The 57,123-nt window shown below is 58.9% G+C and carries 52 protein-coding genes and 1 pseudogene (1 of these 53 only partly in view); 23 read left to right on the top strand and 30 right to left on the bottom strand.

Annotation, left to right across the window (positions count from 1 at the left end; genetic code table 11):
• The 3 genes from ABD819_RS16675 to recG all read left to right on the top strand — a co-directional run.
• Positions 1-399, top strand: the 3' portion of a protein-coding gene (locus ABD819_RS16675; protein ID WP_345126092.1) for a single-stranded DNA-binding protein. Its footprint begins 36 nt before the window's first position; the window shows 399 of its 435 coding nt (coding positions 37-435); the start codon falls outside the window, past its left edge; it ends in the stop codon at positions 397-399.
• A 154-nt stretch (positions 400-553) separates the two neighbouring features.
• Positions 554-1,132 carry a gliding motility lipoprotein GldD gene (gene gldD / locus ABD819_RS16670; protein ID WP_486326956.1) on the top strand — a complete coding sequence of 193 codons (579 nt, stop codon included), beginning with the start codon at positions 554-556 and terminating at the stop codon, positions 1,130-1,132.
• 107 nt (positions 1,133-1,239) lie between these two features.
• Positions 1,240-3,339: an ATP-dependent DNA helicase RecG gene (gene recG, locus ABD819_RS16665; protein ID WP_345126089.1), complete on the top strand. Its 2,100-nt coding sequence runs from the start codon at positions 1,240-1,242 to the stop codon at positions 3,337-3,339.
• Between the two features lie 57 nt (positions 3,340-3,396).
• Here recG and ABD819_RS16660 read toward each other — a convergent pair whose 3' ends face one another.
• Positions 3,397-3,627: a hypothetical protein gene (locus ABD819_RS16660; RefSeq protein ID WP_345126087.1), complete on the bottom strand. Its 231-nt coding sequence runs from the start codon at positions 3,625-3,627 to the stop codon at positions 3,397-3,399.
• A 360-nt stretch (positions 3,628-3,987) separates the two neighbouring features.
• On the opposite strand from ABD819_RS16660, the gene ABD819_RS16655 reads away from it, so the two are divergent.
• Entirely contained in the window at positions 3,988-5,442 is a 1,455-nt protein-coding gene (locus ABD819_RS16655) for a hypothetical protein (RefSeq protein ID WP_345126086.1), read from the top strand.
• Between the two features lie 212 nt (positions 5,443-5,654).
• On the opposite strand, the gene ABD819_RS16650 is transcribed toward ABD819_RS16655, so the two are convergent.
• From ABD819_RS16650 to ABD819_RS16630, 5 genes are all read right to left on the bottom strand, one after another.
• Positions 5,655-7,445, bottom strand: coding sequence for an acyl-CoA dehydrogenase family protein (locus ABD819_RS16650; RefSeq protein ID WP_345126084.1), 1,791 nt, complete (start codon positions 7,443-7,445; stop codon positions 5,655-5,657).
• 281 nt (positions 7,446-7,726) lie between these two features.
• Complete coding sequence (locus tag ABD819_RS16645) at positions 7,727-8,911, bottom strand: acetyl-CoA C-acyltransferase (RefSeq protein WP_345126082.1); 1,185 nt, start codon at positions 8,909-8,911, stop codon at positions 7,727-7,729.
• Positions 8,912-9,032: 121 nt separating this feature from the next.
• Complete coding sequence (locus ABD819_RS16640) at positions 9,033-11,441, bottom strand: 3-hydroxyacyl-CoA dehydrogenase/enoyl-CoA hydratase family protein (RefSeq protein WP_345126081.1); 2,409 nt, start codon at positions 11,439-11,441, stop codon at positions 9,033-9,035.
• 150 nt (positions 11,442-11,591) lie between these two features.
• Positions 11,592-12,071, bottom strand: coding sequence for a MarR family winged helix-turn-helix transcriptional regulator (locus tag ABD819_RS16635; protein WP_345126079.1), 480 nt, complete (start codon positions 12,069-12,071; stop codon positions 11,592-11,594).
• 154 nt (positions 12,072-12,225) lie between these two features.
• Positions 12,226-13,989 carry an AMP-dependent synthetase/ligase gene (locus tag ABD819_RS16630; protein ID WP_345126077.1) on the bottom strand — a complete coding sequence of 588 codons (1,764 nt, stop codon included), beginning with the start codon at positions 13,987-13,989 and terminating at the stop codon, positions 12,226-12,228.
• A 197-nt stretch (positions 13,990-14,186) separates the two neighbouring features.
• On the opposite strand from ABD819_RS16630, the gene ABD819_RS16625 reads away from it, so the two are divergent.
• From ABD819_RS16625 to ABD819_RS16605, 5 genes are all read left to right on the top strand, one after another.
• Complete coding sequence (locus tag ABD819_RS16625; protein ID WP_345126075.1) at positions 14,187-15,344, top strand: formimidoylglutamase; 1,158 nt, start codon at positions 14,187-14,189, stop codon at positions 15,342-15,344.
• 102 nt (positions 15,345-15,446) lie between these two features.
• Positions 15,447-15,707, top strand: coding sequence for a cytochrome b5 domain-containing protein (locus ABD819_RS16620; RefSeq protein WP_345126073.1), 261 nt, complete (start codon positions 15,447-15,449; stop codon positions 15,705-15,707).
• A 70-nt stretch (positions 15,708-15,777) separates the two neighbouring features.
• Positions 15,778-16,575, top strand: a complete 798-nt coding sequence (gene murQ, locus ABD819_RS16615) for an N-acetylmuramic acid 6-phosphate etherase (protein ID WP_345126116.1) — start codon at positions 15,778-15,780, stop codon at positions 16,573-16,575.
• Positions 16,576-16,677: 102 nt separating this feature from the next.
• On the top strand, positions 16,678-16,887 hold the full coding sequence (locus ABD819_RS16610; protein ID WP_345126072.1) for a hypothetical protein: 210 nt from the start codon (positions 16,678-16,680) through the stop codon (positions 16,885-16,887).
• Between the two features lie 75 nt (positions 16,888-16,962).
• A complete protein-coding gene (locus ABD819_RS16605; protein ID WP_345126070.1) occupies positions 16,963-17,547 on the top strand; it encodes a hypothetical protein in 585 nt (194 codons plus the stop codon).
• A gap of 62 nt (positions 17,548-17,609) precedes the next feature.
• Here ABD819_RS16605 and ABD819_RS16600 read toward each other — a convergent pair whose 3' ends face one another.
• The 3 genes from ABD819_RS16600 to era form a co-directional block, all read right to left on the bottom strand.
• Positions 17,610-17,861, bottom strand: coding sequence for a hypothetical protein (locus ABD819_RS16600; RefSeq protein ID WP_345126068.1), 252 nt, complete (start codon positions 17,859-17,861; stop codon positions 17,610-17,612).
• Positions 17,862-18,043: 182 nt separating this feature from the next.
• Complete coding sequence (gene der, locus ABD819_RS16595; protein ID WP_345126067.1) at positions 18,044-19,372, bottom strand: ribosome biogenesis GTPase Der; 1,329 nt, start codon at positions 19,370-19,372, stop codon at positions 18,044-18,046.
• Between the two features lie 201 nt (positions 19,373-19,573).
• A complete protein-coding gene (gene era, locus ABD819_RS16590; RefSeq protein ID WP_345126065.1) occupies positions 19,574-20,470 on the bottom strand; it encodes a GTPase Era in 897 nt (298 codons plus the stop codon).
• Between the two features lie 239 nt (positions 20,471-20,709).
• Between era and hemH the strand changes: the two genes are divergently transcribed.
• Positions 20,710-21,804 carry a ferrochelatase gene (gene hemH / locus ABD819_RS16585; protein WP_345126062.1) on the top strand — a complete coding sequence of 365 codons (1,095 nt, stop codon included), beginning with the start codon at positions 20,710-20,712 and terminating at the stop codon, positions 21,802-21,804.
• Between the two features lie 180 nt (positions 21,805-21,984).
• Here the strand turns inward: hemH and ABD819_RS16580 are convergent, their stop codons facing one another.
• Both ABD819_RS16580 and ABD819_RS16575 read right to left on the bottom strand, forming a co-directional pair.
• A complete protein-coding gene (locus ABD819_RS16580) occupies positions 21,985-22,428 on the bottom strand; it encodes a PRC-barrel domain-containing protein (RefSeq protein WP_345126060.1) in 444 nt (147 codons plus the stop codon).
• A 27-nt stretch (positions 22,429-22,455) separates the two neighbouring features.
• Positions 22,456-23,124: a hypothetical protein gene (locus tag ABD819_RS16575; protein ID WP_345126057.1), complete on the bottom strand. Its 669-nt coding sequence runs from the start codon at positions 23,122-23,124 to the stop codon at positions 22,456-22,458.
• A 172-nt stretch (positions 23,125-23,296) separates the two neighbouring features.
• Between ABD819_RS16575 and ABD819_RS16570 the strand changes: the two genes are divergently transcribed.
• Complete coding sequence (locus ABD819_RS16570; RefSeq protein ID WP_345126056.1) at positions 23,297-24,340, top strand: DUF2157 domain-containing protein; 1,044 nt, start codon at positions 23,297-23,299, stop codon at positions 24,338-24,340.
• 86 nt (positions 24,341-24,426) lie between these two features.
• Positions 24,427-25,536, top strand: coding sequence for a hypothetical protein (locus tag ABD819_RS16565; RefSeq protein WP_345126054.1), 1,110 nt, complete (start codon positions 24,427-24,429; stop codon positions 25,534-25,536).
• Positions 25,537-25,602: 66 nt separating this feature from the next.
• Here ABD819_RS16565 and ABD819_RS16560 read toward each other — a convergent pair whose 3' ends face one another.
• Both ABD819_RS16560 and glmM read right to left on the bottom strand, forming a co-directional pair.
• The gene (locus ABD819_RS16560; RefSeq protein WP_345126052.1) at positions 25,603-26,763 is read right to left on the bottom strand and encodes a cysteine desulfurase family protein; all 1,161 of its coding nucleotides are present in this window, start codon (positions 26,761-26,763) and stop codon (positions 25,603-25,605) included.
• A 138-nt stretch (positions 26,764-26,901) separates the two neighbouring features.
• Entirely contained in the window at positions 26,902-28,299 is a 1,398-nt protein-coding gene (gene glmM / locus ABD819_RS16555; RefSeq protein WP_345126050.1) for a phosphoglucosamine mutase, read from the bottom strand.
• Between the two features lie 74 nt (positions 28,300-28,373).
• Here glmM and mazG point away from each other — a divergent pair, with 74 nt between their 5' ends.
• The 8 genes from mazG to ABD819_RS16515 all read left to right on the top strand — a co-directional run bounded on the left by mazG (position 28,374) and on the right by ABD819_RS16515 (position 35,860).
• Complete coding sequence (gene mazG / locus ABD819_RS16550) at positions 28,374-29,231, top strand: nucleoside triphosphate pyrophosphohydrolase (protein WP_345126048.1); 858 nt, start codon at positions 28,374-28,376, stop codon at positions 29,229-29,231.
• 267 nt (positions 29,232-29,498) lie between these two features.
• Positions 29,499-30,392, top strand: coding sequence for a MotA/TolQ/ExbB proton channel family protein (locus ABD819_RS16545; protein ID WP_425554028.1), 894 nt, complete (start codon positions 29,499-29,501; stop codon positions 30,390-30,392).
• 85 nt (positions 30,393-30,477) lie between these two features.
• On the top strand, positions 30,478-31,110 hold the full coding sequence (locus tag ABD819_RS16540; protein WP_345126047.1) for an ExbD/TolR family protein: 633 nt from the start codon (positions 30,478-30,480) through the stop codon (positions 31,108-31,110).
• A gap of 57 nt (positions 31,111-31,167) precedes the next feature.
• Complete coding sequence (locus ABD819_RS16535) at positions 31,168-31,704, top strand: ExbD/TolR family protein (protein WP_345126045.1); 537 nt, start codon at positions 31,168-31,170, stop codon at positions 31,702-31,704.
• Complete coding sequence (locus ABD819_RS16530) at positions 31,701-32,528, top strand: energy transducer TonB (protein ID WP_345126043.1); 828 nt, start codon at positions 31,701-31,703, stop codon at positions 32,526-32,528. The genes ABD819_RS16535 and ABD819_RS16530 overlap by 4 nt, the downstream gene beginning before the upstream one ends.
• Positions 32,529-32,919: 391 nt before the next feature.
• Positions 32,920-33,192, top strand: a complete 273-nt coding sequence (locus ABD819_RS16525) for a hypothetical protein (RefSeq protein WP_345126042.1) — start codon at positions 32,920-32,922, stop codon at positions 33,190-33,192.
• Complete coding sequence (locus ABD819_RS16520) at positions 33,185-34,174, top strand: PstS family phosphate ABC transporter substrate-binding protein (protein ID WP_345126040.1); 990 nt, start codon at positions 33,185-33,187, stop codon at positions 34,172-34,174. Before ABD819_RS16525 ends, ABD819_RS16520 begins: the two co-directional genes overlap by 8 nt.
• 57 nt (positions 34,175-34,231) lie before the next feature.
• Positions 34,232-35,860 (top strand): tetratricopeptide repeat protein, encoded by a 1,629-nt coding sequence (locus ABD819_RS16515; protein ID WP_345126038.1) that lies wholly within the window; start codon positions 34,232-34,234, stop codon positions 35,858-35,860.
• A 107-nt stretch (positions 35,861-35,967) separates the two neighbouring features.
• On the opposite strand, the gene ABD819_RS16510 is transcribed toward ABD819_RS16515, so the two are convergent.
• The 15 genes from ABD819_RS16510 to ABD819_RS16440 form a co-directional block, all read right to left on the bottom strand.
• On the bottom strand, positions 35,968-37,023 hold the full coding sequence (locus ABD819_RS16510; protein WP_345126036.1) for an RluA family pseudouridine synthase: 1,056 nt from the start codon (positions 37,021-37,023) through the stop codon (positions 35,968-35,970).
• 75 nt (positions 37,024-37,098) lie between these two features.
• Positions 37,099-37,731 (bottom strand): OmpH/Skp family outer membrane protein, encoded by a 633-nt coding sequence (locus tag ABD819_RS16505; RefSeq protein ID WP_345126035.1) that lies wholly within the window; start codon positions 37,729-37,731, stop codon positions 37,099-37,101.
• 50 nt (positions 37,732-37,781) lie between these two features.
• Positions 37,782-38,465 carry an OmpH/Skp family outer membrane protein gene (locus tag ABD819_RS16500; protein WP_345126033.1) on the bottom strand — a complete coding sequence of 228 codons (684 nt, stop codon included), beginning with the start codon at positions 38,463-38,465 and terminating at the stop codon, positions 37,782-37,784.
• Between the two features lie 38 nt (positions 38,466-38,503).
• Positions 38,504-41,008 (bottom strand): outer membrane protein assembly factor BamA, encoded by a 2,505-nt coding sequence (gene bamA / locus ABD819_RS16495; RefSeq protein WP_345126031.1) that lies wholly within the window; start codon positions 41,006-41,008, stop codon positions 38,504-38,506.
• Positions 41,009-41,017: 9 nt separating this feature from the next.
• The gene (gene uppS, locus ABD819_RS16490) at positions 41,018-41,764 is read right to left on the bottom strand and encodes an undecaprenyl pyrophosphate synthase (protein ID WP_345126030.1); all 747 of its coding nucleotides are present in this window, start codon (positions 41,762-41,764) and stop codon (positions 41,018-41,020) included.
• A 132-nt stretch (positions 41,765-41,896) separates the two neighbouring features.
• A complete protein-coding gene (gene porG, locus ABD819_RS16485) occupies positions 41,897-42,652 on the bottom strand; it encodes a type IX secretion system protein PorG (protein WP_345126028.1) in 756 nt (251 codons plus the stop codon).
• Positions 42,653-42,698: 46 nt separating this feature from the next.
• The gene (locus ABD819_RS16480) at positions 42,699-43,607 is read right to left on the bottom strand and encodes a DUF6089 family protein (RefSeq protein ID WP_345126026.1); all 909 of its coding nucleotides are present in this window, start codon (positions 43,605-43,607) and stop codon (positions 42,699-42,701) included.
• A 139-nt stretch (positions 43,608-43,746) separates the two neighbouring features.
• On the bottom strand, positions 43,747-44,640 hold the full coding sequence (locus tag ABD819_RS16475; RefSeq protein ID WP_345126025.1) for an NAD kinase: 894 nt from the start codon (positions 44,638-44,640) through the stop codon (positions 43,747-43,749).
• Between the two features lie 81 nt (positions 44,641-44,721).
• Positions 44,722-46,173, bottom strand: a complete 1,452-nt coding sequence (locus tag ABD819_RS16470) for a BamA/TamA family outer membrane protein (RefSeq protein WP_345126023.1) — start codon at positions 46,171-46,173, stop codon at positions 44,722-44,724.
• Positions 46,174-46,188: 15 nt separating this feature from the next.
• A complete protein-coding gene (locus tag ABD819_RS16465; protein WP_345126020.1) occupies positions 46,189-46,863 on the bottom strand; it encodes a CBS domain-containing protein in 675 nt (224 codons plus the stop codon).
• A gap of 135 nt (positions 46,864-46,998) precedes the next feature.
• Positions 46,999-47,781 carry an alpha/beta fold hydrolase gene (locus ABD819_RS16460; protein ID WP_345126113.1) on the bottom strand — a complete coding sequence of 261 codons (783 nt, stop codon included), beginning with the start codon at positions 47,779-47,781 and terminating at the stop codon, positions 46,999-47,001.
• 11 nt (positions 47,782-47,792) lie between these two features.
• Positions 47,793-48,389: an anthranilate synthase component II gene (locus ABD819_RS16455; protein ID WP_345126019.1), complete on the bottom strand. Its 597-nt coding sequence runs from the start codon at positions 48,387-48,389 to the stop codon at positions 47,793-47,795.
• A 233-nt stretch (positions 48,390-48,622) separates the two neighbouring features.
• On the bottom strand, positions 48,623-49,150 hold the full coding sequence (locus tag ABD819_RS16450) for a CvpA family protein (protein WP_345126016.1): 528 nt from the start codon (positions 49,148-49,150) through the stop codon (positions 48,623-48,625).
• 144 nt (positions 49,151-49,294) lie between these two features.
• The gene (locus ABD819_RS16445) at positions 49,295-49,756 is read right to left on the bottom strand and encodes a GatB/YqeY domain-containing protein (protein ID WP_345126014.1); all 462 of its coding nucleotides are present in this window, start codon (positions 49,754-49,756) and stop codon (positions 49,295-49,297) included.
• Positions 49,757-49,793: 37 nt separating this feature from the next.
• Entirely contained in the window at positions 49,794-50,804 is a 1,011-nt protein-coding gene (locus ABD819_RS16440) for a hypothetical protein (RefSeq protein ID WP_345126013.1), read from the bottom strand.
• A gap of 143 nt (positions 50,805-50,947) precedes the next feature.
• Here ABD819_RS16440 and ABD819_RS16435 point away from each other — a divergent pair, with 143 nt between their 5' ends.
• From ABD819_RS16435 to ABD819_RS16425, 3 genes are all read left to right on the top strand, one after another.
• On the top strand, positions 50,948-51,661 hold the full coding sequence (locus tag ABD819_RS16435; RefSeq protein WP_345126010.1) for a pyridoxine 5'-phosphate synthase: 714 nt from the start codon (positions 50,948-50,950) through the stop codon (positions 51,659-51,661).
• A 236-nt stretch (positions 51,662-51,897) separates the two neighbouring features.
• Positions 51,898-52,926, top strand: coding sequence for a tRNA 2-selenouridine(34) synthase MnmH (gene mnmH / locus ABD819_RS16430; protein WP_345126008.1), 1,029 nt, complete (start codon positions 51,898-51,900; stop codon positions 52,924-52,926).
• A 162-nt stretch (positions 52,927-53,088) separates the two neighbouring features.
• The gene (locus ABD819_RS16425; RefSeq protein WP_345126006.1) at positions 53,089-55,785 is read left to right on the top strand and encodes a T9SS type A sorting domain-containing protein; all 2,697 of its coding nucleotides are present in this window, start codon (positions 53,089-53,091) and stop codon (positions 55,783-55,785) included.
• Positions 55,786-55,863: 78 nt separating this feature from the next.
• Here the strand turns inward: ABD819_RS16425 and ABD819_RS16420 are convergent, their stop codons facing one another.
• Together ABD819_RS16420 and ABD819_RS21575 are read right to left on the bottom strand one after the other, a co-directional pair.
• On the bottom strand, positions 55,864-56,862 hold the full coding sequence (locus ABD819_RS16420; RefSeq protein WP_345126004.1) for an AAA family ATPase: 999 nt from the start codon (positions 56,860-56,862) through the stop codon (positions 55,864-55,866).
• Between the two features lie 155 nt (positions 56,863-57,017).
• Positions 57,018-57,123: pseudogene (locus ABD819_RS21575) on the bottom strand (IS982 family transposase); the annotation flags it as partial.

Raw genomic sequence — 57,123 nt, 5'->3', positions numbered from 1 at the left:
CTGGGCAAAGACCCCGAAGTGCGCCATTTGGAAGGCGGGGTGAGCGTGGCTCATTTTACCCTCGCTACCAACGAGTATTACAAGGACAAGCAGGGCAACCGGGTAGAACGCACCGAGTGGCACAACATTTCGGCGTGGCGCGGCCTGGCTGATATGGCTGACAAATACCTCAAAAAGGGTCAGCAAGTGTACATCGAGGGCAAGCTGCGCACCCGCCAGTACCAGGATAAGGACCAGCAGACCCGCTACATCACGGAAATCATCGCCGATGAGATTTCGATGCTGGGTGCCCGGCCCCAGGGCCCGGGCGCTCCGGCCCCCGATGCCAGCGGCACCGCGGTGCCCGAGCCGGCGCACAGCTTTCGGCAGGAGCCGGAGCTCGACCAACTGCCGTTTTAGCGGCCATCGGATGTTTTTTGGTACAGAGCCCCGGCACCAGTCCGGGGCTCTTTGCGTTGTGGGCGGCACGGGGCCACAAGTTACCTTTGAGGGGTAAGGCACCGACCAAGGCGGTGGTGCCGTGTTTCCAGCCTAACTATACGTGGTGTCGATATTGAATAAACTTCCGGGCCTGGTAGTAGGGCTGGCATTGCTGGCGGGCTGCTCGTCGGCTCCCGACTTCACGCCCAAGCCCAAGGGCTACAACCGCATCGATTTGCCGGCCCACCGCTACCAGCTGTTGGGCGGCGGGCACCCGTATGAGTTCGAATACTCGAAGGAAGCCGTGATAAAGCGGGATTCGTCGTACATGGCGCAGCCGCACTGGCTGAACGTGTACTACCCCAAGCTGCACGCCAACGTGCAGATTACTTACATGGACGTGCAGCGCGACCGCCGCCTCTACAATAAGATGATGGAGGATGCGCGCAAGCTCACGGGCAAGCATGAAATCAAGGCTACGGCCATTGAAGAGCGGATTTTGAAGACGCCCAGCGGCATGCGCGCCTCGGTATTTGAGCTGTCGGGCGAGGTGCCGAGTCAGTTTCAGTTTTACACCACCGACAGCACGCACCACTTTCTGCGCGGGGCGCTTTATTTCCGGACGGCCACGGCCAACGACTCGCTGGCTCCCGTGATTGAGTACGTGAAGGCCGACATGGTGCGGATGCTGAACACGCTACGCTACAAATAGCTTTCGTTTAACATGTATCAATTAACATTTAACGCGCTGATGCACAAGCTAACAGGCAACTCTTAGCCAATTTGTTAAATGATAAATGTTAATTGTTAAATGAAAAGATGAGTAACTTCTTCAATACCAGGCTCGAACATTTGCGCTCGGTAGGCAGCACCCAACGGGCCCAATTGCTGGGGAAAGAGCTGGGCTTGTTTACCTACGGCGATTTGATTCAGCGGTACCCGTTCCGGTACCTCGACCGCACGCAGGTATACAACGTGGCCGACCTGAACGACGACCTGCCCTACGTGCAGGTGCGCGGTATGCTGCGCGGCAAAGAGCTGATTGGCGAAGGCCCCAAGCAGCGCCTGGTGGCCAAGGTGGGCGACGGCACCGGCGAGCTGGAGCTGGTGTGGTTCAAGGGCGTGAAGTGGGTGCAGCAGTACACCCGCAACAACCAGGAATACATCGTTTTCGGCAAGCCGACCATGTTCAATGGCCGGCCCCAGATGGCGCACCCGGAGCTGGAAGAAGTGACGGAGGCCAAGCCCGGCCAAAGCTATTTGCAGCCGATGTACAACACGTCGGAAAAGCTCAAGAACTACCACCGCGTCGATAGCAAGGCTATTATGCGCATGGTGGCCGAGTTGCTGAAGCTGGCCCTGCCCCACGTAGTAGAGTCGCTCTCGCCAGCCCTGATTGAGCAGTACGCGCTGATGCCCAAGGCCCAGGCGATGCAGCAGATTCACTTTCCGCAGAGCAATGAGCTGTTGGCAGCGGCTAGGTTCCGGCTGAAGTTTGAGGAGCTGTTTTACGTGCAGCTGAAGCTGCTGCGGCAGCGCGACCAGCGCAAGGTGAGCCTGGCCGGGCAGATTTTCAACCAGGTACCGACGTTGGTGGATTTTTATAAAAACCACCTGACGTTTGATTTGACCGGGGCGCAGAAGCGGGTTATTCACGATATCTACAAAGATTTTTGCACGGGCCAGCAGATGAACCGGCTGTTGCAGGGCGACGTGGGCTCGGGCAAAACCATCGTGGCTTTCATCTCCATGCTGATGGCGGCCGACAACGGCGCGCAGAGCTGCATCATGGCCCCCACCGAAATCCTGGCCGACCAGCACTATACCGGCCTGAAAGTGTACGCCGACGCGCTGGGCATCCGGATTGGCAAGCTCACGGGCAGCACCCGCACCGCCGAGCGCCGCGTGCTGCACGAGGCCCTGCGCGATGGCTCCATGCACATGCTGGTGGGCACCCACGCGCTGCTCGAGGACGTGGTGCAGTTCCGCAACCTGGGCCTGACCATCATGGATGAGCAGCACCGCTTTGGAGTGGCGCAGCGGTCCAAGCTCTGGCAGAAGAATCCGCACGTCATCCCGCACGTGCTGGTGATGACGGCCACGCCCATCCCACGCACGCTGGCCATGACGCTGTACGGCGACCTCGACGTGAGCGTGATTGACGAGCTGCCGGCCGGCCGCAAGCCCATCGTGACCGTACACCGCTACGATGGCAACCGCCTGAAAGTCTTTGAGTTTATCCGCGACCAGGTTAAGATTGGCCGGCAGGTATACATCGTGTACCCGCTGATTGAGGAGTCGGAAACGATGGATTACAAGGACCTGACCGACGGCTACGAGAGCGTATCGCGGGCTTTTCCGGAGTTCCAAATCAGCATCGTGCACGGGCGCATGAAGGCCGAAGAGAAGGACTACGAGATGCAGCGCTTCATCAAAAAAGAAACCCAGATTATGGTGGCGACCACCGTGATTGAGGTGGGCGTGAACGTGCCGAATGCTTCGGTGATGGTCATTGAAAGCGCCGAGCGGTTCGGACTATCGCAGCTGCACCAGCTGCGCGGCCGCGTGGGCCGCGGGGCCGACCAGAGCTACTGCATTCTGATGACGGGCTTCAAACTGAGCAAGGATGCCCGCACCCGCCTTGAAACGATGGTACGGACTAACAACGGCTTCGAAATAGCAGACATCGACCTGAAGCTGCGCGGCCCCGGCGACCTGATGGGCACCCAGCAAAGCGGCGTGCTCGACCTGCTGATTGCTGACCTGGCCAAAGACGGCCGCATTCTGAGCGAGAGCCGGGCAGCCGCTCAAGCATTGCTAAGTGAAGACCCTAATCTGGCCAGCCCGGAAAACGGCAATATCCGGCGGCACATCGAAAGTCTACCCGCTTCGGCAGTCAACTGGAGCCGGATTAGCTAAGCGGGGGAGTACCAGCCGGGCAAAAAAAAACGACCTTATTAAAAGTCGTCTTTTTTGTTAGAACATCTCGGCGATGAGTCCGTTGCCGCTTTGTTGCGGCTGCTCCTGCTCTCGGGCAGGTTTCACCGGCTCAGAAGTGAGCACCTGATGCACCAAAACAACCGGGGCAGAGTTGGCAGCACCTTTAGCTTCAACTGGCTGCTTCGCAACCGCTTGCTCGGGCTGCTTTACAACCTTACCGGTGACGATAAGCGCTGCTAAAAGGGTAAATTTGAGAATTGACTTCATAACGATAGCAGATAATTGCGGGTGTAAAGGTAAGCCGAAGCTTGGGTTTGTTAAAGAAAAACATTCAAAAGGTCAAAATCCCCGACCAAAGCAGCGCCATTCAAATTGGAATTTGATGACCGATAATCCTTGTTTGGGGAGCTCCGATTGAGGCTCCTAAGCAGATACGAAGTAAACGGGCTTCCTGTACGGAAGTGACCACGGCAGTGTTATGCTTCGGCTACTTTTTTGTTAGCTAACGGAAGAGTTTCCCTGTCAGCAAAGAGTGAGAATAACGCGCAACAACCGCAATACGCTTACTTTTGAGCGTACTGGGCCCATTTTACCTACTCATTAATTTTCCCACTATCCCCAAATTTTATGTTGCAGCGCGTTTTACTTACTGGTCTCATAAGCTGGACAATACTAGGCAGCATCGCTCCGGCAACAGCTCAAAAAGTAAAATCAACTCCCTTCAGCTACCTGCCCGAACAAGGCGCTGACCGATACGACATGCGCGTGCCCCGCAAGACCCTGGCGCTGGCCGATGGCTCAGGCTTCGTGATTCTGGCCCACCAAAGCGCGGGCGGCTACGCGGTAGAGCGGTACGATGCCGACCTTAAAAAGCAATGGAGCACCACCATCCCGGTCACGCCCGGCGAAACGCTGGAAGCCTTTGGGCGCGGGCCGCAGCAGGCTTGGGTGGTGCTGCACCACAAAGACGACAATGGCCAGAACCTGGCCGTGGTGCCCGTGAACCTGCAAAGCGGCCAGCGTGGCCCCGCCAAAGTGGTGATGACTGCCGCCCCCCGCGACCGCCGGCTGGGCGTATCCATCTCGCCCGATGGCACCCGGCTGCTGGCCTTCCGCTACCTCACCCGCGAGCAGCAGGTGAAAAGCATCGCGGCCACGCTGTTCGACCAAAACCTCGCGCAGCTGGAAGAAAAGGCCTACGATTTTCGTGACCAGGGCGACTTCTTCTCCCCCGCCGTGCATGTGGCCAACGATGGCACGCAGTATGTGACGCTGATTAGCGACGGCATGAAAAAACTGACCGTGCGCCGTTACCCGGCTGGTAAATCCCCCGAAATCAAGGTACTGGGCGTGCCGGTGGGCGGCACTTTCGGGGGCCGGCCGGTCACCATTCGCGATGCCAGATTCACGGTCTTGAACGACGGCAGCCTCTACGCCGCCGCCCTGTGCGCGGATTATGCCACCGGCGAATACTACAGCCTGAAAGTGGTGAAATACGATTTCAGCGGCGCCGGCGATATGAAGTTTTCGCCGGAATTCCGCTTCACCCCCACTTACCTGGCCGAAGTGAGCAAAGCCAGCGGGCTCGACGTCAAGCGCCTGGACGATATTTACCTGGGTGAGTTGCTGCTGACTCCGGAGAAGCAGCTGGTAGTGGTGGCCGAAAAACATTTCGAAGAAGGCGGCAGCGAAGCCCCGGTGCACGCCCGTGAGCTGCACATTTTTGGCTACAACGAGTTCGGCGCGCCTACCTGGCACAGTATCGTGGCCAAAGACCAGGTGGCCCCGGCCGTGGATTCCTACACCGGCATCGGCTTCCGGGCGGCCGTGTTTGGCGGCACGGTACAGCTGGTCACCCTGGAAAACATCAACAAGAAATCGGACCTCTACCTACGCCGCGTGAATGCCCAAACCGGCGTGGTGAGCGCCCCCGAACGCTTGAAGCTGAACGTAGCCGACGACCGGCAACTAGCTTATGTGAAGGATTTCACGGCCTGGCTCAATGAAAAAACCATCATCGGCGTGAGCCGGCCGAGCAAAAAATCGGCAGCTTTGCAGCTGGAAAAAATCGTAGTGAAATAAGACGGAGTACCGCGAAATTCCATTTCGCTACGAGCGCAGCGAGTTGATGCAATACTGCATCAGCCTTGCGATTCTACTCGCTACGCTCGTGGCGAAATGGAATTTCGCGGTACTCCACCTAATAAGAAAAGGGCCGCCCCCATTCGGGAGCGGCCCTTTGCAATCGTCTAAAAAATCCAAAAACTCCGCCGCTAATCCGGCGAATCCGTGATTTAGACGGCGTACTCGTTGGCCGTAATCAGCTTGGCGGCGATGCGACGACGCGCCTCTTTCACGTTCAGCAATTCGGTTTTGGTGAAGCGCTTGAGGCCCATGAGCAGCAGGCGCTGCTCGTCACCCTCGGCCATGCTGCCGATGGCATCTTTGCCGGCCTTCTCCACGATGTCCACGGCATCGGATAGATACACGCGGGCAATGTCGGCTTCCACGGCCATAGCCTCTTCGCCCTTCGACGAAGCCTCCTTCTCCACGCGGAGCAGGGTGCTTTCGGCGATGTACACCTTGATGGACATGTCGGCGATGTTCATCAGCAGCTCCTGCTCTTTGGCAAGAGTAGCGGTGAACTTCTGCACAGCCGAGCCGGCCACCATCAGAATGGCCTTTTTCAGGTTGGCAATGGTTTTCAACTCCTTGGCGAACAGGCCGGTTTCTTCGTCCTGGCTCATGCTCGGGATGCTCAGCAACTCCTGCTGCACGGCCTGGGCGGGGCCCATCAGGTCGATTTCACCCTTCAGGCCCTTCTTCAAAATCATGTCAACGGCCAGCAGGCGGTTGATTTCGTTGGTGCCTTCGAAGATGCGGTTGATGCGCGAATCCCGGTAAGCACGGTCCATCGGGTAGTCGGCCGAGAAGCCGTAGCCACCGTAAATCTGCACACCCTCATCCACCACGTAGTCAAGCACTTCCGAGCCTTCCACTTTCAGAATAGCGCACTCCACGGCAAACTCACGGGCCGCGCCCAGCAGGGCTTCGTTGGCACCTTTGCCTTCGGCCATGAGCTGCTGCTCCATGCGGTAGATATCGGAACCGGCGCGGTAAATAGCCGATTCGACGGCGTAGATGCGGATGGCCTGTTGCGCCAGCTTGTAGCGAATCGCGCCAAACTTCGAGATGGGCATTTTGAACTGCACCCGCTCGTTGGCGTATTTCACGCTAAGGTCGGCGGCCATTTTGGTAGCGCCCAAGCAGGCAGCCGCCAGCTTGATGCGGCCAATGTTCAGTACGTTGAAGGCGATGAGGTGGCCTTTGCCAATCTCGCCCAGCACGTTCTCCGTCGGCACCTGCGCATCGGACAGGAACACCTGGCGCGTGCTGCTGCCTTTGATGCCCATCTTGTGCTCCTCGTTGCCGAGGCTGAGGCCGGGCGTGTTGCGGTCCACGATGAAGCCGGTGAACTTGTCGCCGTCAATCTGGGCAAACACGATGAACACGTCGGCAAAGCCGGCGTTCGTAATCCACATTTTCTGGCCGTTCAGCACGTAGTGCGTGCCTTCGGCATTCAGCACCGCCTTGGTTTTAGCCCCCAAGGCATCGGAACCGGAGCCGGGCTCGGTCAAGCAATACGCGCCCATCAGGGTGCCGTCGGTGAGGCCGGGCAGGTATTTGGCCTTCTGCTCATCGTTGCCGAAGTACAGGATGGGCAGCAGGGCGATGCCGGTGTGGGCCGCGAAGGCCACCGGGAACGAGTGGCCGCCGCCCACGCCTTCGGTCACGCGCAGGGCCGTGGGGAAGTCCATATCTAGGCCACCGAATTGCTCGGGCACACTCACGCCGAACAGGCCAAGCTGGCCAGCCTTTTCCATCAAGCCGCGCATAAGGCCCTCCTCGTGGTTGTCGAGGCGCTCCAGTAACGGATGCACTTCCGTTTGCACGAAGTCCAGACAGGTCTGGTGCATGTAGTTCTGCTCCTCGGTAAAGTCGGCCGGGGTGAAGACGCTCTGGGCATCGGTCGGCTTGATGATGAATTCGCCGCCCTTGAGGCTGGCTTGCTGCGTTACTTCCATGACGGTTTGGGGTGAGTGTGGAATTGAAAAGTATTAGGCACGCCTACTATTTGAAGAAACAACAGGCCTGCCGATTTAGTGTTGCAAGATAAGAAAAAATGTTAGGCACGCCTACTACTTTGCGTAAAGAAAACCCCGGATGAGCGGGGTTTTCTTTTTATTCAGAACGTCATGCTGAGCGCAGTCGAAGTATCTCTACCGCTTCGTTGGATTACTATTTACGACGAAGCGGTAGAGATGCTTCACTACGTTCAGCATGACTTTCTTTTAAGCAACGATGGCTACTTCAGCAGCTCGTAGATGCCGGCGACGCCCTGGCCGCCGCCCACGCAGGCCGTAACCATGCCGTACTTCTTGCCGCGCTCGCGCAGCTCGTCGAATAGCTGGATGCTGAGCTTGGCACCGGAGCAGCCCAGCGGGTGGCCCAGGGCGATAGCGCCGCCGTTCACGTTCAACTTATCCGGGTCGATGCCCAGCTCGCGTACCACGGCCAGCGACTGCGAAGCGAAGGCTTCGTTCAACTCAAACAGGTCGATGTCTTCCAGTTTGAGGCCGGCTTGCTTGAGGACTTTCGGCACGGCCTTGATGGGACCCATGCCCATGATGCGCGGGTCCACGCCCTCGGTGGCGTAGTTCACCATACGGGCGATGGGCTCCAGGTTCAGCTCCTTCACCATCCGCTCCGACATCACGAGCACGAAGGCCGCGCCGTCGGAAGTCTGGGAGGAATTGCCGGCCGTGACGGTGCCGTTGGCGGCGAACACGGGGCGCAGCCGGGCGAGGGCTTCCACCGAGGTGTCGGCGCGGGGGCCTTCGTCGGTATCCACCACGTAGGTGCGGTTTTTCTTCTTGCCGGTGGCGGCGTCCACGTAGGTTTCCTCCACCGTCACGGGCACGATGCTCTTGGCAAACTTGCCGCCCTGGATGGCTTTGATGGCCTTCTGGTGCGAGTTGTAGGAGAATTCGTCCTGGTCCTGGCGGGAGATTTTATAGTCGTTGGCCACGGCTTCGGCGGTGAGGCCCATGCCCATGTAGTAGTCGGGGTGCTTCATAGCCAGGGCGTAGTTGGGCACGGTTTTCCAGCCCACGGTGGGTACCATGCTCATGCTCTCGGTACCGCCGGCGATGATGCAGTCGGCCATGCCGGCCGAGATTTTGCCCACCGCCATGGCAATGGTCTCCACGCCGGAGCCGCAATAGCGGTTCACGATGAGGCCGGGCACGTTGATGGGCAGGGCCAGCAGCGAAATCAGGCGGCCCATTTGCAGGCCCTGCTCGGCCTCGGGCACGGCGTTGCCGACGATTACGTCGTCGATGCGCGTGGGGTCGAGGGCCGGCACTTCGGCCACAAGGTGCTTGATAACGGCGGCAGCGAGGTCGTCGGGACGGGTGAAGCGGAAGCCGCCCCGGGGGGCCTTGCCCACGGCCGTGCGGTAGCCGGCTACGATATATGCGGTGTTAGACATGTTATTTTAATTGTCATCCTGAGCGCAGCGAAGGACCTTATCACGCCTGCGCCACTAAGGTTTAAGACGCTAACAAAGGCAGCCGTGATAAGATGCTTCCTTCGTCAGCATGACAAATTGATTAGTTGCGTAGCGGCTTCCCAGTAGTCAGAATGCTCTGAATCCGCTCCAGCGTCTTGCGCTCGCCGCAGAGGCTCAGGAAGGCTTCGCGCTCCAAATCCAGCAAGTACTGCTCGCTCACTTCGGTGGGCGACGACAAATCCCCGCCGCACATCACGTAGGCCAGTTTATCGGCAATGAGCTGGTCGTGGGTCGAAATGTAGTTGCCCTGCTGCATGGCGTACACGCCGGTTTTGAACATGGCCAGCGCGCCCTTGCCGTGCACTTTCACGTTGGTTTTCGGCACGGGCTGGGTGTAGCCGGCATCGGCCATGTCCAGCGCGGCCGCTTTGGCTTGAGCGATAACGCGGTTGGAATTCACCACTACCTCGTCGCCCCGACGCAGGAAGCCCAGGTCGAACGCCTCGGCGGCGGAGGTTGAAACCTTGGCCGTGCTGATGGTCATGTAGGTGTTGCGCAGCAGGTTGAATTCCGGCTCGCCGTCTTCGTACTTGGCGGCGGTGCGCAGGGTCATTTCCTTGGTGCCGCCGCCGCCGGGAATCAGGCCCACGCCGAATTCCACGAGGCCGATGTAGGATTCGGCGGCCGCTACCACGCGGTCGCAGTGCAGGTTCAGCTCGCAGCCGCCGCCCAGCGTGAGGCCGTGCGGGGTGCCCACCACCGGGATGCTGCTGTAGCGCATCCGCATCATGGCCTGCTGGAACTGCTGAATCATCATGTTCAGCTCGTCGAAATCCTGGTCGAGCGCCTGCATGTACACGAGGCCCAGGTTGGCTCCGGCCGAGAAGTTCGGCCCGTCATTGCCCACCACGAGGCCGCGGTAGCCGGCTTCGGCCATCTCCACGCCTTTCAGCAGGCCCTGGATAACGTCGGTACCCAGCGAGTTCATCTTCGAGTGGAACTCCACGTTCAGAATGCCATCGCCGAGGTCAATAACTGATGCGCCGGAGTTTTTCCACAGCACTTTGCCGCTGGCGCGCAGGTTATCGAGAATGATAAAGTTCTCGACGCCCGGCACCGACTGGTAGCTTTTCGAGGCGATGTCGTAGAACTGACGCACGCCGGCTTCCGTCACCTTATAGAAGGTGGTGTGGCCGGCGGCCAGCATTTCCTCCACCCACGGGGCGGGGGTGCGGCCGGCAGCCTTGGCCAGGTCGAGGCCAGCCTGCACGCCCAGCGCGTCCCAGGTTTCAAACGGGCCCATTTCCCAGCCGAAACCAGCGCGCAGCGCGTCGTCCAGCTTGAACAGCTCGTCCGAAATCTCAGGAATGCGGTTGCTCACGTAAGCAAACAGGCTGCCGAAGCTCAGGCGGTAAAACTCGCCCGCCTTATCCTTGCCCGCCACCAGCACCTTGAAGCGGTCGGCCAGCTTCTCGATGGTTTTGGTCATTTCCAGCGTGGCGAATTTCACCTTCTGGCTCGGCTTGTACTCCATCGTGCTCAGGTCGAGCGCGTGGATTTCCGACTTGCCGCCCTCGCCCTTCACTTTCTTGTAGAAGCCTTGGCCGGTTTTGTCGCCCAGCCACTTGCTCTCGCCCATTTTCTTTACGAAATCGGGTAGCACGAATACGTCCTTGGCTTCGTCGTTCGGCAGGCCCTGGGCCAAGCCGTTGGCTACGTTGATGGTCGTATCGAGGCCCACCACATCCGAAGTGCGCAGCGTGGCCGACTTCGCGTGGCCAATCACCGGGCCAGTCAGCTTATCGGTTTCCTCCACGGTCAGACCAAGCTTCTGCATGGTCTGCATGGCGTCGAGCAGGGCAAACACGCCCACGCGGTTGGCGATAAAGCCGGGGGTGTCCTTGGCCAACACCACCGTTTTGCCCAAGTACAAATCGCCGTAGTGTTGCAGGAAACTCAGCACCTCCGGCTTGGTATCCGGGGTCGGAATAATTTCCAGCAGCTTCAGGTAGCGCGGCGGGTTGAAAAAGTGCGTACCCGCAAAATGCTGCTTGAAATCCTCCGAGCGGCCCTCGGCCAGCAGGTGAATCGGAATACCTGAGGTGTTGCTGGTAATCAGCGTGCCAGGTTTGCGGAACTGCTCCACCCGCTCGTAAAGGCTCTTTTTGATGTCGAGGCGCTCAATTACCACTTCAATCGTCCAGTCGCAACCGGCAATTTCCTTCAGGTTGTCATCGAAGTTGCCGGTTTTGATGCGGTTGGCGTCGGCCTTGCGGTAGAGCGGCGAGGGGTTGGCAACGATTGCGGCCTGCAACGCAGCATTCACAATGCGGTTTTTTACCGCCGGCGCGTCGAGCTTGAGGCCTTTCTTCTCTTCGTCGGGCAGCAGCTCTTTGGGGGCGATGTCGAGCAGCAGCACCTGCACGCCGATGTTGGCGAAGTGGCAGGCAATGCGCGAGCCCATAACGCCGGAGCCGAGCACGGCAACTTTCTTGATGGTTCGATTCATAATGGGTTTAAACTGTCATCCTGAGCATTCCGCGGATGAAGCGGCGACGAAGGACCTTATCACATTCGCGCCGCAGTGAATAATAAATCTAACGAAAGCAGCCGCGATAAGATGCTTCCTTCATCAGCATGACAACGATTTAGCGGAGGCTCAAGAAGCCGACGACTCCTGCCGCAACGGCTTGAGCACGAATTCTTCAAAGAGGGTTTTTCCTTCAATCATGCCCGTAATCTGGGCGGCTACTTTGAAGAACACATCGAGCTGGCTCTGCGAAATTTTCTCCCGCACTTTCAAATTGAAGTGCCGCACCGTCTGGCGCGAAACCTCTTTTTTCTCCAGTCCCATTTCTGTCAGGAAGATGCGCACCGAGCGTTTATCGACCGAGTCGGCCTGCTTATAAATCAGTCCCTTTTCCTCCATGCTCCGCAGGATGCGGGTGAGGCTACGGGTTTCGAGACCCAGCAGCGGGGCGATTTTGGTGGCCGGCGTGCCGCGCTCCTGGTCGATGTTCAGCAGCACGAAGCCGATGCTCGTGGTGATGTCATTCTGCGCGGCCTGGGTGTTATACATCCGCGAAATCGCGTGCCAGGCCACTTTTATGTTGTAATCGACGGTTTCTTCGGGTTTCATGGGCGGGCTGTAAGTGCGGTAAACTTACGAAAAATTTGTTAGGCTTGCATAACAGTTGGCCAAAAAGATGAGGCCAGCTTCAACTGGCACCGCAGGTCCGCCGGGGGAATAGTTTTGCCCCACGGCCCTGCGGTGCCAGCTAACGCTGACCTCCCTATTGGTACATCCCCTCAATCACACCCTTGTTATTCTCGGTAATGATTTTGCGCTTCACCTTCATCGTGGGCGTCATTTCGCCGGTTTCCACAGTCCATTGCTCGGGCAACAGGACAATTTTTTTCACCTGCTCCCACTGCGCGAAGCTCTTGTTGTACTTCTTCACCAGGCCTTCGTAGAGCTCGACTACCTTTTCGTTTTTGATAAGCTCCTCGTTCGAGGCATCGGGCACACCATTGCGCTTGCACCAGCCCTTGAGGTCGGGAAATGAGGGAATAACCAGCGCCGAGGCGAATTTCTGGTCGGCCCCGACCACCATGGCCTGCTCGATGAGTGGGTCTTCCTTCAGCTTGCCTTCGAGAACCTGCGGGGCAATGTACTTGCCGCCCGAGGTCTTGAACATCTCCTTCTTCCGGTCGGTGATTTTCAGGAATTTGCCGTTCACCAGCTCGCCAATGTCGCCGGTGTGGAACCAGCCTTCCTCGTCGAATACTTCGGCCGTGAGGTCGGGCTTGTTGTAGTAGCCCTTCATCACGGAGGCCGACTTGGTGAGGATTTCGCCGTCGGCGGCAATCTTGACTTCCATGTTGTCGATGAGCGGCCCCACGGCACCAATCATGTTGTTCTCGGGCTCATAGCCGCCCACGGCAATCACGGGGGAGGTTTCGGTGAGTCCGTAGCCCTCCATTACGTGGATGCCGGCCGCCCAGAACACGCGGGCCAGGCGCGGCTGCAGGGCGCCGCCGCCGCTCACGATACAGCGGAGATTACCACCCAGCGCCTCGCGCCACTTATTGAATATTAGCTTATTAGCCAGCGCCAGCTGGGTATTATAGAAAAAGCCCTGGTCCTTTTGGGTGTCGTATTTCAGGCCCAAATCCAGCGCCCAGAAGAACAGGCCCTTCTTCACGCCTTCCAGTTGATGGCCTTTGGCCACGATTTTATCATACACTTTCTCCAGCAAGCGCGGCACGGTGGTGAAGATTTCGGGCTTCACCTCGCGCAGGTTATCGGCGATAACCTCCATGCTTTCGGCGTAGTAGATGCTTACCCCGTTTATCATGTAGAGATAGGTCACCATGCGCTCGAAAATATGGCAGAGCGGCAGGAAGCTCAGGGCCTTATCGTTTTTCGTGACGGGCACGAAACGCTGCGAGTTGCGACAGTTGCTCAGGATGTTGTCGTGCGTCAGCATCACGCCCTTGGGCTTGCCGGTGGTGCCGCTGGTGTAGATGAGGGTGAGCAAATCATCGGGCTGCACGGCGGCTTTCAGCGGCTCCAGGTCGGCTATGTTGCCTTTTTTGCCCAGCTCCAGCAGCTCGCCGAAATGACGGGCTCCCGCTATTTTATCAAAGGTGAAAACGTTTTCGGCCGGAATGTCGAGGCCGGCGGTGGCTTCCGTCACCTTGTCGAACAGCTGCTGGTCGGCCACGAATATGGCCCGCACGCCCGCATCGGCGAAGATGTACTGGTAGTCCTCCACGGTGATGCTCGGGTACATCGGCACGCTGGTGGCCCCGATTTGGGAGATACCGAAATCAGCCAGCATCCATTCGGGCCGGTTCATGCTGATGATGGCTACTTTGTCGCCGCGCTTGAGGCCGAGCGAGGCCAAACCAAGGCTGACGAGGTTGGCCTGGTCCTGCACCTGCTGGGTGCTGATGGGCACCCACTGGCCGTCGATTTTAGAGGCCAGGGCATCGGATTTAGGGAAGTTGGCTAGTTGATGAGCCAGGATATCAAAGGCGCGGCGAACGTCCATGGGTGGGGCTGGATAAAGCGTACTGAGTGAAATTCAGCTTAAATAAAGAGCTTTTTTCTGGGCTATGCTACACAGACGCAAGCTCCACGGGGTCATTATGGCCACAAGCAAAACCAAATCGGTGGCTTAAACCGCCAAAAAGCCCGGAAACCCGGCTTTTTCGTGCGTAGTTTTGGCCCCTTGCATTTCCGTCTCCAATGAATCTGGCCCTGTTTTTTGACCCGCTGCCGGAAACGCTGACCGAGGCCGTGCCCGCGCCCACCACGCTGGCTGCTTACGCTACCCGCTTCACCGAGAATTTTCCCGACTGGCGCACCGCCGACCTGGCTCTTATCGGGCTGGACGAGTGGCGCGGCAGCGCCGCCGGTGCCCCGGCCACCGGCCACCACGGGGCCAATGAGGTGCGCCAGCGCTTCTACCAGTTGCAAAAAGGTACCGGCGCCGTACGCCTCGTCGACCTGGGCAACCTGCGCCCCGGCCTCACGCTGGAAGATACCTACCAACGCCTGCGCGAAATAATCGGGGCGCTGCTGGAAGAAAACACGGTGCCCATCCTGCTCGGCGGCAGCCACGACCTCGACTACGGCCAGTTTCTGGCCTACGAAAACCAGGACCGCGCCATCAACTTCACCATGGTGGATGCCCGGCCCGACATGGCCGAGCCCGGCCCCGGCACCCCGCCCGAAGACAGCCACCTGCGCCGCCTGCTGGTGCATGAGCCCAATTTTGTGTTCAGCCTGGCCCACCTGGCCCACCAGCAGTACCTCACGCCGCCCGAGGTGATGGTGGCGCTCGAAAAGCTGCACTTTGAAACAATGAGCGTGGGCGAGGTGCGGGCCGACCGCCGCCAGGCCGAGCCGCTGGTGCGCCAGGCTGACTTTATGAGCGTGGATATTGCCGCCCTGCGCTGGCAGGATGCGCCGGGCTACTACCCGGCCAACCCCTTCGGCCTGGGCAACGAGGAAGCTACCCAGCTCTGCTGGTACGCGGGCCACAATGAGCAGCTGAGCTCCTTCGGCCTCTACGGCTACCGCGCCAACTACGACCCGCACGGCCTGGCCGCCGCCACGCTGGCCACCATGCTCTGGTATTTCGTGGAAGGCTTCTACCACCGCAAGCCCGAAACCGGCTTCGGCACCTTCCGCTTCCTCACTTACACGGTGGTGCTGCCCGGCAACCCCGATAAGCTGGTGTTCTACAAATCGCGCCGCGCCGATAAGTGGTGGATGGAAGTGGAGCGCCTCGGCGATAACGCCGTGAAGCGCGTAGTGCCTTGCACCTACGAGGATTATCTCAACGCCTCGCAGGGCGACCTGCCGCAGCGCTGGATTCGGCTGCAGGCGTTGCTGAGCTAGGATATTATGTCAACAGAACGTCATGCTGAGCTTGTCGAAGCATCTCTACCGCGTAACTAATCAGATTTAGTATTGAGGTAGAGATGCTTCGATAAGCTCAGCATGACGCGCGTTTTTAGCATGACCGAAGAACCAAAATCCTACACCAAAAACCAGCTGGCACTGCGCAACGGCCAGGACCGCGACGAAATCTGGGTGGCCTACCAGGGCCGGATTTACGATGTGAGCCGCTCGCGGCTGTGGCGGCGCGGCAACCACTACGAGCACTGGGCCGGCCAGGACCTGACCGCCGAGCTGGACAAAGATGCCCCGCACACGGCCAATGTTTTCGATAACTTCCCCATCATTGGCCGATTAGCGTAGAACAGCCTTTTTCCTCCCTGCTACGACAAACCTTATTTCGGAACAAGCCCAGGCCTGTTCTCCTGCTATGATGACCACCGAAGCACCTTCCGAATTCAACCACCTCGAAACCCTGTCGACCACTGACCTGCTGGCGGGCATGAACCAGCTCGACCACACGGTGCCCCAAACCGTGGCCCGCGCCCTGCCCCAGATTGAGCAGCTGGTGGAGGCCACGGTGGCGCGGCTGAGCGCGGGCGGGCGGCTATTCTACATCGGCGCGGGCACCAGCGGGCGGCTGGGCGTGGTTGATGCCTCGGAATGCCCGCCCACCTTCGGCGTGCCCGCCGAGATGGTGGTGGGCATTATGGCCGGGGGCGACGGCGCCATTCGGGTAGCGGTGGAGGGAGCCGAGGACGATGCCGAACAGGCGTGGCGCGATTTGCAAACGCACCACATTGGGGCCGGCGACGTGCTGGTGGGCATTGCCGCTTCGGGCCGCACGCCCTACGTCATTGGCGGGCTGAACGCGGCGCGGGCCGCGGGCTTAGCCACGGGTTGCGTGGTGTGCAACGCTGGCTCGGCGGTGGCGGCGGCAGCCGAGTTTCCGGTGGAAGTGGTGACCGGGCCGGAATTCCTCACCGGCAGCACCCGGCTCAAAGCCGGCAGCGCCCAGAAGATGGTGCTCAATATGCTCACCACCGCCACTTTCATTCGCCTGGGCTATGTGAAGGGCAACAAGATGGTCGACATGAAGCTCTCGAACATCAAGCTGGTAGAGCGCGGCGAACGGATGCTGATGGACGAGTTGGGGATTGGCGCAGCCGAAGCCGCACAGCTACTGAAGCAGCACGGTAGCGTGCGGGCGGCCCTGACGGCACGGCTCTAGCACATGCCGTTGGCTGCACACGCCGTGCCTCCCAAATTTGGCACCTGGGTTTTGCTGCTGTCTCTGCTTCAGCTTGGGCTGTTGTTCTTGCTATATCAGCCCATGCCCGACTGGCTCGACACTCCAGCGGTTGATGTTGCTTATAATGTGCTGTTTGCCACCAGCAGCATGGTATTGGCAGGACTGGCGTACAAAGGTTTCCGATGCCGCCGGATAGGGCTGGGCGTGCTAGCAGCAATAGTGGCTTTCCCGGGCCTGGTGTTCTGGCTGACCATTTTGGCCAGCCTGTTGGCGAACCGAGCAGCGGAATAGGGGGTTTAAGCAGGAGATATTTGCTCCATCAATCCGCTTCTGAAAAAGGGCTTTCCTAGCCCACCCTGCCACCTCATGCACACCATCGAGCCCCACTACAACTGGATTGACCAGTACTCGGCCGCCGAAGACCCGCGCTCGCCGCTCTTCGAAGCCGAAAACAGCCTCGACACCTACACCAACACCATTTACGGCTACTACATCCACCCGCAGTGGGACAGCCTGGGGTCGGACACGCTGTTCTGCAAAATCCTGTTTGCAGATTACGAAACCGGTATTGCCGTCCTCGAATTCATCGGCGAGTGGAATGATGCCATCGAAAATGACATCATGGAGCTCAAGCGCAACATCGTGGATGTGCTGGTGCACGAGGGCATCCGCAAGTTCATCCTCATCGGTGAAAACGTATTCAACTTCCACGGCTCCGACGATGATTATTACGAGGAATGGTTCGAAGACGTGGAAGATGGCTGGATTGCGGGCGTGAATTTCCAGGAACACGTGCAGCGCGAAATGCGCCAGTACAACGTGGATAACTATGTCAACTTTGGCGGCGAGCTCGACGACCTGCCCTGGCGCACCTACGAGCCCCGCCGCCTCTTTGAAGTAGTAGACGGCCTGCTCAACCGCCGGCTCGGCCTACCGGAAACTACGCTTTAGAATGCACAAAAAAAAGCCTCTCCGTTGCCGGAGAGGCTTTTTTACTTGCGAAGCGGCAAGAATTACTTCTTAACTTCTTCAGCAGGAGTCTCGGTAGCAGGAGCCATCTTGTCAGCGGCATTCTCCATGGCATCCGACTTGGCATCAGCCGAGTCACGAACTGCATCAGCCTGGTTCTCCATAGCGTCAGCCTTCATTTCGCCAGCTGCTTCTACGTTGTCAGCAGCAGCTTCCATGTTCTCCTCTTTCTTGCTTTCGCAAGCGGTGAACGAGAACGAAGCAGCAGCCAGGGCGAGGAACAATACTTTTTTCATCTTGGGGTTGGGTTAAAATGGGTTGGATTTCAGTTGAATATTGAAGGCATACCGACGGTAACTCTTCAAATTTGGGGTTTTATACCAGCACGGCGCAGAGGTAACCCACCGACTGCAGGATTTATGAGGCTTTCGTGAAAATAATTTTCCGAAAGCCTCATGAATCTGCTGGTCCTGACCGGCTACTTCTTGCGGTATACGATGCCGATGGGCACGCCTCGGAAGTCGAAATGCTCGCGCATCCGGTTTTCGAGGTAGCGCGTGTAGTTGGTCTGCACGTACTGCGGCAGGTTGGCGAAGAAGGCGAACACGGGGTTGTGCGTGGGCAGCTGCGTCACGTACTTGATGCGAATCATCTTGCCCTTGAGCGCGGGCGGGCCGTACTTCTCAATCTCCTTCAGCATCACATCGTTCAGCTGCGAAGTCGGGATTTTACGGCGCTTATTATGGTACACTTCGATGGCCGTTTCGATGGCCTTGTGTACGCGTTGCTTGTTCAGCACCGAGACGAAAATGACGGGGATGTACGCGATGGGCGCAATCTTTTCCAGAATTTTCGCCTCGAAATCTTTGGACGTGTTGGTTTCCTTGTTCTCCACCAGGTCCCACTTATTCACCAGGATGACGATGCCCTTGCGATTTTTGTCGGCCAGGGTGATGATGTTCACGTCCTGGGCTTCGATGCCGCGGCTGGCATCGAGCATCACGATGCAGACGTCGCACTCCTCCAGGGCGCGCAGGCTGCGCATGTTGGCGTAGAATTCCACGTCCTCGCTCACCTTGGCTTTGCGGCGCAAACCGGCTGTATCCACCAGGATAAATTCGTTGCCGAAAGCATTGTAGCGGGCCGAAATCGAGTCGCGGGTAGTACCGGCGATGTCGGTCACGATGCTGCGGTCTTCGCCCAGCAGCAGGTTCACGAGGCTGGATTTGCCCACGTTGGGGCGGCCCACCACGGCAATGCGCGGAATCTCCGACTCCGGCTCTTCCACGCCGGGCTCCTCGAAGTTGCTCACTACGGCATCGAGCAATTCGCCGGTGCCGTGGCCGTTGGCGCTGCTCACGGCGTAGATTTCACCGTCGCCCAGGCCCAGCGAGTAGAACTCGCCCACGCCGTTGGCGCGCAGGTTGGTGTCGGCCTTGTTGGCCACCATGTAGATGGGCTTCTTGCCGATGTAGCGGCGCAGTACGTGCGCAAATTCCTCATCGAGGCCGTGCACGCCGGCTTCGGCATCTACCATGAAGAGCACCACGTCGGCCTCTTCAATGGCCAGCTTCACTTGCTTGTTGATTTCGCCCTCGAAAATATCTTCCGAATTGTGCACGTAACCACCCGTGTCAATCACGGTGAAGTTCTTGCCAATCCAGTCGCCGTAGCCGTAGTGACGGTCGCGGGTTACGCCGCTCTCGTTGTCCATGATGGCCTTGCGCTGACCCACGAGGCGGTTGAATAGCGTGGATTTGCCCACATTGGGCCGCCCCACGATGGCGATGGTGTTTTGCGTTGACATATGGTGTTGGCCCCAGCCGCCGACCCGACCTAGATTCGGCAGTGCCCGGGGTTATTTTAGTTATAGGTGGTCGGAGTTTTTCCTGATTAGCTGAAAAAGAACGTCATGCCGAGCGCAGCCGAGGCATCTCGCCCGCATCGTTCAACGATTGAGTTGCTACCACACGCGAGATGCTTCGGCTGCGCTCAGCATGACGTTCTTCTATTGGTAGCCGAACCGGCTCAGCGCCTTGGGGTCGGTGCGCCAGTTCTCGTTCACTTTCACATACATTTCGAGGAAGACTTTCTTCTGGAAAAACTTCTCCATTTCCTCGCGCGCCCAAGTGCCTACTTTTTTCAGCGCCTCGCCGCCCTGGCCGATGACGATACCTTTCTGCGAATTGCGCTCGACGTAGATGATGCCGCGAATACGGATAATATCTTCCTCTTCCTTAAACTCTTCGATAACAACTTCGCAGCTGTAGGGAATCTCCTTTTTGTAGAGCTTGAAGATTTTTTCGCGCACCATTTCGGCTGCGAAGAAGCGCTCGGGCTTGTCGGTCAGCTCATCTTTGGGGTAGTAGGGCGGGTGGACGGGCAGGCGCTCCATCACCAATTGCAGCACGCCGTCGGTACCGAAGTGGTTGAGGGCGGAGATGGGCAACACCTCGGCGGCGTTAGGCAGCTGCTCCTTCCAATAGGCCAGCTTGGCTTCCACTTCTTCCTGGTTGGCCTGGTCTATTTTGTTAACCAGCAGGATGATGGGCGTGTCCGTCATCTTGCGCAAACGCTCCACTACGGGTTCTTCGTCGTGCTTCTCGTAGATATCCGTCACGAAAAGCACCACGTCGGCGTCTTCGAGTGAGGAGTATACGAACGACATCATGGCGTTGTGCAGCTCGTACTTGGGCTGGATGATGCCGGGCGTATCGGAATAAATCAGCTGGAAATCCTCGCCGTTGAGGATGCCCAATATGCGGTGGCGCGTGGTCTGGGCCTTACTGGTAACGATGCTGAGCCGCTCGCCCACCAGCGCATTCATGAGCGTGGACTTGCCCACGTTGGGCTTGCCAATGATGCTCACAAAGCCGGCGCGGTGGGGTTTAGTTTCGGGGTTCACGAGGGATGGGTTTGATAATCAGGGCCGCAAAGGTACGAAATTTGCAGGGCAAAAGCTATGGCCGTGCCAAACATGGCCACCGCCTGCCCCGGCAACAGGCGTTTGGAATGCCGATTCGACGCCCGGCCCCGACCATAGTGCCGGCGCGCCCTTGCTCACGAAGTCAAACCAAGCCGGCGCCAAAGTGGTTGCTTAGCCACCCGCCGATAGTCCGCGCGCTGCTGTTGAACTTTGCTCCAATGAATACCCTCACTCCTGCTTCTGACACTGCGGCTGCGCCCACGCCGGCCGCGGCGGCCGCCACCATTACCGCCCGCCGCATCGGTGTGCTGCTCGTCAACCTCGGCACGCCCGACTCGCCTAACACGCCCGACGTGCGGCGCTACCTCAACGAATTTCTCACCGACGGCCGCGTGGTGGACATGCCGGCCGCCATTCGCTACCCCCTGTTTCAGGGGCTGGTAGTACCGCTACGGGCTCCCAAGTCGGCCAAGATTTACAAGGAGCTGTGGACCGAGCGTGGCTCGCCGCTGCTGTTCCACGGGCTCGACCTGCAGAAAAAGGTGCAGGCCGAGTTGGGCGAGGGCTACGTAGTGGCCTTCGGGATGCGCTACCAGAACCCCGGCGTCGAGAAGGCGCTGGAGGAGCTGCGAACCGCCAACGTGGAGCGCATCATCGTGTTGCCGCTCTTTCCGCAGTATGCCTCGGCCAGCACGGGCTCGGTGCAGGAAAAGGTGATGGAAATTGTGAAAGAATGGTGGATTGTGCCGAGCATCAGCTTCATCAGCCAGTTTGGCACCGAGCCGGGCTTCATTGCCACTATTGCCGCCCGCGGCCGGGCCGAGATGGAAAAGCAGCATTACGACCACATCGTGTTCAGCTACCACGGCATTCCCGAGCGCCACGTAAAAAAGGGCGACCCCACCAACTACTGCCGCTTCGGTAGCTGCTGCGACACCCTCACCGACCAGAACCAATACTGCTACCGCGCCCAGTGCTTCGCCACCTCGCGCCTGGTGGCCGCCGAGCTGGGTCTGGCTCCGGAGCAGTACACGGTGGCCTTCCAGAGCCGCCTGCAAAGCCGCCTGCGCGACCCCTGGCTGCAGCCCTACACCGACGAGGCGCTAAAGGAAATGCCCGCCAAAGGCATTAAACACGTGCTGGCCTTCTCCCCCGCCTTCGTGGCCGACTGCCTGGAAACGACCATCGAGGTGGGCGAGGAATTCAAGGAGCTATTCGAGGAATCGGGCGGCGAGCACTGGCAGCTGGTGCCCTCGCTGAACTCGGAGCCACAGTGGGTGGAGGCGGTGGCGACGATGGTTCGGCGCAGCTAGAGCAGCTTCCAGATTGGTGTACCCGTACACTACAGCGGTTTCCAAGTCTATGTACAGAGTTAAAAGTTGAGAGTTAAAAATCAGACGTATTGGGTTTTAACTTTTAACTCTCAACTTTTAACTGTTTTCAAAAATGTACACTGACTTGGAAACTGCTCTAACCGGGAAATTACTTTGGCCCTACCGACGTCCCCGGTAGAAGGCACTGGGGTCGTGCACCGGCGTACCGTAGAAGTCGCCATCGGGCACCGGCTCCAGGCCCAGCGCCCGCATCATGGCGGTTTCGTAGGCTCGGGTGATTTGAATTTCGACGTAGGGCGGGCAATTCAGCACGGATTCGGCGTTCAGCGCGGGCACGAATACGTTGTCGCCGTCGGCATCGAGCGAGGCTACCCCGATGGGTAGCAGAATATGATTTTCGTATTCCTTAATTTGAAAGCGGGTATCCAGCTCAATGTCCAGATAGCGCACTTTCAGGACTTCCGGGTCCACAATCAACTCGAACACGGTGCCCAGCGCCTGGCCATCGTTGCCGCGCACGGTCCAGCCACGCACATCGGGGTTGTCATCAGCCACTTCAAAGTCGGTCAGGTCGCGCAGGCGGCGCAGTATTGGGGCTTCCATATTGTGCACTAGAGAAAAGGTCGAGAATTAACGGGTGGGCTCGCTGAGTACCCGCACGGCTGCGGCGGCCTGGGTCAGGAATTGTTGGTTTTGCTGCTGGTCGGCGGCCGTGGCGCTGCGGCCCGATAGCTGGCCCGCCAGGCTCACCAGGTCGTTGGCCGCTCCTTCCAGCTCGGGGTAGGCTTTCTGCTGCATGGCCCGGATGAGGCCGGCCGCCGCCACAAAACCGGGGCGCAGGCTGATGTTGGGCTCGCCGAGGCGGCTGGTGGCGCTGGTCAGGTTGTCGCGCTGCTCCGTGATGGTGGGGTCACGCAGGTCGTCGCGGTCGGTGAGGGCCACCAGCTGGCCCGCCAGCTTTTGCAGCCCGTTCAGCGCATAGTTGGGGGCGGCCGGATTGGTGGCGGCCTGGCTCGTTAGCGACGCCGCCGCATCGGACGAAGACTCCAGGGGTGCTGCGGCCGTGGCCGAATCGTTGGCCTTCGTGGCCGCTTCCAACGTCCGCTGGGCCGTGGTATCGGCCCCCGGCCCTGCGCCGGTAGCCTCGGAGGCACCGGTGCCGGCTGGTGGGGTGGGCTCGTCGGCGGGGCTGGTTCTCAGGAAAAAATAGGCGGCCACGGCCAGCAGCACAGCTGCTAACACGACCAGCAGCCAAGGACTTGGGGCTGATTTTTTGCGTTGAATGTTGATGTCTGCCATAAATGGGATACGGGTGATGCCCCGAATTACGAAGCGCGCCGAAAAATAGTCGAATATACCCGCAAGGACGGCACAACGCGCTAATGCAGCCCGCCAGATGCCCCGCCGGGTTGCCCCAACAAATACCGTACTTGCAGCCGAGCCGCTACCCCTCCGCTGGCTTATCTGCCTCATGCCCTCGCCGCCCCCACCCAACCTTTACCTTCTGGACTTGCAGGCCCGGGGCCTGCTCCCGCCCACGCAGGCCGCAACCATCGCGGCCGCCGACCAGGCGCGGCCGTTTTCGCTGCACTATGAGCTGCGGGCGCTGCTGTACCTGGGCACTACGCTGCTGGCCGGCGGGCTGGGCGTGCTCATCTATCAGCACATCGACAGCATCGGGCACGGGGTTATCATCGCCGTTGTTGCCGGGCTCATGGCCGCTTGCCTGGGTTACGCGGCCCGGCACCGCGCCGCTTTCACCTGGGGCATAGCGCCCAAAACCTCGATTGGAGCCGACTATCTCTTAATTCTTGGCTGCCTGCTATTTGTGGTGCTGGAAAGCTACGTGCAGTATCAGTACCACATTTTTGGCGACCAGTACGGGCTGGCTACGGCGGTACCCGCGCTGGTTTTTCTGCCCCTGGCCTATTGGTTCGACCACCGCGGGGTGTTGGCCATGGGCCTCACCGCGCTGGCATCGTGGGTGGGCCTCACGGTGGCTCCGTTGGCCGTGCTCACCGAAAACGAGTTTTGGAATGACCACATTCGCGGGGCCGCCATCGGCCTGGGCCTGGTGCTGATGGCGGCCGGCTTTTACTCGGAGCACCGGGGGCGCAAGGCACATTTCGCCTTCACTTACCTGCTGCTGGGCAGCAACCTGGCGCTGGCCGCGCTGGCTACGGTGCTGCTCGATGGCATCATGCACGAGCGGTTTTTGGCTGGCATGAGTACCGCGCTGCTCATGCTTGGGCTGTGTGCCGGGTTGTTTTGGTATGCGCGGCGCACGCACTCTTATTGGTTCCTACTGTTGGCAGCGGGCTACGCTTACTTTGTTGCCAGCTGTATTTTTATTCAATTGATTTTGGCCTTGGGGGATGGCCTTATCGTGGCTGGGGCGTTCATCTATTTTCCCGCGTCGGCGCTGGCGGTGGTCTTGTTCTTTATTAATTTGAAAAACATCCTGCATGGCTCAACAGGCGCGTTTCCAGCTTCAAAATCACCTTCCGCTTCCTGACCATGCCACTGCAAGCTTATCAACCCAGTTGGGCGTTCCGCTTGGCCTTGCGAAAAAAAGCGGCGCGCTGGCAGCGCGGGCTTTTGGTGAGTTCAGCGCAACTCGAAACCATCGAAGCCGCCTATCCGCTTGATTACTACCGGCCGGCCTGGCCCTTGCGCGTGGGGATATTCCTGTTCACATGGCTGGGGCTGGGTTTAGGAGGCGGCTCTTTTTCGTTTCTGTTTCTCAACTCGTCTCCATTTATCGCAGGCGCAATATTCTGCCTGCTGAGCTTTGGCGCGCTGGAGTTGATGATAAAGGAGCAGCGATTTTACCACTGTGGGGCAGACAATGCGCTACTTTACTCCGGGCTGAGCGCCGCCATTGTATTGGTTTTCTACGCCTTCAATAAAACTGGCGCGCATTACACCGACTTCAGCCTGGGCAATCAGGCCTTGGCTCTACCGCTGCTGCTGGTACTGGCGCTGTTGGTAGTTGCCGTGCTTCGCTATGCCGATGCTTTGGTTACGGTTGCGGCCTTTGCTACCCTGCTGTTGCTGGTGGTTATTGTCAGCGCGCAAAGCAGCATCGGGCTGGCGCTGTTGCCGTTTCTGGTGATGAGTACAGCCGCGGGCAGCTTGGCGCTGTACCGCGCCCTGGCCCGCCGGATGGCCGGCACCGCTTTGGCTGACTACTACGCCAGCTGCCTGCTGGTGCTGAAAGTGCTGGCACTGGCCGTGTTTTACCTCGGCGGCAACTACCTGGTGGTGCGCGAGGGCAACGCTGAGCTACACCACCTACCTACCTCGGAGCAGGTGCCGTTTGCGGTGGTGTTCTATTTTTTCACGGCGGGCATTCCGTTCCTCTACATCGTGCTGGGCCTGCGCCGGGCCGACCGCCCCACGCTGCTGATGGGCCTGCTGGCGCTGGCATTTTCGCTTTTCACCCTGCGGCATTATCGCTCCCTGCTACCGCCCGAAATCGCCGCCGTACTGGCCGGAGCGGTGCTCACGATGGCGGCCGGCGCATTGCTGCGGGCGTTGCGCCCCGCGCGCTTCGGCCTCACCTCCCTGCCCGATGATGAGCCGCGCCACTTCAACCTCGAAAACCTGATTCAGGCTCAAACGGCCCACGCGCCCGGCGCACCCGCTGCGGGCAGCTTCGAGTTTGGGGGCGGGCAAACGGGTGGCGGCGGCGCTACCGGGCAGTTTTAAGGGTTGAGGGTTGAATGGGCTTTGTTGCCACTTACTCAACATTCAACCCTCAAAACTCAACCCTACTTATACCGCGACCGGACTATACAGCTTAGCCAAAGTAGCCACGGCGTGGTCTACCTCAGCGGCGGTGTTCATTTTGCTCATCGAGAAGCGCACCGTGGCCCGGCCGGGGTCACAGCCCAGGGCCTCCAGTACGTGCGAGCCCGTTTGGGCTCCGCTGGTACAGGCCGAGCCGCCGGAAGCTGCTATTTTGCTGATATCCAGATTAAACAGCAGCATTTCGCTGATGGCCGAGGGCGGCAGGCTCACGCTCAACACGGTGTAGAGGCTTTCGCCGGTCTGCTCCGACAAGCCGTTGAACTGCACGTCCTGAATTTCGGCCTTCAGCCTGGCAATGAACCGGTCCTTCAAGCCTTGCACGTGGGTGTGGTGGGCCGCTATATCCCGCACGGCAATCTCCAGGGCCTTGGCCAGGCCCACAATGCCGTACACGTTTTCGGTGCCCGAGCGCACGTTGCGCTCCTGCGAGCCGCCGTGAATGAGCGGCCCCACCTGCATTCCGCTGCGGGTGTAGAGAAAACCCACGCCCTTCGGCCCGTGAAACTTGTGCGCCGCGCCCACCAGAAAATGCGTTTTCAGCTGCTGCACATCGTGCCGGTAGTGCCCCATCGTCTGCACCGTATCGGTGTGGAACACGGCATCGTGCCGGGCGCAGATTTCGCCGATGGCCGCGATGTCGTTCAGGTTGCCGATTTCGTTGTTGGCGTGCATCAGGCTCACGAACGTGCGCGACTGCGTGGCCAGCATTTCTGCCAGCTGGCCCAAATCGAATCGGCCCTGCGCATCGTGCTTCAGGTAGTGCAGCTCGATTTCGCCGGACTTCGCCATCGCCTGCAAGGGGTGCAGCACCGCGTGGTGCTCCAGCTTCGAGGTAATGGCGTGCTTCAGCCCCAACGTGCGAACGCTGCCGAACGCGGCATAATTATTAGCCTCCGTGCCGCCGCTGGTGAAGGAAATTTCGGCCGGCGAGGCGTTAATCAGATGGGCAACCGTCTTGCGCGCATTCTCGATGGCAGCCCGCACCTGCCGGCCCGGCCCGTGCAGGCTGCTCGGGTTGCCGTAGTGCTGGCTCAGGAACGGGAGCATGGCCGCCAGCACTTCCGGGTCGAGGGGCGTGGTGGCCGCGTTGTCAAAATAAACGAAAGCAGGGGCGGTTGGAGTCATCTGAAGAGGTAAAAGCAAGCCGCCGGACGTGGGTGCGCCCGGCAGCCGGAATTATCGGTATTGTAATTCTACAAACCTCGCGATTTGGACCGAAACCAGCCCAATGCACTACTACTATAAACCATTGACAAGCATAGGCTAGGCCTTCTGCGCAATAATTTCCTTGATATCACCAATAATTTTCTGGGCCAGGTAGTCGGCCGTCGCGTTGGAGTCCGACTCGGCATAGATGCGGATAATCGGCTCGGTGTTGGACTTGCGCAGGTGCACCCACTCTTTATCAAACTCGATTTTCACCCCGTCAATCGTATTCACCGGCTGCTTGGCGTAGCGCTGCTCCATCCTGGTCAGCACGTCGTCGGTGTTGATATCCGGCGTCAGCTCAATCTTATTCTTGGAGATGAAATAGCCCGGATACGAGTTGCGCAGACGGCTCACCGTGAGGCCCGATTTAGCCAAATGCGTCAGGAAAAGGGCAATGCCCACCAGGGCATCGCGGCCGTAGTGCAGCTCGGGGTAGATGATGCCGCCGTTGCCTTCGCCGCCAATCACGGCGTTGGTTTCCTTCATTTTGGTCACCACGTTCACCTCGCCCACGGCGGCGGCGGCGTAGCTGCCGCCGGCTTTTTCAGTCACGTCGCGCAGGGCGCGGGTGCTGCTCAGGTTGCTCACGGTATTGCCGCCGCCCAGCGCTTTCAGCACGTAGTCGGCCACGGCCACCAGCGTGTATTCTTCGCCGAACATCTCGCCGTTTTCGCTCACCAGGGCGAGGCGGTCCACGTCGGGGTCTACCACGATGCCGAGGTCGAAGCCGCCTTTTTCCAGCACCTTGGCAATGTCGCGCAGGTGCTCGGGCAGCGGCTCGGGGTTGTGGGCAAAGTCGCCGGTGGGCTCGCAGTGCAGCTTCTCAATGGTCGTCACGCCCAGCGCTTCCAGCATCTGCGGCACGGCGAAGCCGCCCGAAGAATTCACGGCATCCACCACCACCCGGAAATTGCGGGCCCGAATGGCTTCCACATCCACCAGCGGAAGCGCAAGAATGGCTTCAATGTGCTTTTGGAGAAAGGTATTGTCGGTGGTGTATTGCCCGAGCTTGGTTACGGGCGCGAAGTCGAAGTCTTCGTTTTCGGCCGAGGCCAGCACCCGCTGCCCGTCGGCTTCCGAAATAAATTCGCCGGTGGCGTTCAGCAATTTTAGCGCGTTCCACTGCTTGGGGTTGTGCGAGGCGGTGAGGATGATGCCACCGGCCGCATTTTTGGCCGGCACGGCCATTTCTACCGTCGGCGTGGTACTCAGGCCCAGGTCGCACACGTCGAGGCCCAGGCCTTGCAGCGTGGCGGCCACCAGGCGGCTCACCATGTCGCCCGAAATGCGGGCATCGCGGCCAATAATAATAAGCTTGCTGTCGGTGGCCTGAGTTTTCACCCACGTGCCGTAGGCGGCGGCGTATTTCACCACATCAAGCGGGGTGAGGCCCTGCCCCACCGGGCCGCCAATAGTGCCCCGAATGCCGGAGATAGATTTTATTAAAGTCACGGAGTAGTTTTTTTGAAAGACCAAAATTAGGCATTAGTGAGCAGTTGGCGACGCGGGTATTTATCTTTGGAACAATGGAAAACCTCAATCCTCTACTTAACCCCTTGCTTATCAGTGACCGTCGGCCCGCGCAGCTCGAAGCCTTCGGCCGCCTGCTCGATGTGCTGGACCGCCTCCGCACCGAGTGCCCCTGGGATAAGAAGCAAACCCTGCAAACCCTGCGCCACCTCACCATCGAGGAAACCTACGAAATCAGCGATGCCATTTTGCGCGACGACCTGCCCGACCTGAAAAAGGAATTGGGCGACGTGATGCTGCACCTGATTTTTTACGCCCGCATCGCCGCCGAAAAAGGCGCGTTCGACATTGCCGACGTTCTCAATGCCCAATGCGAAAAGCTTATCTACCGCCACCCCCACATCTACGGCGATGTGCAGGCCGATGATGAGGACACCGTAAAGCGCAACTGGGAGCAGCTCAAACTCAAAGAAAAAGGCAGCGCCACGGGCGTGCTCAGCGGCGTACCCACCTCCCTGCCGGCCTTGGTGAAGGCCATGCGCATTCAGGAAAAAGCCCGCGGGGCCGGCTTCGATTGGGAGCAGCCCGAACAGGTGTGGGACAAGGTGCAGGAAGAACTGAAAGAGTTTGGCGATGAGTACGGCCACGGCCAGGCCGACAAAATGAACGCCGAGAAAGCCGCCGATGAGTTCGGTGATTTACTTTTTTCGCTGGTCAATTTTGCCCGCTTCGCCGGCATCAACCCCGAGGAAGCACTGGAACGCACCAACCGCAAGTTTATCAGTCGCTTTCACTATCTCGAAACCGCCGCCGCGGCTAATAATGAGCGCCTCGCCGACCTCACCCTGGCCCAGATGGACGTGTACTGGGAACAGGCCAAACGCCACCTTGCCCAACCCGAAACCCGTAATTAGCGTTGGCAGCTTTCAACCTGCTTTACTGACCATGGCTGGGCTTTAGTCAAGTTTTCTTTGGTCAGCCCGCACTTTTTGGCTAGGTTTGCCTAGCCAAGAGGAATCGGGGGGCAGTTCGGACTTCGATAAGTGCTATTAACAGTCCTTTCACAGCGGGATTTTTTCATTGCCTTGCGAAGCACTTGGTGCTCCTAACCAACTTTTTGCTTTTTCTTTACCCAATCAATTCAACTACTTCACTCAACAACCCCCAAACAATCCGGAATAATGGAACAGAAAAATGCCATGAATACGAGCCCACGGCCCGCCGCAACGGCCGCCAAAGCCGAAGCCCAAAGCAGCGGTGGTTCCTCGCTGTTCTCCGTCCTGGTTATTATCCTGGCGTTCATCGTCAGTGTTGTCGTTTACAAATTTGTCCTCGGTGACGGCAGTCACTTTCAGGGCGGCGACAACAAAAACAATCCTCTGCCCGGTGATTACCTCGGCATTGTGTACAAGGGCGGTGTTGTCGTACCCGTGCTGATGTCTATGTTGCTTTGCGTGATTACATTCTCCATCGAGCGGATGCTCACCATTGGCAAAGCCAAAGGCACCAAGAGCATTGAGTCCTTCGTACGCACCGTGCGGCAGAAACTGAATGCCAATGACATCAATGGTGCCCTCGTTGCCTGCGACCAGCAGAAAGGCTCGGTAGCCAACGTGGTGAAAGCCGGCCTGATGAAATACAACGAAATGTCGCGTGAAACCGGCATGGCCACGGACCAGAAGGTCCTCGCCATCCAGAAAGAAATCGAAGAGAGCACCGCGCTCGAATTGCCCATGCTGGAGAAGAACCTGGTTATCATCTCGACCTTGGCTTCCATCGCCACGCTGACGGGTCTGCTCGGCACCGTATTCGGCATGATTAACGCCTTTGCCGCTCTGGCACAGGCCGGTAGCCCCGATGCAGTAGCCCTGGCAAACGGTATTTCGGAAGCCCTGATTAACACGGCTCTCGGTATCGGTACTTCGGCCCTCGCCATTGTAGCCTACAACTACTTCACCAGCAAAATTGATGAGCTGACGTACAGCATCGACGAGGCTGGTTTCAGCATCATCCAGACCTTTGCCGGTCAGCATGGCAACAATGCGAACGCGGGTCAGCCGGTTCGGACGGTTTAATTCCGTCTTTCACTGATGCACTAAAATGCGGGGCTATTCGTTCTGGAAAACCGAACGAATAGCCCCCTTTTAACCCCACCTCGCAATGCCTAAAGTAAAACCGCACCGTACCTCGCCGTCGCTCGATATGACGCCGATGGTGGACCTGGCCTTCTTGCTGGTGACATTTTTCATGCTCACCACCAAGTTTGCCCCCGAAGAGACGGTGGTAGTGGACACGCCATCGTCTATCTCGGAAATTAAGCTACCCGAGAGCAACGTGATTACGCTGACCATCGACAACAAAAAGCGCGTGTTTTTTGGGGTTGATGACACGAAAACCAAGATTCAAGCCTTACAGAAGGTCGCTGCCAAATACGGTGTCAACTTCACCGCGGCACAGGCCAAGGAGTTCGGCAACCTGCCCAACTTCGGCCTGCCAATCAACCAGCTTGGCTCTTACCTCAATGTGGAGAAAGAAGAGCGCAAGCAGCTAAATGCGCAGCAGCCCGGCGTCCCCATTGATTCGCTCAACAACCAGCTTATTGATTGGGTAATAGAAGCTCGCAAGGCAAATCAGGCTCTTTTTAAGAAGCCCACCTACATCGCTATCAAAGGCGATGGCAACGCTGATGTACCTACGGTGCAGGCAGTCATCAAGCTTTTACAGGAACGCGACATCAACCGTTTCAACCTTATCACGGACCTGGAGAATCGGCCGGTAGCCGCTGCTCGGTAAATCCAAGCAGGCCGCGCAAGCCAGTCATTTCCCCATCCATTCACTTCAGTAAATCCCATGGCAGAAATTCAAGGAAAAGCCGATTCCGGTGGGAAAGGTGGGAAGAAACGGGCCAAAAAAATGTCGACCAAAATCGACATGACACCGATGGTGGACCTGGCCTTTCTACTGCTCACCTTCTTTATGCTGACCACCACCTTCGCCAAGCCCAACGTGATGCAGCTCACGATGCCGGTGAAGAAGACCGACGACGTAGAGGACACCAAAATCAAGAACTCGCAGGCCATGACTATCCTTCTAGGCAAGGATAATAAGGCATACTACTACTACGGCATGAACACGCCGACTGACCCTACGGTACCGAAGCCGGAACTGAAGGTGACGAACTATTCGGCCAACGGTATCCGTCAGATTATCATGACGCGGCAGCGCCAGCAGCCAGAACCTATCATTCTCATCAAAGCAACCGAAGACGCCAAGTATAAAAACATGGTGGACATTCTGGACGAGATGAATATCACGAACCAGAAGAAGTACGCGCTGGTGAAAATACCGCAAGTAGACCTGGAGCTTATTAAAGAATCCGCCTTATGATGGATAACGCGCAAATTGCCAAGGCCAGCCTAAACGACATCGTTTTTGAGGGCCGTAATAAGGCATACGGAGCATACGTGCTGCGCCGCTTGTACCAGCGGCACGTCACGCGGGCCCTGGTTATTGCCACTTCGGTGTTTTTGCTGCTGATTGCGTTTCCGCTCATTTCGCAGTACCTGAAAGACAGGCTGCCAAAAGAGCCGAAAAAGAACCTGCAGGTAAACGAGTTGATGGAGGCCCCGCCTCTGGACGACACCAAACCCCCGCCACCCCCGCCACCACCCGAGGCTCCGCCACCCCCGCCCCCCAAGCTTACCACCATCAAATTCACCCCTCCCGTGGTGAAAAAGGATGAGGAAGTGAAGAAGGAAGAGGTTCCGGACCAGGAAGAGCTGAAAGACAAGACCGTAGCTACCGTGACCGTTAAAGGCAACATGGATGCCCCTGACCTGTCGGAGCTTTCCGGTACCGGCGACAAAGTGGTTGAGGAAGTTGTAGAAAACAAAGTCTACACCTACGTGGAACAAATGCCGCAGCTGCCCGGTGGTGGTGGTAACGGGGCTATCGTGAATGCCATTCAGAAAGCGGTAAAATATCCTTCGCTGGCACTCCGCAACCAAGTAGAAGGCCGCATCTTCGTTAGCTTCACGGTGAATCCGCAGGGCGACGTTTCGGATGTGAAAGTGGTGAAGGGCCTGGGTTCTGGCCTGGACGAGGAGACGATTCGGGCCGTGAAAACGCTCCCTAAGTTTATCCCCGGCAAGCAGAATGGTCGTGCGGTAAGCGTATCGTTTACGGTGCCGATTACCTTCAAAATTCAATAGTTCCCGACACTGGCTTCGGCCAGCATCCACGAAAACCCCGGGTTGGACCTCATGGTCTGGTCCGGGGTTTTTAGCTATTGCCCATCTTAGCAACGAGGTATATTTCTTCATAGGTGCGTACTATGAGCTGCAGCCCTGCGTTTATGTCCGCTTTGTCGATATGCCGCAGGTACTCACTCAGCAGCTCACCGCTGGTACCCTGGAAGTGGAAAACTCCCTTTAGCCGATTACCAATAGCCTAATTTCGCATTGGCTAAATTTGCTCACGGTTATGAAAACCGCCCATTTATTGGCTTTTTCGTGGCCCAACCGAGCCGGACTTAAGAATCTGACCGAACCTTTAGCCCTAATTTGGTAGTTTATACATCTCCATTACTGCTTTTTCCTATTTATGCTCAACTTGCCTACGACCGAAGAGAGGCTTGGTAAGTCTCCCCAACGCCTGGTCCGCTACTTTGTAATAGTAATGGCCCTGGTGTACGTGGGCCTGGGAATCTGGCTATTGTGGTCGGCGAGCAAACCCACCGCGGGTGGCACCATTGAACTGGGCCCTACAGCTCGTCGTGTGCTGGGCATTGTATTCATCCTGTATGGTGTATTGCGCTTTGGCCGGGGCTACCAGACGCATTTTCGCAATTCTTCTTCTTCCGATACCAATGAATAAGCGCATATCTCTTTTTACGGCCGGGGCTGTGGCCGTATTGGCTGGAGCCGTTGCCTCCTGCAACGGGCCGGGCACGCCAGGGGCCCAGGACACGCCCACGAGCGGTACTGTAGCCGTGAGCGTCGATGAAACGTTCGCGCCTATTCTACAGGCGCAAGTTGATACGTTTGCGAAGCTCTATCCCAACGCGCATGTTAAGATGAGCTTCCAGCCCGAGGAAAAAGTAATGCTGGACCTCATCAACGACAAGGTGAAGGTGGCCGTGGTATCGCGGGAGTTGAACGCGGAGGAAATGGCTTACTTCACCAAGCAAACCATCGTACCGCGCACCACGCGTATCGGCATCGATGGGCTGGCCGTAGTGCTGAACCGTGCCAACCCCGATTCATTGTTCACAATTGCCCAGCTGGCAGATATTTTCACTGGTAAAACCGCCACCTGGAGCCAGATTAGTGGTAAGAAAGGTCTGGCTGCTATCAACGTTGTATTTGATGCCAACCGCAGCAGTACGGCACGTTTCGTCCGCGACTCCGTTACCCGTGGGGCGGCACTTACCAGCCGGGTATTTGCAGCTACATCGAACCCGGCATTGCTCGACTATGTTGCGACGCACCCCAACGCTATTGGCGTGGTGGGCGTAAACTGGATTTCGGACCGCGACGACCCAACGGCCATGAAATTCTTCAATAAGGTGCGGGTAGCCAGCATCACGGCCCGGCCCAATCCTAAGCCGAACGATTTCATTCAGCCCTTCCAGGTATACCTGGCCGAAAAAACGCCGGAGCAGTTGGCTGAGTACGCCGATTTGCAGAATTACCCCTTGCGGCGCAACCTTTACATCATCAGCCGGGAGGCGCGCGCCGGGTTGGGCACGGGGTTTGCATCTTTTGTGGCAGGCAAAAACGGACAGCTGATATTCCAGAAGTCGGGCTTACTCCCCGCTCAGATACAGGCCCGGATTGTGACCACGCCTAAACTGTAAGCGCCTGCGGCGCGTACGCTCTTTTACTTTTTTGCTTTTCATTCTTTTTCCCCTCTTATGAGTTTCAAGCCCTGGAAACAGCCGCTGCTCGCCGCCATCGCAATGGTAGCAGGTACTACGGCGGCCACCGCCCAAAACGTACAAAGTGCCCAACGCGCTATCGAATTGGGACGTTACAATGAAGCCCGCGCCATGCTGCGCCCCGGTTCTTCGCCCGAAGCCGCTTTCGAGCTTGGCCGCCTCTACCAAATGCGCGACTTGCCGGACTCAGCGGCCTACTACTTTAACAAAGCCGCTGGCACTACGCCTTTCGGGCAGGTAGCGGCTGGCCGCGCTTTGCTGGCGAAAGGCCAGGTAGCCCCGGCCGAAACCCAGTTTGAAGCAGCTGCCAAAGCCACTAAGAACAAGGACGCCAAGGTGCTGACCATGATTGCGCAGGCCTATGGCGAATCGGATTCGAAAGACACCGGCAAAGCGCAGACTTACCTGAACGCGGCTCAGACGGCGAACAAGAAAGACGATGCCGCGCTGATGGTTGCCCGTGGTGATGTTTTCCTGCACTCGGAGCAGGGCGGTGGCGAAGCCATGACCAGCTTCGACCGTGCTATTGCGGCCAACCCCAGCTACACCCAAGCCTATTATAAGAAAGGGGTGCTGAACGTGCGCGCCCGCAACTTCAACGCGGCCCGTGAAAGCCTGAGCAAGGCAATTGAGCTGGACCCTAGCTACGCCCCTGCTTACCGCGAACTGGCTGATATGTACTACTACGCCGGCCAGTACGACCTCGCGCTGAGCACGTTTCAGAAGTACGTTGGTCTGGCTGAGAAATCGCCGTCTACGGATGCGCAGTACGCTTCGTTCCTGTACCTGACCAAAAAGTACCCCGAGGCGCTGACCGAAGTGAACAAGGTATTGCAGACCGACCCCAAGAACCTGACGATGAATCGCCTGAAGCCGTACTTGCTGTACGAAACCGGTGATTTTGCTGGTGCTTTGGTGGCAATGGATAGCTACATGAAAATAGCTCCTGCCGAAAAAATCATACCGGAGGACTATTCTTATTTGGGCCGCATTCAAGCCCGTGCCGGTAAACCCTCAGAAGGCATTGCAACAATCAACAAAGCTATTGCCTCCACCACTGACCCGGCCAAGAAGGCTGACCTTCAGAACGACCTGGCCACGGCTTACATGACCAATAAGGACTACAAGAGTGCTATTGGAGTGTATCGTGCCAAGCTGGCTAACGGCGGCGACCTGACCGACCAGTTTCGCCTGGCCTCGGCCTATGGCAACAACAAGCAGTACGCCCAGTCCGACAGCGTATATGGCATCATCAACACGGCTAAGCCTACTTACGCACCAGCAATACTGGCCCGCGCTAAAGTGAATGCCGTGCGCGATGCCGACGGCAAGCAAGGCCTGGCCAAGCCGTACTACGACAAGTACATTGAGTTGTCGAAGGCTGAAGGCGCTGACCCCTCCAAGTTCAAAGAAGGCCTCGTGGCTTCTTATGGCTACCTGGGTGTATACAGCTACCAGAAGGGCGATAAAGCCACGGCGAAAACGAATTTTGAGCAGGTTCTTATCCTGGACCCCACCAACGAAGGTGCCAAGAACAACATCGATGTTTTGACGGCTCCCGTTAGAAAGGCTCCGGTTAAAAAGGCTCCAGTCAAGAAGAAATAGCTTCTAGACGGCCGTGCAGTAAAAAGCCCCAACGCTACTTGAGCGTTGGGGCTTTTTTTGTGCGGAACTGAAAAATGAGGAGACTACAACAGCCTCTCAGAACAGAATCAGGAGGCCCAGGCGCGCCACTTTTCCAGCACGGCGGCAAAATCTTCGGGCAGTTCTGCTTCGAACAACTGCTGCTCTCCGCTGGTAGGATGCACGAACCCCAGGGAAAGGGCGTGCAAGGCCTGTCGGGGCATCAGTTGAAAGGCATTCTCGACGAAAGCGCGGTAAGTGCCGTTGTTCTGGCCCACCCGAATCCGGTCGCCGCCATAGGTGGCATCCGAAAACAGTGGGTGGCCGAGGTACTGCATGTGCGCCCGAATCTGGTGGGTGCGGCCGGTTTCGAGCACGCACCGCACCAGCGTTACGGGGCCAAAGCTCTCCAAAACCTCATAGTGCGTCACGGCGGGCTTGCCCTGCTCGCCGCCGGGGTACACGGCCTGCACCTTCCGGTCGCGCACGCTGCGGCCGATATGGCCGGTAATAGTGCCCGTAGGGCCGGGCGGCGTGCCCCAGACAAGCGCCAGGTAGCTCCGCTTGATGGTGTGGTGAAAAAACTGCAACGACAAATGCGTCATCGCAAACTCCGTTTTGCCAACCACCAGCAAGCCCGACGTGTCCTTATCGATGCGATGCACCAGACCAGGCCGGATTTCGCCGTTGCGGCCCGTTGGCAGGTTAGCCAGATGATGCGCCAAGCCATTCACCAGCGTGCCCTGCCAGTGGCCGTAGGCCGGATGCACCACCAGGCCCGCCGGCTTGTTCACGATGAGCAGCTCCGCGTCCTCATAGCGGATGTCCAACGTCATTTCTTCGGGCACCACGCGGCCTTCACGCGGTGGTTCGGGCAGAGTGATGGTAATAACGTCCAGCGGCTTTACCCGGTAGTTGGGCTTAACCGCGGTGCCATTGACCTCCACCGCCATAGCACGGATGGCATCCTGCACTTTGTTGCGCGAGGTATTACGCAGGCGGGCCTGCAAAAACTTATCAATGCGTAGCTGTTCCTGGCCGCGGTCTACCACAATGCGGTGATGTTCGTACAGCTCGTCGCCTTCTTCGGTATCGTCGGGCTCTTCGTCGTACAGCTCTTCGGGGTCTAACTCGTTCTCTATCATATTAAGCGCGATGAATGCACGAAAAAAGCCGGAGCGTGTGCTCCGGCTTTTTCGCTATCGGGCGGCGAGTGCCGCTTATTTCTTGGTCTTCGTCTTGGTTTTGCTGGCACCGGAAGCAGCCGGAGTGGGCGAGGTCATTGGCGCGGGGCCCGACTTGATGGGCGCGGCAGCACCGGGCGTGATGCCCATTTTCTTCAGCACCAAATCAGAGATATCGCCTTCTTTGGGAGCGTGCAACAGCAGCGGGCTACCGCCGCCGTCGGAGTTGAACACGTAGGTGAAGCCATTTTCTTCGGCTACCACATCAATATTCTTCTGCAGCTTGTCGAGAGCGGGCTTTAGCAAGGTTTGCTGCTTCTGCTGCAACGACTGCTGGGCACTCTGCTGGAACTCCTGAATGGACTGTTGCATGCCCTGCATCTCCTTCTGCTTGTCGGCTTTCACGATGTCGGTCATCGTCGCCTCGCCTTGCTGGTACGCCTTATATTTTGTTTCCAACTCTGAAGATTTACTCTTCAGCTGGCCTTCCAGTTGGGTGTTGTAGGCTTTGAGGTCCGACTCAATCTGCTTGCTTTCGGGCATCTGAGCCAGTACGTATTGAACATCGGTGTAACCAATTTTCAGGGGGGCCTGGGCCTGCGCGGAAGTGGCGGCCAGGGTTCCGGCGGTCAGCAGAGCGGCGGCGAGCGTCAGACGAAAAATTTTCACGAGATTCATCAAAAAGAAAAAGGGTCAGAAAAATGTTGGGACAAAGGTAATTACTTCGTGCGCTTCTTGGTTGGGCGCGCTGGCTTAGTCGCCGATTTAGGATTTACAATCGACTCGGAAGCGCCCGAGTCGGACTCGAAGTTGGGGTCGACCGGTGTTTTGGGTGGGGCTACTGTTTTCACGGCGCCTTTCGGGCCGGGCTGGTTGCGGTCTTCGGCCCCCAGGCCAAGCTCTTCCAGCACAAATTCGGTGTAATCGTGGGCAGGGTTGGTGTAGAGCATGGTCAGGTCGCCCGACTTGTCGAAGAGCACAGCCAGCTGTTTCTTCTTGGCCACCTTCTCTACTGCTTCAAAAACTTTATCCTGTACCGGCTTATTCAGTTCCTGGCGTTTTTTAAACAGCTGGCCTTCGTAGCCAAACTGCTTGTTCTGATACAGCTTGATTTCCTGCTCCTTGGTCAGAATTTCATCCTGCCGCTTCTTTTTCATGGCCTCGGTCAGCACTACTTCTTCCGCCTGGTAGTTGCGGTGCAGCTTTTCCAGGTCCTTGCGCTGGGCTTCAATTTCCTTCTGCCAGGTGTCTGACATCACGTTCAGTTCCTGCTGAGCCTTCGCATATTCCGGCATTTTCGCCATGATAAACTCCGAGTCAACCCACCCGAACTTCTGGGCCTGGGCACCTGAAGCAACGAAAAGCAATAATAAGGCCAGCAGCCGACCACTAAGATTCATCATACTGGGAGAAACGTGAAAACCTGCCCACTAGTGCCCTACTAGCGAATTTGCTGGCCGATGATGAAGTGGAACTTCCCAAACTCCTGTTTGGTGCCCGTCGCTGTACCTGGCTGGGGCACCACCGGGTCGAAACCATAACCGTAGTCAAAGCCCAGCAAGCCAAAGGCCGACATGAAAATCCGGGCACCGACGCCCGCCGAGCGGTACAGCTTGTAGGGATTATAGTTCTTATAGGAGTCGTAGGAGTTGCCGGCTTCGGCGAAGGCCAGCACGTACACCGTGGCGGCGGGGTTGAGGCTAACCGGGTAGCGCATTTCCAGCACGTATTTGTTGAAAGCAATGCCACCGGCCTGGTTAGCCTGGGCCGTGGGAATGGCGAAGGCACTATTGGGGTCGTCGTACCCCCGCAGGCCCACAAAGTCGGTACCCACCAGGAAGTTGCCGCCCCCGTTGTTGCCAAGGCCCGCGCCACCCATCTTAAATCGTTCGAACGGCCCAATCTGGCGGTCAGAATTGTAGTTACCAAGGTAGCCAAAGTGGGCCCGGGTATTCAGCACCAGCTTGCCAACGATGGGGGTGAACCACGAGGCATCGAACATCCACTTGTGGAATTCAATCAGCTGCATCGAATTGGGGTGGTCGGGGTTCAGCAGGGAGTACGGCGGCGTCAGGTTCAGGCTCAGGCTCAGCGCCGAGCCACGACGCGTGTAAGTCGGGTTGTCAATGCTGTTACGAGCCAGGGTCGTGTTCAGCGTAATGTTCGTAGCGAAGCCCGAAGTAAAGCCCGGCAGCAGCGCATAATTCTGCGTCTGGTACTGGCTCACCGACAGCGAGTTACTCAGCGTGAAGTAGTCATCCGGCACGCGCAGCTGGCGGCCCAGGCCCACCGTGGCACTGTTCACCTTGATAAAGCTGCTGGTGGAAGCATCCAGGCTGGTACCGGCCCGCTGAATGCTGTGGTTGAGGCTGAACGAGAAAGAGTTCGGCCGACGGCCACCCAGCCAGGGCTCCGTGAAGGAGAGTGAGTAAGCCTGATACTGCACCCCATTGGCCTGCACGTTCAGGGCCAGGCGCTGGCCGTCGCCGGAGGGCACCGGCGTCCAGTTGCGGAGCGTGCCGGCTTTGCGCAGCGAGAAGTTGTTGAACACCAGGCCCACCGTGCCGATAAAGCCCGCGAAACCACCCCAACCACCCGACAGCGTCACCTGGTCCGACGGTTTTTCAACCACCGTATAGTTGATATCAACCGTGCCGTCGACCGGGTTAGGAATGGGGTTGATGCCAATTTTCTCCGGGTCGAAGTAGCCCAGCGTGGCAATCTCGCGCTGTGAGCGAATCAATAGTTCACGGTTGAACTTGTCGCCGGGCAGCGTGCGCAGGGTGCGGCGCAGCACGTGGTCGCTGGTCTTGGTGTTGCCCGAGATGTTGATGTCCTTGATGTGAGCCTGCACGCCTTCGCTCAGGCGCATCTCAATGTCAATCGAGTCGCCTTCGACCTTGGTTTCCACCGGGTCGATGGTGAAAAACAGGTAGCCGTCGTTAAGATAGAGCGAAGAAATATCCTGGCCCGTGGGGTTGTAGTTCAGGCGCTTATCCAGCGTTTCCTTGCTGTAGGGGCTGCCCGGCTTGATGCCCAGCACGTTGGCCAGCGTCTTGTCATCGTAGAGATAGTTGCCGTTCCAGGTAATGTGGCGGAAGTAGTACTTCGGGCCTTCGTCTACATTAATAGTCAGAGCCAGGCCTTTCTCATCGCGCACCAGCGTGTCGCTCATGATGGTCGCGTCGCGATAGCCCTCCGCGTTGTAGAATTCGAGTAAGCTCTTTTTGTCGTTCTCGTACTCGCTCTTCTGGAACTTGCCCGGCGTAAGGAATTTATAGGGTTTCCGCTCTTTGGTTTTCTTCAGCTTGCCTTTGAGCTTGCGGTCCGAAAACGCCTTATTACCCTCAAACGCGATGTTATAAATGCGGACTTTCGAACCCTTGTCCACATCAATCCGTAGCGCCACGCTGTTGGACAAGGATGAGTCCGCCACCTGCATAATATTCACTTTTGCATCAAGGTACCCCTTATTCACGTAAAACTTACGCACTTGAGTCCGGGTATTGTTCAGTAGTGCATCGGTCACCACTTTGCCACGAATCAGGGTAATTTTCTTGGTCAAATCCTCCGTCTGACCTTTGGGGATACCGGTGAAGGTGAATTTGGACAGCCGGGGCCGCTCCTTCAGGTTATAGTCCAGAAAAATCTTGGTGCCCTCGATGCGGGCAATGGTTACGCTCACGTCGCCCAGAATCCCCTGCGCCCACAATTTGCGAATGGATTTACCAATTTCTTCGCCCGGCACGGTGATGGCATCCCCTACCCGCAGGCCCGTCAGGCCGATGAGGGTATTGGGGTCGAGGTAGCGGGCTCCGCTAACCGTGATTCCGCCCAACTCGTATTTTTTAGGCTCCTCCTGAGCCTGCGCCGGGTGGCTTACCAACCCACCCAGTACCGCAAGAGTCAGCACCAGCTTCACAAATAAATTACGCACGATAATCATTACAAAGATTTAAGATACAGTGATTTGCTCACTGGTTTTGCCAAATCGGCGCTCCCGGCGCTGATAGGCTCGAATGGCGTCTTGAAAATGTTCCTTCCGAAAGTCCGGCCACAGCAAATCAGTGATATATAGCTCAGTATAAGCCAATTGCCACAATAAGAAGTTGCTAATCCGTTGCTCGCCACTGGTGCGAATGAGTAGTGCCGGGTCCGGCATCTTAGCCGTTACCAGATAGCTCGCTACCGTTGCCTCCGTTACATCAGCCGGCTTGAGGGTCCCAGTGGCTACATCGGTGGCCATTCGTTTGGCCGCCTGGGTCAGGTCCCAACGGCCGCTGTAACTAAGTGCCAGTACCAGGGTCATGCGGGCACCGTCTTTGGTAAGCTCCATTGCCTCAGCCAGTTCCCGCTGGCAGTTACCTGGCAACGTACTGATGTCGCCAATGGCTTCCAGCCGGATACTGTTCTTCAGCAACGTGGCTGTTTCCTGCCGGATGGTATGCACCAATAGTTGCATCAGCGCCATCACTTCCAACTTCGGCCGATTCCAGTTTTCGGTCGAGAAAGCATACAGCGTCAGGTAGCGCACCCCGAGTTGGGCCGCTTCCTCCACGGTTTCGCGCACGGCCGTGATGGCACTTTGATGCCCGAATACGCGCAGGCCGCCCCGCTGCTTTGCCCAGCGCCCGTTGCCATCCATAATGACGGCTACGTGGGCGGGAATATTAAGAGTGTCTATTTCGGCTTGGCCGGTCATCCTTACGGTTTTGCTAAAAGAGCCCGCAAGTTACGGAAATGGTTGCATTTAGCGGCCGTACACAACACGCCCGTTCGACGTAGCACCGGGCGCAGGGCTGCCGCACTCACGCAACAGCAACACAGCTAACTACTACTTTAGCAGCCTCTTATTCTTCTTATATTGGTCAGGGCACCTGATTTTAAAGAATGTGTAGGACAGGCTCAGCCCATTATAATAATACCAGTCCTGGTCGTGGATATTCACCAGGAGCGGGTCTTGCTCCGACAAGTGGTCGAGCTGGTCGGTAAAAGTTTTGCGCACTCCCACCTCCAAGCCGAGATTGATGTGCTCAGACAGCGCATATTTGAACCCCACGCCAGCCGGTATGGCAAAGCCCAGCGTGGCCCCTTCCCGGTTGAAACCGCTCCCGAGTGCCGGGTTGTTAGTAACGGTAGTAGTGTTTGCATAGAAACCCGCGACTCCAATAAAGAGGTAGGGCGTGAAATGAATTTTATCCGTGCGGTAGTGATAGTCCATGAAGTTATACTCCATCACGGCCGAAGCTTCCAGCAGGCTACCCTTGGTGTTGGCCTGCCGGTAGTTTTGCAGGGGCGGCACTACCCCCGTCGAACCAGTGACATTGCCATCATCGGCCCGGAGCAGGCCCGCCGTGAAGCCTCCCCGCAGGGTGATAGGCACCGATATATCCTTGCGATAAAAGACCGTGAACGCCGGTCGGTTATTCTGCAACTGATATTCCGGCGAAATCTCGCCCCGGTAATTGGTGGCTCCAAGGCCGATTCCAATTTCGCTGGTGTTCTGAGCATGCACCGAGGTGCAAAAAAAAGCACTCCCCGCTTGCACGAGGCAAACGAGGAGTGCGCTATTGAAACCGAAGTTTATCATTTAAGCTAACTGACTAAGGGAAAGATACTCAGCCAGCGGCCGCTGGCTAGCGGAATTTAGGATTCTTGATGCGGGGCGTCAAGATATAGTTCAGCGTGACACCGGTAACGATGTACCAGTCGGTTTTATTACCCTTGTCGCCGCGCTGGCTGGTAGGAGCAGTAAAACTCGTAAAATCACCCGTCTGGCTTCTCGTAATGCCGTTGCCGAAATAGCGCTGTGCATCTGTACTCAAGCTAGCAACAGGAGCATATTTACCTCCTACGTCATCCAAATAATCGAAGAATGTTTTGCGCCATCCAATTTCCAGACTGGCATCGAAGTTCCGGTTGATGCGGTAGCGAATACCACCACCGAAAGGAATTGCAAACTGCGTCTGCCCATAGGCGGATGCTTGACCTTCGGTTTTGAGGTCAGCCAAGGCTACGTAAGAGCCTTTTACCAAGCTGGCGGGCGCGTTGTCACCTACAAGGCCCTTAGGGTTGTGGTAGAAACCAGCTACCCCTGCAAAAACGTAAGGCACGAAGTCAGGACGCTTGAGGTAATTGTTGCGGTTTTCGACGAGGTCAAAAATGGCAACCGCTGAAGCTTCCAAGATATCATTGCGGAAGGTGAAGTTCCGGTTGTAGCGGAAACGGGCATCCGGGTCATTCGGGTCAGCTGCCTTGGAGTCATCGCCCGAGATACGGCCGTATGACAGGCCAAACCGGCCAGACAGGCGCGGGTAGAAACGGCGGGTGATGGATACACCAGCACCAACGCGAGTAGCACCTAAGCGAAAGCTCGTGAAGTTCGTAACCGGTACTACGTCGCCGAAATAGTTCATTGCATTAAGGCTGAAGCCAACAGAGTTGTACTGCTTCCGCTTGCTGAACTGCTGGGCATCTGCTTCCGGCGTAGCCACCAGGGCCAAGCCGAGCACAAAGGCCGTGGAATAGGTGAAAATATTTTTCATAAGGCAACGAAAATGAGGATGCGAGGTTCGAAGGTTGAAGTCAGTGCAGGGAAAGCGCAGTTTCAGACGGTGACAAAAGTAGGGCTGTATTGGGAACTAAAAAAACTTTCAGGGTTTTTTTCAACAAACTCATCAGCAGCTACAACTGGATTCCGGCCGGATTTCGGCGGTCCAGGCCCCAATTAAGCTTATTTCGCAAGGTACTGAGAAAGTTAACGTGGTTGAGTTTTACCAGACGAGCATTGAATGTTTCGCGGCGAACGGCAATTTGAACGGAGGCTTCTACGGGCATGGAGCGCGAATCGAGGGCGAGCATGTAGCTCGTACTACGACCTTCAATTTCGAAGGAAATCACGCTTTGGTCCGACACCACGAGTGGGCGCACGTTCAAATTGTGGGGACATACGGGAGCAATGATAAAATTGTTTGTCTGGGGCAGCATAACCGGCCCGCCGCAACTGAGCGAATAGCCGGTGGAACCCGTAGGAGTAGCTACTACCAGGCCATCGGCCCAGTAGGAATTCAGGTATTCGCCGTCGATGTACGTGTGAACGACAATCATGGACGAGGTATCGCGCTTGAGCACACTGAACTCGTTGAGACCAAAATTGAGGCTGCCGAATACGTCCGGGTCGGTGTCGACACGAATCAGGCTGCGCTCTTCAATGTTGAAATGGCCTTTGTAGAGGGCATCAATGGCCTGGGCAATGCGGTCGGGGGTGATGGTGGCCAGGAAGCCGAGCCGGCCGGTGTGAATGCCCAGAATGGGGATTTGGAGGCTACCCACGTAGGTGACGGTATCGAGCAGGGTGCCGTCGCCGCCAATGCTGAGCACGAACTGCACGCCCCGCAACGAGTCGCCGCGCCGGAACTCGGTGGTGCCTTCGGGCAGGCGCAGCCGGTTGTCGAGGAACGTGCGAAAGGATTCGCCGATGCGCACATCGGCCCCGCGAGCGGCCAGGTCGTCGAGCAGGGCCTGAATGGCCGGAGCGGCTTCGTCGTCGAAAGGTTTGCCGAGAATGGCGATTTTCATGCGGAGGAAAGGATGCGAATTACAGAACCCCAACGGGGAGTCAGGTAACAAATAAATAACCGAACCGGCGGTAGCGACCTGCTAAATCGGGAATTCGGCCCGGAAAAAATAGCCTGTCTGGCCCAATCCGTTCAGGGTGTACTCGGCGGTGAACACCCGGTCGTAGAACGTGACGAGATGCAGGCCGAGGCCGATAGCACTCAGCAAATGGTTGGGAAGGCGGTTTTGAGTGATGGATGTGGGCGTGGCGACGTAGCCGGCATCAGCAAAGATATTGAGGTAGAGGGCCAACGGAATGGTATTCACCTTTGGGTTCTCGACGGTTTCGAGGCGAATGGGCGGAGGCTGAAACAAGCGGTAGGACACGCCTTGCTTCACCAGGCCGTAGTGGCGGCCGTCGATTACGTACTCGTCGTAGCCCCGCACAAGGTCGTCGTAGCCCAGGGCGCGGGCGTCGGCATAGGCCAGGTGCCGGGTGAGGCGGGCCAGACCGATAACGCCTGCGCTGTAGTAGAAGCCGTGGCCCAGGGCCAGGTAACGGGCGTAGCTCAGGCGTAGGGTGGTGAGGCTGGGCGTGGTGCCATCCAGAAAAACCCGATGCGCAAGCGTGGCCTGGGCATACTGGCCGGTGAGCGGATAAGCAAAGGTGTTGCGCTGGTTGCGGGTGCTGGTGAGGCTGAAGGCCAGGTACTCGCGCTGAGTGCGGCCCTGATAGTAATCGGGGTTGGAGTAGTTGACGGAGTCCGTAATCTGCTCGCGGTGGTACGACACGTCAAATGCCGTGAGCGCCTGCACTGTTTGGCGAAGGCGCAGCCCGCCCGTGACGTAGAACCGCTGAATGGGGAAGCCATTATCGGTGCGCAGGGGCACGAGGCGGTCGGCCAGGGTTTGGTAATCGAGGGTGCGGCTTTGGTAGAAGGAGCCCCCTACCCCGAAGCCGATGCGGCGGCGGTGCCCCAGGCCGGGCACTTCGTAGAACAGCTCGTACTTGCGGTTGAAGCCCAGCTGGAGATTAGCGGTAATCTGCTCGTTGCGCCCCCGGAAGTTGGTGCGGGTGAGGTGAATGCCGTAGTCGATGCGCTGCCAGCGGTCGGAGCGGTCGAGCCAGGAGCGCAGGTTGCGGTCGGCCAGCGAGAGGATGGGCACCGGGAAGGTGTACCACCGCTCCTGCACCCCAAACACAATGAGCAGCCGCGGCCCGGAACAGCTGGCCTGCACCACCACCGCGTGAAACAGCTGCAGGTTGAACAGGCGGCGGCGGTTGGCTTCGAGACGGGCCGGGAGGTCGGCCAGGGTCAGGGTGTCGCCTTCGTGGAAATCGAGCTCGGCCCGCAGAATTCGCTCCCTGGTGACGGCATTACCCGCGAAAATTATCGTGCCCACCGCCGCCCGCTCGATGCCGGGGCACGGCACGATGCGGACCAGGGTATCGGAAGGAGCTACTACCGGCCGCAACGGGCGCGGCAGGGTATCGGCCGGCACCTGCGCCACGCCCCAACCGGCCAGCAACACCCGTAACGACAATAAAATCACTGCTATCACCAGCGGTTACACGCTCAGGTAGCGCAACAAGGCGTCGTAGCGCTCCTGCTCGTCTTCGTTGACCACGGCAGTCCCGCTGAACTGAGCCGTTACGACGTAGCCGAACCGCTCGAGCGTGGCCGTTATACGAGCCAGGTTTTCGGTGTTCAGCTTGATGGTGAGGCGAATGCGGCGGGGGTCGACTTCATCCTGCGCCACGTGGGCACTGATGATTTTGGCGTTATTCTCTTCGACGTAGCGGCTGATTTGGGTGAGGGAATAGTCCCGCTCCTCCATGGTGAGGACGATGATGCCGCCCTGCCCCCCGGCCGGCTGCTGCCCAAAGGCGGCCAGCGCATCGGCGATGGTGACCACGCCGGCATACTCGTGCCGCTCATCGACGACGGGCACCAGCTGAATTTTATTTTCAATGGCCAGCTCCATCACGCGGTAGAAGTGCTGGTCGGGGCGCACGTAGGCTTCGGCGTAGCCCAGGGGCAGCTCGGAGAGTGGCGTTTCGGGGTCGTCGAAATCGGCCAGGTCGGCTTCGGTGACGAGGCCCCGGTACTTCCGGTTGTCGAGCACGGGCAGCTGGGCCACGTGAAACTCATCGAGCCAGCGCGCCGCTTTGCCCGCCGAATCGGTGCCCTTCAGGGGCGGAATCATTTCGTTGAGTAAGTCTTCGGCGAGCAGGGCGGGCATATTCTTTTCAGTTATAAGCGGCGGGTGGGTAACGAACGAGGTGATGGAAATAATGGGGGAAAGGCATAAAATATCACCAGCAAGCGGTGCAGGATTGGCGAACAACAATCGGGCCGGTGAAATGATAACCGGTTTTTAGGCCACAAGGGCAGGGGCCGCTTCGGTAGTACGCAAAAACCGGCGCAGGTAGGCATTGAAACCCGCCGGCCGCTCCATCATGGGCGCGTGGCAGCAGTGGTCGAGGAAGCGCAGCTCGGCGTGGGGCAGCAGGCGGGCAAACTCGTGGGCCACCGGCGGCGGCGTAATGGTATCATTCAGACCCCAGACCAGCAGCACGGGCACCGTGATTTTGGCCAGCTCCTTGCTCAGGTTGTGCCGCTGCGCTGAGCGCGCGATGGCAATGATGCGCAGGCACTTGGAGTTGGAATTGGTGACGTTGAATACTTCATCGACCAGCTCCTGCGTGGCCACGGTGGGGTCGTAGAACGTGTAGCCGACCCGTTCCTGCACGTAGGCGTAGTTGCCGCGCTTAGGGAAAGAGCCGCCCATGCTGTCTTCGAACAGGCCGCTGCTGCCCGTGAGGACGAGGCGGCTGACGCGGCGGGCATTTTTGAGCGTGTAGACCAGCGCGATGTGGCCACCCAGCGAGTTGCCCAGCACGGTGAAAGTCGGCGGCAGGCCCACAGCCGCCACAAATCCTTCAACATAAGCCACCAGGCCGGGCACGCCGGCCTGGGCCAGGGGCATGTCGTAGACCGGGAGCAGGGGAATGATAACGCGGTGGTCGGTCGCGAACTCGCGCACGACGTCGTGCCAGTTGCTGAGGGCTCCGAAAAGGCCATGCAGCAGCAGCAGCACCGGGCCCTGGCCCTCATCCACAAACTCGTACCCGTGCTGGTGCTGGCGGCGCAATTCCATCTCGTTTCTCTTCAATTCCCGGCGGTTTTGGCAATAATACAACACCGGAGCCAATTGCCCAAAATTGCCAGCCCGTGCGGGGTAAGCAAGGCTTCGGGATGAAACTGGACCCCGTAGAGCGGCAAGGTGCGGTGGCGCAGGGCCATAAGCTCGGGCTGCGGGCCCATTGTATGCGCCAGCGGCAGCAGCACCGGCGGCAACGGCTCCTGCACCACCAGGGAGTGGTAGCGCGTGACTGCCTGCGTGGCGGGCAAGCCCGCAAACAGCGGCTCAGTGGTGTCGCAGTGCATCTCGGATACTTTGCCGTGCATGGGCCGCACCGCCCGGGCCACGGTGCCCCCAAAGAACTCGCCCAGCGCCTGGTGGCCCAGGCACACGCCCAGCATGGGCTTGTGCTGATGGTATTCCCGGATGACGGCCGGCATCACGCCCGCCTGGGCGGGGGTGCCGGGGCCGGGCGAAAGCACGATGCCATCGAACCCGGGCACTTGCAGCCCGGCCAGGGACACGTCGTTGCGGCGCACCGTTACCTCGGCTCCGAGCTGGTGGAGGTAGTCGGCCAGCGTGAAGGTGAAGGAGTCGAAGTTGTCGAGCAGCAGCAGGCGCATCGGCGGGGCTGAGTTTTGATTTTTGAGGGTTGAGTTGGGTTCTAGGCGTGGCTATTACAGCGGTTTCCAAGTCCATGTACAGAGTTAAAAGTTGAGAGTTAAAAGTTAAAAATCAGACGTATTGGGTTTTAACTTTTAACTCTCAACGTTTAACTGTTTTTAAAAATGTACACTGATTCGGAAACTGCTCTAGTCACAATTTCAACTCGTAGCTTCTGATTCAACACTCATCATTATTTCACGAAAGCGGTTTTTATCTTAACCAGCAGGTCCTGCGCGAAGGGCAGCACGTAGCCGGTAATTTGCAGCGCCAGCGGCGTGGCCTGCTGCACGATGGGCAGCACCTGCGAGCCCGTAATCAGGTTGGGCGACAGCAGGCTCAGGCCGGCCAGCCCGGTGCCGTGCAGCAGCAGGCTCAGGCCCAGCACCCATTTCAACACGCCGGCCGCGCCGCCCAGCAGGTTATCCAGCACGCCCAGCGGGGTGAGGTGCACGGCCGTTTTGAGCAGGCCGCCGAGCAGGTGCACCCCCCACATAATGGCCACGAACACCAGCGCGAACGACACCAGCGGCAGCAGGCCAAAGGCATCGCCCACGTAATGCCGCACCAGCGGCACGGCCGCCGAAAGCAGACTCAGCCCGCCCACCACGGCCAGCACAAACGCCAGCAACGACACCACCTCCAGCACCAGCCCGCGCCGAAAGCCCTTCACGGCTCCCACGCCCAGCGGCAGCAGCAACAGGATATCGAGAGCCGTCATGGGTTTGAATGGGGAAGAATATGGAACGTCATGCTGAGCGGAGTCGAAGCATCTCTACCGCAATAGTATTTAGTTACTCTTCGCGGTAGAAATGCTTCGGCTCCGCTCAGCATGACGTTCTTTTAACTAGCAACTCACCAGCCCTTACAGATTGGTGTTGTTTAGCAAGTGGCTGATAACGTCGGAGATGCGCTTGCCGTCGGCCTGGCCGGAAAGCTCGCGGGCGGCCACGCCCATCACCTTGCCCAGGTCGGAGGGGCCGGTGGCACCCACGCGCTGAATGATGTGGACGAGCTTCTCCACCAGGTCGGCTTCGGAGAGCTGGGCAGGCAGGTATTCCTCGATGATGGCCAGCTCGGCCAACTCGTTTTCTTCCAGGTCGGAGCGGAACTGCTCGTTGTAGATGGCGGCGGCGTCGCGGCGCTGCTTGGCGGCTTTGTTGAGGAGCTTGAGCTCGGCTTCGGGCGTGAGGCCGGCGGCGCTGGCTCCTTCGGCGGTTTCGGCCAGCATGATTTGCGATTTGAGGCTGCGCAGGGTGGTAAGCCGCACTTTGTCTTTGGCGAGCATGGCCTGCTTGATGGCGGCGTCGAGGGTGGTTTTGAGCATGGGAAAGAAAAGTAAGCGGGTTAGCGCAGGTAAAAATTCAGGAGTGAGTGACAGATAATGCGTCCAGCAGGACTATGGGGTGGTCGAGATACAGGGCCAAACGGCGAGCTTGGCGGCGGATACCGTACGGCCCGGTCACGATTACTGAGGCCGCAAAGGTCAGCATTACATTGGGAGCCACCAGCAGGGGGCGAGCCAGGTTCAGGGTCTCGGCATCAGCCGTGAAGTCTCCCCGCAGCAGCTCGGCGGTGGACCAGCCGCCACGCGGCACCGCGACGTGCCAGAAAAACCCAACCCGCACCAGCAGCTCATCGGCGGTGAGCACGGTGGGCTGCAACCGGACAGCATGGCCGTGGGCAATGAACAGCAGCGACACGTACGCATCGGCCACGAGCAGCCAGCCGGCGGCCACCGGGCTCCACATCCGCACCAGTAGGTGCAGGGCGGCGCTTTCAATCAAAAGGCCAAAACAGGCGATTCCCAGCAAAGCCCCAAAGCCCGACTCGCGATGGCTGGCGAAGGCGGCCGCGCCCGGCGGGGTAGCCGGCACGGGCTCCCACCAGCCCAGCAGGGCGTAGCGCAGCATATCGAGTTCGGCTACCAGCAGCACACCAGCTACACCCAATACCTGACCGGCGGCCAGCCGCAAGCGGGGTAATGGCCGGGTTTCGTGTGCCCCGGCGGCCCGGTAGGCTCGCAACAGTGCGCGGCCCCGGATGGCTATGGCCAATAGCGTGAGGCCTTCGAGACCAATGGGCAACAGCCGGAGCAGTGCCTGCGAGGGCCATTGCGGCGCGGGCAATAGCCAGTAGGCCAGCGCCAGGCAGGCAGCGACCACGGTCCCCAGCACTAAGGGCGACAGCCGGTAGCGGCGCAGCAGCAGGACGTAGAACAACAGCGGTAATCCCACCAGCACGTCGAACAGCACGGCCCACGACAGGGCCGGCTGTCGCGGAAACGCAGGCAGCCGCACAATGGCATGTTCGATGCCTGCCACCAGTAAAAACAGCATGGCAAATGCCAGCACCGGCCGTAGCCGAACAGGCATGGAGGAAGGATTCGTCATAACAAGGACCTTGCCCCCGGACAGGGGCGACAACGGGCGTAATTTCGCCCCGAAGCTACGGCAACCGGCCGATGTTGCCGGCTGCCGGTTATGCTTTCCCAAACTTCTTACTCCCCCCTACTGCCGTGACCAAGCTCAGCGTCAACATCAACAAACTGGCCACCCTGCGCAATGCCCGGGGCCACAACCGCCCCGATATCCTGCAAGCCGCCCGCGATATTGAGCGGTTCGGGGCCGAAGGCATCACGGTGCATCCGCGCCCCGACGAGCGCCACATCCGCTACCAGGATGTGCGCGATTTGAAGGGCGTCGTGACCACCGAGCTGAACGTGGAGGGCAACCCCACCCCCGATTTTCTGGCCCTGTGCCGCGAAGTGCGCCCCGAGCAGGTGACCCTGGTGCCCGACGCGCCCGAGGCCATTACCTCCAATGCGGGCTGGGACGTGATTACGCACCAGCAATTCCTGCGCGACATCGTGGCTGAGCTCAAAGGCCTGGGCTGCCGCGTGAGCATCTTCCTCGACCCCGACCTGGCCCTGGTGGAAGCTGCCGCCACGACTGGCACCGACCGCATTGAGCTCTACACCGAAGCCTACGCCGCGCAGTACCTCGCCGACCGCGAAGCCGCCGTGGCCCCCTACCGCGCCGCCGCCGCCCGCGCCGGCCAGCTGGGCCTGGGCGTGAATGCCGGCCACGATCTCGACCTTGACAACCTGGCCTGGCTGCACCAGCAGCTACCCGAGCTGGCCGAAGTCAGCATTGGCCACGCCCTGGTGTGCGATGCGCTGTACCTGGGCCTCGAAAACACGGTGCAGCTGTATAAAAGACAATTGAAATAGGTCTGCCCAACGCAGGCGGGCCATGCAAAAGACTTGCATCGGTGCCTGATGGCGTCAGGGTATCATACAGGACTCTTGCATTAGTGCCTGACGACATCAGGGTATCATAGAGGACTCTTGCATAGGTGTCTGACGGTGTCAGGGTGTCGCGCAAGAGTCTTGCAGAGGGACCCGCCACCGATGGCGGGCCTACCAAACGTTCTTCACACAAAGCAAATACCACGAACCGCCCCGCCATGCCCCGCCATTCCCTACCCGAATTTGATACCCTCTCCTACCCCATTCTCGACGTGCGGGCCCCCATCGAGTTTGCGCAGGGCCACGTACCGGGTGCCCTCAACCTGCCGCTATTTACGGATGAGGAGCGGGCGCGCATTGGCACTACCTATAAGCAGATGAGCCAGGACCGGGCCGTGCACCTGGGCTTAGAGTTTTTCGGGCCGAAAATGTCGGCAATGGTGAAGCTGGCCCAGAAGCTGGTGCCGGGCAAGCAAGTGCGGCTGCACTGCTGGCGCGGCGGCATGCGCAGCGGCGCGGTGCTGTGGCTGCTGGAGCTAGCGGGCTTCAAAGTTCACCTGCTCGACCACGGCTACAAGGACTACCGGCGGGCCGTGCTGGCTTCGTTTGCCGAGCCCCGGCAGTGGCGGGTGCTGGGCGGCCTCACGGGCAGCGGCAAAACCGACGTGCTGCACGCCCTGGCCGCCGAGCCCGGCCAGCACGTACTCGACCTGGAAGGCCTGGCCAACCACAAGGGCTCGGCCTTCGGGGCCATTGGGCAGCCGGCGCAGCCCACGCAGGAGCAGTTCGAAAACAACCTGGCCGCCGCCCTGGCCGCCCTGCCCACCGATGCGCCCATTTGGGTGGAGGACGAAAGCCGGCAGATTGGCCGGCTCACCATTCCGCCGGCTTTGTTTGCTCAGATGCGGGCCGCGCCGCGCTGGGTGCTGGAAGTGCCCCGCGCCGCCCGCGTAGCCAAGCTGGCCGCCGAATACGGAGCCGAAGCCCCCGCCGAGCTGGCCGCTTCCATCGAGCGCCTGCAAAAGCGCCTGGGCGGCCTGGCCACCAAGCAGGCCCTGGCAGCCGTGGAAGCCGGTGACTTTCCGTTGATGGTGGAGCTGGTGCTCGATTATTACGACAAGACGTACACCTACGGCCTGGCGCCCCGGCCCGAGGAGCCGCCCCGCACCTTTGTGCCCGTAGCCAGCTGCGATGCGGCGGCCAACGCCGCAACCCTACTGCAAATGGCCGCAACTTTGACCACTTAAGTCACGTCTGTTGCCACCAGCCAACGGATATGTGCGGGGTTTAGGAGCAAGTGTCGTAATTTGCTCGCAGATTTCAGCTTTATGCCCGGGACGGCGGTAATAACGAATTCAGTTTTTCACCCCTTTTTTCATTTTTCTATTTTCCACTTTTCCCCAACGTTCATGTTAACAACCTTACATACCCGCCTGAAGCGGGCAAGCCGGTGGCTGCCGGCGCTGCTGCTGCCGTTCGCCGCACAGGCCCAAGCACCGGGCTACAGCCTGGGTAATACGGCAAACGTAGCCGGTACCTTCACGTCCATCGCCACCACGGGCACGGCTATTACCACGGCCAACACCGACGATGCCAACTCGGGCGCGACGCCCATTGGGTTTACGTTCAACTACAACGGCACGGCTTTCACGCAGTTTGTGCTGAACACGAACGGCTTCATTCGGCTGGGCGCGGCCGCGCCTTCGTCGGCCGCCCTGTTCTACACCGCACCGCAGGCGGCCACGGCGGGCCCCATCGCCAGCACCGACCCGGCCGACGTTAACCTGATTATGCCATTTGCCGTGGACCTGACGGCCGGCTCGGTGGCGGGCACGGGCTACCAGGTGGCCACGACCGGGGTGGCGGGCAGCCGCGTTACCACCATTCAGTGGACCAACGTGCAGGACAAAGCCAGCACCATCGCGACCCAGTTCCTGAACTTCTCGTTTCAGGCCAAGCTCTACGAGAACGGCCAGATTGAATTCGTGTACGGCCCAACGGTGGCCAACACCGTAGGCAATAACTTCCACACCGTGGCGGTGGGCATCAAGGGCAACTCGGCGGCGGCTTCAACAACCATCACCAAAGGGTCGACCCAGGCCTGGTCGGCGGCCACGTTCGCCGCTGGCGACTATACCGGCAACACGCACAACATCCGCCAGGCGGCAACCGCCGACGCGGGCCGCACTTACCGCTTTGGCCCCAACCTGGCCAATGATGCCGCAGTAGCCGGCCTCTTCACGCTGGGCAAAGTATCGAGCGTCTACTCTTCGCCCGTAACGGCGCAAGTGGTGGTAGCCAATCCGGGCAACGCAGCCCAGACCAACCTGGTCGTGACCTTCACCGTGACCGGCGCTACCCCCTACAGCACCACGCAAACAGTGGCCTCCCTAGCTTCCGGGGCCTCCACCACGCTAACGTTCTCGTATCCCGTTACCGGTACCACGGGCACCAACGTGGTCACCGCCTCCATCCCGAACACCGACGACCTGGCGACGAACAACTCAAAGACCTACTCGCAGGACGTAACGGCCGCCAGCCTGTCCTTCATCGACAGCTCCCAGCCGCTATTCACCGCCGGCGTGGGCGTAGGTCAGGCCGATGGCGTATTGGCCGCTCGCTATACCCTCACGCAGGCAGCTACGGTCAGCAGCGTGTCGGCTACGTTCGTTGGCGCGGGCAATGCCAACACCACCTACCAGGTGCAGCTCTATAACGCCGGTGGCACCGGTGGTACCCCCGGAACTGTTCTGTACACCTCGCCGACGCAAACCCGCCCCGGCGCTTCCGGTACCGTCGTCATCCCCGTCCCGAGCATTTCCGTACCCGCCGGCGACTTTTTCGTGGCCATCAAGGAGCTGGACAACAACGTTGTTCTGGCCTATCAGCTCGAAGACCCGCTTCGCCCGGCTACGTTCTATTTCCAGGTACCCGGCAGTCCGTTCGCCCTCGTGAATACGACCGCCCTGCGTACGCGCCTGGCGCTGGAAGTGGGCTTGAGCGCGCCCTCGCCCTGTGGCACCGTAACGGCCCTGGCCGTGGGCAGCATCACCGCCACCGGGGCCAGCATTAGCTTCACGGCTCCGGCCAGCGGCACCAGCTACACCGTGACGTATACGCCCGCCGGCGGCACGGCCACCACCGTCACGCCCGCACCCACGGCCTCGCCGGTGGTGCTCACCGGCCTGACGCCCGGCACTGCCTACACCGTACGCGTGATTACGAACTGCGCCGCCGGCCTGACCTCCGGCCCCGCTACTGCCACCTTCACTACGCCGGTTGCTCCGCCCGCCTTCGCCCCGCTGCCTTACGTTCAGGACTTCGAGACGACGTGGCTCAGCGTGGGCGGTACCCGCGATGCTCCGGCTGCCAACTGGCGCAACTCGCCCACTACGGGCGACAACTCGTTCCGTCGGGATGACGACGGTGCCTCGGCCAACTGGCGCTTCCTCCTTGATGATAACGACCCGACTCTGAACGTCTATAATACCCGTTTCAGCACCGGTGCCCGCTCGGCCCGTTTCCACAGCTACGGCAGCGCCGCTGGCTTGCAGGGCCGGCTCGATATGTATGTGAACATGAGTGCCGTGGGGACCAAAACCCTCAGCTTTGACTACATCAACTCCACCGGCGCCGACAAGCTGGATGTATTTGTGAGCACCGACGGTGGCACCACCTTCAGCGCTACGCCCATCCTGACGGCCACAGTCAACACCACGTTCACGGCCAAAACGGTGGCTATCAACAGCACTTCCGCTACTACCGTGATTCGCTTCCAGGCTACTTCCGATTTCGGCAACAACGACCTGGGCTTCGATAACGTGCAGCTGCGCGTGATTTCGGCCACTCAGAACGCTGCCCTCGCCGCTACCGTGGGCCTGTACCCCAACCCCGCGCACCAGAGCTTCCAGCTCAGCGTGCCGGCTGGCAACCTGCGCACGGCTTCGGCCACGCTCAGCAATGCCCTGGGCCAGGTGGTGCAAACGCGCGCGCTGAGCGCCACCGGCACCACGACCTTCGACGTGAGCAGCCTCGCCGCCGGCGTGTACTCGCTCACCCTCAAGTCGGGCAACGACCTCGTGGTGAAGCGCGTGGTAGTGGAGTAAGCTCCTGCCACCTTCACCCATAAAAAAGGGGCTGACCGCATGGTCAGCCCCTTTTTTATGTCCCTGCCGCCCTCCGCGTCAGCTGATGGGCACCTTGCGCAGGATGGCCTCAATCAAGTCCTGGGTCCGGATGCCGTCGGCCTCGGCCTCGTAGGTGAGCAGAATGCGGTGGTTGAGCACATCGGCGGCTACTTCCTTGATGTCTTCGGGCAGCACGTAGTCGCGGCCTTCGAGGTAGGCCACGGCTTTGGAGGCGCGGTGCAGGGCGATGCTGGCCCGCGGGCTGGCCCCAAACTGCACGGCCTGGGCAAACTCGGGCAGGTCGTAGTCGGCCGGGCGGCGCGTGGCAAATACCAGCTCGATGAGGTATTTCTCCAGCGTATCGGAAATCTGCACCTGATTGATTTGCTGCCGGATGCCGAAAATGTCTTCTTTGGTCAGAATGGGCTGCACGTCTTCCACGAAGCTGAGGTTGGCCATGCGGCGCATCACTTCCAGCTCATCGGCCTTTTTGAGGTAGTCGACGTGGACCTTCAGCATGAAGCGGTCGACCTGGGCCTCGGGCAGCGGGTAGGTACCTTCCTGCTCCACGGGGTTTTGGGTGGCCAGCACCAGAAAGGGCAGGTCGAGCGGGTAGGTAATCTCGCCGATGGTAACCTGCTTTTCCTGCATGGCTTCGAGCAGGGCGCTCTGCACCTTGGCCGGCGAGCGGTTTATCTCGTCGGCCAGCACGAGGTTGGCGAAAATCGGCCCTTTTTTCACTTCGAACACCGACTGGTTCTGGTTGTAAATCATGGTACCCACCAGGTCGGAAGGCAGCAGGTCGGGGGTGAACTGCACCCGCTGAAAATGCAGGTGCAGCACCTTGGCCAGGGTGGAGATAGTGAGGGTTTTGGCCAGACCCGGCACGCCTTCGAGCAGGATGTGCCCGCCGGTGAACAGGCCGATGAGCAGGCGGGTGAGCAGCGGCTGCTGGCCCACTACCACCTTGCCCATCTCGGCAAATACCTGGCGAATGAGGGGATGGTAGTCGACGGGAGTGGCCGGTGTAGCGGAGGCGTCGGAGGCAGGTGACATAGGCAGCGAGGGGCAAAACAACCGGCGCAAGGTAGGCATAACGATAATGCGCGGGCTTTTTGCGAGGAGTTTCATCCGTTGTAATGGCTGTGTTGGGCTTCCGCCCCAAATTTTACACCTGGCCTCTTCAGCGCTTAGCTAACCCAAGTTGCGGACTATATGCCGGCTTGGTCGAGGGCGTGCACAAAGATGAAGAGGACGATTTTGAGGAAGAAACCTTGGGCCGTAACGGCATGAATTTGCTTGGGAAAGCGGGCCGTG

The organism is Hymenobacter antarcticus (assembly GCF_039539545.1).
Taxonomy (GTDB): Bacteria; Bacteroidota; Bacteroidia; order Cytophagales; family Hymenobacteraceae; genus Hymenobacter; species Hymenobacter antarcticus.
The sequence above is the reverse complement of the archived record's forward strand: the minus strand, read 5'-3'. Positions and strand labels throughout refer to the sequence as shown.

What these genes read in the sequence shown, in the direction of transcription:
- recG (WP_345126089.1), top strand. Translation starts at nt 1,240, where the DNA reads ATGAGTAACTTCTTCAATACCAGGCTCGAACATTTGCGCTCGGTAGGC.
- ABD819_RS16660 (WP_345126087.1), bottom strand. Translation starts at nt 3,627, where the DNA reads ATGAAGTCAATTCTCAAATTTACCCTTTTAGCAGCGCTTATCGTCACC.
- ABD819_RS16655 (WP_345126086.1), top strand. Translation starts at nt 3,988, where the DNA reads ATGTTGCAGCGCGTTTTACTTACTGGTCTCATAAGCTGGACAATACTA.
- ABD819_RS16650 (WP_345126084.1), bottom strand. Translation starts at nt 7,445, where the DNA reads ATGGAAGTAACGCAGCAAGCCAGCCTCAAGGGCGGCGAATTCATCATC.
- ABD819_RS16645 (WP_345126082.1), bottom strand. Translation starts at nt 8,911, where the DNA reads ATGTCTAACACCGCATATATCGTAGCCGGCTACCGCACGGCCGTGGGC.
- ABD819_RS16640 (WP_345126081.1), bottom strand. Translation starts at nt 11,441, where the DNA reads ATGAATCGAACCATCAAGAAAGTTGCCGTGCTCGGCTCCGGCGTTATG.
- ABD819_RS16635 (WP_345126079.1), bottom strand. Translation starts at nt 12,071, where the DNA reads ATGAAACCCGAAGAAACCGTCGATTACAACATAAAAGTGGCCTGGCAC.
- ABD819_RS16630 (WP_345126077.1), bottom strand. Translation starts at nt 13,989, where the DNA reads ATGGACGTTCGCCGCGCCTTTGATATCCTGGCTCATCAACTAGCCAAC.
- ABD819_RS16625 (WP_345126075.1), top strand. Translation starts at nt 14,187, where the DNA reads ATGAATCTGGCCCTGTTTTTTGACCCGCTGCCGGAAACGCTGACCGAG.
- ABD819_RS16620 (WP_345126073.1), top strand. Translation starts at nt 15,447, where the DNA reads ATGACGCGCGTTTTTAGCATGACCGAAGAACCAAAATCCTACACCAAA.
- murQ (WP_345126116.1), top strand. Translation starts at nt 15,778, where the DNA reads ATGACCACCGAAGCACCTTCCGAATTCAACCACCTCGAAACCCTGTCG.
- ABD819_RS16610 (WP_345126072.1), top strand. Translation starts at nt 16,678, where the DNA reads ATGCCCGACTGGCTCGACACTCCAGCGGTTGATGTTGCTTATAATGTG.
- ABD819_RS16605 (WP_345126070.1), top strand. Translation starts at nt 16,963, where the DNA reads ATGCACACCATCGAGCCCCACTACAACTGGATTGACCAGTACTCGGCC.
- ABD819_RS16600 (WP_345126068.1), bottom strand. Translation starts at nt 17,861, where the DNA reads ATGAAAAAAGTATTGTTCCTCGCCCTGGCTGCTGCTTCGTTCTCGTTC.
- der (WP_345126067.1), bottom strand. Translation starts at nt 19,372, where the DNA reads ATGTCAACGCAAAACACCATCGCCATCGTGGGGCGGCCCAATGTGGGC.
- hemH (WP_345126062.1), top strand. Translation starts at nt 20,710, where the DNA reads ATGAATACCCTCACTCCTGCTTCTGACACTGCGGCTGCGCCCACGCCG.
- ABD819_RS16580 (WP_345126060.1), bottom strand. Translation starts at nt 22,428, where the DNA reads ATGGAAGCCCCAATACTGCGCCGCCTGCGCGACCTGACCGACTTTGAA.
- ABD819_RS16575 (WP_345126057.1), bottom strand. Translation starts at nt 23,124, where the DNA reads ATGGCAGACATCAACATTCAACGCAAAAAATCAGCCCCAAGTCCTTGG.
- ABD819_RS16570 (WP_345126056.1), top strand. Translation starts at nt 23,297, where the DNA reads ATGCCCTCGCCGCCCCCACCCAACCTTTACCTTCTGGACTTGCAGGCC.
- ABD819_RS16560 (WP_345126052.1), bottom strand. Translation starts at nt 26,763, where the DNA reads ATGACTCCAACCGCCCCTGCTTTCGTTTATTTTGACAACGCGGCCACC.
- mazG (WP_345126048.1), top strand. Translation starts at nt 28,374, where the DNA reads ATGGAAAACCTCAATCCTCTACTTAACCCCTTGCTTATCAGTGACCGT.
- ABD819_RS16545 (WP_425554028.1), top strand. Translation starts at nt 29,499, where the DNA reads ATGGAACAGAAAAATGCCATGAATACGAGCCCACGGCCCGCCGCAACG.
- ABD819_RS16540 (WP_345126047.1), top strand. Translation starts at nt 30,478, where the DNA reads ATGCCTAAAGTAAAACCGCACCGTACCTCGCCGTCGCTCGATATGACG.
- ABD819_RS16535 (WP_345126045.1), top strand. Translation starts at nt 31,168, where the DNA reads ATGGCAGAAATTCAAGGAAAAGCCGATTCCGGTGGGAAAGGTGGGAAG.
- ABD819_RS16530 (WP_345126043.1), top strand. Translation starts at nt 31,701, where the DNA reads ATGATGGATAACGCGCAAATTGCCAAGGCCAGCCTAAACGACATCGTT.
- ABD819_RS16525 (WP_345126042.1), top strand. Translation starts at nt 32,920, where the DNA reads ATGCTCAACTTGCCTACGACCGAAGAGAGGCTTGGTAAGTCTCCCCAA.
- ABD819_RS16520 (WP_345126040.1), top strand. Translation starts at nt 33,185, where the DNA reads ATGAATAAGCGCATATCTCTTTTTACGGCCGGGGCTGTGGCCGTATTG.
- ABD819_RS16515 (WP_345126038.1), top strand. Translation starts at nt 34,232, where the DNA reads ATGAGTTTCAAGCCCTGGAAACAGCCGCTGCTCGCCGCCATCGCAATG.
- ABD819_RS16510 (WP_345126036.1), bottom strand. Translation starts at nt 37,023, where the DNA reads ATGATAGAGAACGAGTTAGACCCCGAAGAGCTGTACGACGAAGAGCCC.
- ABD819_RS16500 (WP_345126033.1), bottom strand. Translation starts at nt 38,465, where the DNA reads ATGATGAATCTTAGTGGTCGGCTGCTGGCCTTATTATTGCTTTTCGTT.
- bamA (WP_345126031.1), bottom strand. Translation starts at nt 41,008, where the DNA reads ATGATTATCGTGCGTAATTTATTTGTGAAGCTGGTGCTGACTCTTGCG.
- uppS (WP_345126030.1), bottom strand. Translation starts at nt 41,764, where the DNA reads ATGACCGGCCAAGCCGAAATAGACACTCTTAATATTCCCGCCCACGTA.
- porG (WP_345126028.1), bottom strand. Translation starts at nt 42,652, where the DNA reads ATGATAAACTTCGGTTTCAATAGCGCACTCCTCGTTTGCCTCGTGCAA.
- ABD819_RS16480 (WP_345126026.1), bottom strand. Translation starts at nt 43,607, where the DNA reads ATGAAAAATATTTTCACCTATTCCACGGCCTTTGTGCTCGGCTTGGCC.
- ABD819_RS16475 (WP_345126025.1), bottom strand. Translation starts at nt 44,640, where the DNA reads ATGAAAATCGCCATTCTCGGCAAACCTTTCGACGACGAAGCCGCTCCG.
- ABD819_RS16465 (WP_345126020.1), bottom strand. Translation starts at nt 46,863, where the DNA reads ATGCCCGCCCTGCTCGCCGAAGACTTACTCAACGAAATGATTCCGCCC.
- ABD819_RS16460 (WP_345126113.1), bottom strand. Translation starts at nt 47,781, where the DNA reads ATGGAATTGCGCCGCCAGCACCAGCACGGGTACGAGTTTGTGGATGAG.
- ABD819_RS16455 (WP_345126019.1), bottom strand. Translation starts at nt 48,389, where the DNA reads ATGCGCCTGCTGCTGCTCGACAACTTCGACTCCTTCACCTTCACGCTG.
- ABD819_RS16450 (WP_345126016.1), bottom strand. Translation starts at nt 49,150, where the DNA reads ATGACGGCTCTCGATATCCTGTTGCTGCTGCCGCTGGGCGTGGGAGCC.
- ABD819_RS16445 (WP_345126014.1), bottom strand. Translation starts at nt 49,756, where the DNA reads ATGCTCAAAACCACCCTCGACGCCGCCATCAAGCAGGCCATGCTCGCC.
- ABD819_RS16440 (WP_345126013.1), bottom strand. Translation starts at nt 50,804, where the DNA reads ATGCCTGTTCGGCTACGGCCGGTGCTGGCATTTGCCATGCTGTTTTTA.
- mnmH (WP_345126008.1), top strand. Translation starts at nt 51,898, where the DNA reads ATGCCCCGCCATTCCCTACCCGAATTTGATACCCTCTCCTACCCCATT.
- ABD819_RS16425 (WP_345126006.1), top strand. Translation starts at nt 53,089, where the DNA reads ATGTTAACAACCTTACATACCCGCCTGAAGCGGGCAAGCCGGTGGCTG.
- ABD819_RS16420 (WP_345126004.1), bottom strand. Translation starts at nt 56,862, where the DNA reads ATGTCACCTGCCTCCGACGCCTCCGCTACACCGGCCACTCCCGTCGAC.